This is a genomic window from Bacillus sp. FSL R9-9530 (assembly GCF_038008145.1).
Classification (GTDB): Bacteria; Bacillota; Bacilli; order Bacillales; family Bacillaceae_G; genus Bacillus_A; species Bacillus_A mycoides.
The window spans coordinates 2191517-2249187 of the sequence record NZ_JBBOYO010000001.1 but is presented as its reverse complement, the minus strand read 5'-3'; the positions used below and the strand labels follow the sequence as shown (position 1 = coordinate 2249187).

The 57671-nt window shown below is 34.3% G+C and carries 60 protein-coding genes, 2 pseudogenes and 1 other annotated feature (2 of these 63 running past the window's edge); of the genes and pseudogenes, 43 read left to right on the top strand and 19 right to left on the bottom strand.

Going from position 1 to position 57671, the window contains the following annotated elements; all coding sequences use genetic code 11:
- The 3 genes in view from MKX66_RS11120 to MKX66_RS11110 are tightly spaced (at most 20 nt apart) and all read left to right on the top strand, a layout consistent with a single transcriptional unit that may run on beyond the window.
- Nucleotides 1-138, top strand: the end of a protein-coding gene (locus tag MKX66_RS11120; protein WP_002031009.1) for an ABC transporter permease. The gene continues 1533 nt to the left of window position 1, outside the view; the window shows 138 of its 1671 coding nt (coding positions 1534-1671); its start codon lies beyond the left edge, outside the window; its stop codon occupies nt 136-138.
- Nucleotides 135-1397: an MBL fold metallo-hydrolase gene (locus MKX66_RS11115; protein WP_341086166.1), complete on the top strand. Its 1263-nt coding sequence runs from the start codon at nt 135-137 to the stop codon at nt 1395-1397. The genes MKX66_RS11120 and MKX66_RS11115 overlap by 4 nt, the downstream gene beginning before the upstream one ends.
- A 20-nt stretch (nt 1398-1417) precedes the next feature.
- Complete coding sequence (locus MKX66_RS11110; protein WP_215591108.1) at nt 1418-2251, top strand: hypothetical protein; 834 nt, start codon at nt 1418-1420, stop codon at nt 2249-2251.
- 53 nt (nt 2252-2304) lie between these two features.
- Here the strand turns inward: MKX66_RS11110 and MKX66_RS11105 are convergent, their stop codons facing one another.
- A complete protein-coding gene (locus MKX66_RS11105) occupies nt 2305-2727 on the bottom strand; it encodes a YfmQ family protein (RefSeq protein ID WP_002011948.1) in 423 nt (140 codons plus the stop codon).
- 131 nt (nt 2728-2858) lie between these two features.
- On the opposite strand from MKX66_RS11105, the gene MKX66_RS11100 reads away from it, so the two are divergent.
- The 6 genes from MKX66_RS11100 (at nt 2859) to MKX66_RS11075 (ending at nt 6355) form a co-directional block, all read left to right on the top strand.
- Entirely contained in the window at nt 2859-2975 is a 117-nt protein-coding gene (locus tag MKX66_RS11100) for a hypothetical protein (protein ID WP_002031004.1), read from the top strand.
- A 65-nt stretch (nt 2976-3040) separates the two neighbouring features.
- Nucleotides 3041-3202: a hypothetical protein gene (locus MKX66_RS11095; protein WP_000109008.1), complete on the top strand. Its 162-nt coding sequence runs from the start codon at nt 3041-3043 to the stop codon at nt 3200-3202.
- Between the two features lie 161 nt (nt 3203-3363).
- Nucleotides 3364-3999, top strand: a complete 636-nt coding sequence (locus MKX66_RS11090) for a cupin domain-containing protein (protein ID WP_340772987.1) — start codon at nt 3364-3366, stop codon at nt 3997-3999.
- A 100-nt stretch (nt 4000-4099) separates the two neighbouring features.
- Nucleotides 4100-5191 (top strand): serine hydrolase, encoded by a 1092-nt coding sequence (locus tag MKX66_RS11085; RefSeq protein ID WP_012260694.1) that lies wholly within the window; start codon nt 4100-4102, stop codon nt 5189-5191.
- A gap of 127 nt (nt 5192-5318) precedes the next feature.
- A complete protein-coding gene (locus MKX66_RS11080) occupies nt 5319-5894 on the top strand; it encodes a histidine phosphatase family protein (protein WP_215591110.1) in 576 nt (191 codons plus the stop codon).
- Between the two features lie 89 nt (nt 5895-5983).
- Nucleotides 5984-6355: a hypothetical protein gene (locus MKX66_RS11075; protein ID WP_000461762.1), complete on the top strand. Its 372-nt coding sequence runs from the start codon at nt 5984-5986 to the stop codon at nt 6353-6355.
- Nucleotides 6356-6394: 39 nt separating this feature from the next.
- Here MKX66_RS11075 and MKX66_RS11070 read toward each other — a convergent pair whose 3' ends face one another.
- Genes MKX66_RS11070 through MKX66_RS11060 form a run of 3 tightly spaced genes read right to left on the bottom strand, consistent with a single transcriptional unit; the run spans nt 6395 to nt 7990 of the window.
- A complete protein-coding gene (locus tag MKX66_RS11070) occupies nt 6395-7315 on the bottom strand; it encodes an alpha/beta fold hydrolase (protein ID WP_341086162.1) in 921 nt (306 codons plus the stop codon).
- Nucleotides 7267-7596, bottom strand: coding sequence for a DUF3147 family protein (locus tag MKX66_RS11065; protein WP_002086410.1), 330 nt, complete (start codon nt 7594-7596; stop codon nt 7267-7269). The genes MKX66_RS11070 and MKX66_RS11065 overlap by 49 nt, the downstream gene beginning before the upstream one ends.
- Entirely contained in the window at nt 7580-7990 is a 411-nt protein-coding gene (locus tag MKX66_RS11060) for a MarR family winged helix-turn-helix transcriptional regulator (RefSeq protein ID WP_002030991.1), read from the bottom strand. Before MKX66_RS11060 ends, MKX66_RS11065 begins: the two co-directional genes overlap by 17 nt.
- Nucleotides 7991-8115: 125 nt before the next feature.
- Between MKX66_RS11060 and MKX66_RS11055 the strand changes: the two genes are divergently transcribed.
- Nucleotides 8116-8943 carry a protein phosphatase 2C domain-containing protein gene (locus MKX66_RS11055; RefSeq protein ID WP_002012083.1) on the top strand — a complete coding sequence of 276 codons (828 nt, stop codon included), beginning with the start codon at nt 8116-8118 and terminating at the stop codon, nt 8941-8943.
- 46 nt (nt 8944-8989) lie between these two features.
- On the opposite strand, the gene asnB is transcribed toward MKX66_RS11055, so the two are convergent.
- Nucleotides 8990-10813 carry an asparagine synthase (glutamine-hydrolyzing) gene (gene asnB / locus MKX66_RS11050; protein WP_061688923.1) on the bottom strand — a complete coding sequence of 608 codons (1824 nt, stop codon included), beginning with the start codon at nt 10811-10813 and terminating at the stop codon, nt 8990-8992.
- A gap of 269 nt (nt 10814-11082) precedes the next feature.
- On the opposite strand from asnB, the gene MKX66_RS11045 reads away from it, so the two are divergent.
- A complete protein-coding gene (locus tag MKX66_RS11045) occupies nt 11083-11649 on the top strand; it encodes a sigma-70 family RNA polymerase sigma factor (protein ID WP_016103094.1) in 567 nt (188 codons plus the stop codon).
- Nucleotides 11646-12752, top strand: coding sequence for a DUF4179 domain-containing protein (locus tag MKX66_RS11040; protein WP_215591112.1), 1107 nt, complete (start codon nt 11646-11648; stop codon nt 12750-12752). The genes MKX66_RS11045 and MKX66_RS11040 overlap by 4 nt, the downstream gene beginning before the upstream one ends.
- A gap of 38 nt (nt 12753-12790) precedes the next feature.
- On the opposite strand, the gene MKX66_RS11035 is transcribed toward MKX66_RS11040, so the two are convergent.
- Nucleotides 12791-13864 (bottom strand): WD40/YVTN/BNR-like repeat-containing protein, encoded by a 1074-nt coding sequence (locus MKX66_RS11035; protein WP_215591113.1) that lies wholly within the window; start codon nt 13862-13864, stop codon nt 12791-12793.
- Nucleotides 13865-14132: 268 nt separating this feature from the next.
- Here MKX66_RS11035 and MKX66_RS11030 point away from each other — a divergent pair, with 268 nt between their 5' ends.
- Nucleotides 14133-15032, top strand: coding sequence for a cation diffusion facilitator family transporter (locus tag MKX66_RS11030; protein WP_341086156.1), 900 nt, complete (start codon nt 14133-14135; stop codon nt 15030-15032).
- Nucleotides 15033-15225: 193 nt separating this feature from the next.
- Entirely contained in the window at nt 15226-15396 is a 171-nt protein-coding gene (gene fbpA, locus MKX66_RS11025; RefSeq protein WP_002012091.1) for a Fur-regulated basic protein FbpA, read from the top strand.
- A gap of 52 nt (nt 15397-15448) precedes the next feature.
- Here fbpA and MKX66_RS11020 read toward each other — a convergent pair whose 3' ends face one another.
- Both MKX66_RS11020 and MKX66_RS11015 read right to left on the bottom strand, forming a co-directional pair.
- Nucleotides 15449-16120 (bottom strand): GntR family transcriptional regulator, encoded by a 672-nt coding sequence (locus tag MKX66_RS11020; protein ID WP_002030983.1) that lies wholly within the window; start codon nt 16118-16120, stop codon nt 15449-15451.
- 16 nt (nt 16121-16136) lie between these two features.
- Nucleotides 16137-17102 carry a DMT family transporter gene (locus MKX66_RS11015; protein ID WP_002030982.1) on the bottom strand — a complete coding sequence of 322 codons (966 nt, stop codon included), beginning with the start codon at nt 17100-17102 and terminating at the stop codon, nt 16137-16139.
- 369 nt (nt 17103-17471) lie between these two features.
- Between MKX66_RS11015 and MKX66_RS11010 the strand changes: the two genes are divergently transcribed.
- The 3 genes from MKX66_RS11010 to fumC all read left to right on the top strand — a co-directional run bounded on the left by MKX66_RS11010 (nt 17472) and on the right by fumC (nt 21444).
- Nucleotides 17472-18131 (top strand): class I SAM-dependent methyltransferase, encoded by a 660-nt coding sequence (locus MKX66_RS11010; protein WP_002030981.1) that lies wholly within the window; start codon nt 17472-17474, stop codon nt 18129-18131.
- Between the two features lie 395 nt (nt 18132-18526).
- A complete protein-coding gene (gene nhaC / locus MKX66_RS11005; protein WP_002135474.1) occupies nt 18527-19930 on the top strand; it encodes a Na+/H+ antiporter NhaC in 1404 nt (467 codons plus the stop codon).
- Nucleotides 19931-20055: 125 nt separating this feature from the next.
- Nucleotides 20056-21444 (top strand): class II fumarate hydratase, encoded by a 1389-nt coding sequence (gene fumC / locus MKX66_RS11000; protein ID WP_098636136.1) that lies wholly within the window; start codon nt 20056-20058, stop codon nt 21442-21444.
- 95 nt (nt 21445-21539) lie between these two features.
- Here fumC and MKX66_RS10995 read toward each other — a convergent pair whose 3' ends face one another.
- A complete protein-coding gene (locus MKX66_RS10995; protein WP_044441536.1) occupies nt 21540-21962 on the bottom strand; it encodes a PH domain-containing protein in 423 nt (140 codons plus the stop codon).
- A 131-nt stretch (nt 21963-22093) separates the two neighbouring features.
- On the opposite strand from MKX66_RS10995, the gene MKX66_RS10990 reads away from it, so the two are divergent.
- A complete protein-coding gene (locus MKX66_RS10990) occupies nt 22094-22285 on the top strand; it encodes a hypothetical protein (protein WP_002141208.1) in 192 nt (63 codons plus the stop codon).
- Between the two features lie 38 nt (nt 22286-22323).
- On the opposite strand, the pseudogene MKX66_RS10985 reads toward MKX66_RS10990, so the two are convergent.
- Nucleotides 22324-22476 (bottom strand): annotated as a pseudogene (locus tag MKX66_RS10985) (MBL fold metallo-hydrolase); the annotation flags it as partial.
- 141 nt (nt 22477-22617) lie between these two features.
- Here MKX66_RS10985 and MKX66_RS10980 point away from each other — a divergent pair.
- Both MKX66_RS10980 and MKX66_RS10975 read left to right on the top strand, forming a co-directional pair.
- A complete protein-coding gene (locus MKX66_RS10980; protein ID WP_002141210.1) occupies nt 22618-23382 on the top strand; it encodes a DUF2087 domain-containing protein in 765 nt (254 codons plus the stop codon).
- 99 nt (nt 23383-23481) lie between these two features.
- Nucleotides 23482-24891 carry an MATE family efflux transporter gene (locus MKX66_RS10975; RefSeq protein WP_002086395.1) on the top strand — a complete coding sequence of 470 codons (1410 nt, stop codon included), beginning with the start codon at nt 23482-23484 and terminating at the stop codon, nt 24889-24891.
- Nucleotides 24892-24944: 53 nt separating this feature from the next.
- On the opposite strand, the gene MKX66_RS10970 is transcribed toward MKX66_RS10975, so the two are convergent.
- Complete coding sequence (locus MKX66_RS10970; protein ID WP_002031081.1) at nt 24945-25643, bottom strand: peptidase E; 699 nt, start codon at nt 25641-25643, stop codon at nt 24945-24947.
- 543 nt (nt 25644-26186) lie between these two features.
- Between MKX66_RS10970 and MKX66_RS10965 the strand changes: the two genes are divergently transcribed.
- The 6 genes from MKX66_RS10965 to MKX66_RS10940 all read left to right on the top strand — a co-directional run bounded on the left by MKX66_RS10965 (nt 26187) and on the right by MKX66_RS10940 (nt 29980).
- The gene (locus tag MKX66_RS10965; protein ID WP_098632135.1) at nt 26187-26585 is read left to right on the top strand and encodes a DUF3942 family protein; all 399 of its coding nucleotides are present in this window, start codon (nt 26187-26189) and stop codon (nt 26583-26585) included.
- A 125-nt stretch (nt 26586-26710) separates the two neighbouring features.
- Nucleotides 26711-27127, top strand: coding sequence for a BlaI/MecI/CopY family transcriptional regulator (locus tag MKX66_RS10960; protein ID WP_002031086.1), 417 nt, complete (start codon nt 26711-26713; stop codon nt 27125-27127).
- A gap of 1 nt (nt 27128) precedes the next feature.
- Nucleotides 27129-27941 (top strand): M56 family metallopeptidase, encoded by an 813-nt coding sequence (locus tag MKX66_RS10955; protein ID WP_002126694.1) that lies wholly within the window; start codon nt 27129-27131, stop codon nt 27939-27941.
- Between the two features lie 54 nt (nt 27942-27995).
- Nucleotides 27996-28709 carry a cytochrome c-type biogenesis protein CcdA gene (gene ccdA / locus MKX66_RS10950; RefSeq protein WP_002031088.1) on the top strand — a complete coding sequence of 238 codons (714 nt, stop codon included), beginning with the start codon at nt 27996-27998 and terminating at the stop codon, nt 28707-28709.
- A gap of 18 nt (nt 28710-28727) precedes the next feature.
- The gene (locus MKX66_RS10945) at nt 28728-29282 is read left to right on the top strand and encodes a TlpA family protein disulfide reductase (protein ID WP_002031090.1); all 555 of its coding nucleotides are present in this window, start codon (nt 28728-28730) and stop codon (nt 29280-29282) included.
- 14 nt (nt 29283-29296) lie between these two features.
- The gene (locus MKX66_RS10940; RefSeq protein WP_341086153.1) at nt 29297-29980 is read left to right on the top strand and encodes a prolipoprotein diacylglyceryl transferase family protein; all 684 of its coding nucleotides are present in this window, start codon (nt 29297-29299) and stop codon (nt 29978-29980) included.
- Nucleotides 29981-30028: 48 nt separating this feature from the next.
- On the opposite strand, the gene MKX66_RS10935 is transcribed toward MKX66_RS10940, so the two are convergent.
- Complete coding sequence (locus MKX66_RS10935) at nt 30029-30574, bottom strand: helix-turn-helix domain-containing protein (protein ID WP_002141215.1); 546 nt, start codon at nt 30572-30574, stop codon at nt 30029-30031.
- A gap of 149 nt (nt 30575-30723) precedes the next feature.
- Here MKX66_RS10935 and MKX66_RS10930 point away from each other — a divergent pair, with 149 nt between their 5' ends.
- Both MKX66_RS10930 and MKX66_RS10925 read left to right on the top strand, forming a co-directional pair.
- Nucleotides 30724-32061 (top strand): D-serine ammonia-lyase, encoded by a 1338-nt coding sequence (locus MKX66_RS10930; RefSeq protein WP_098636130.1) that lies wholly within the window; start codon nt 30724-30726, stop codon nt 32059-32061.
- A 154-nt stretch (nt 32062-32215) separates the two neighbouring features.
- Nucleotides 32216-33463 (top strand): DUF445 domain-containing protein, encoded by a 1248-nt coding sequence (locus MKX66_RS10925; RefSeq protein ID WP_088031589.1) that lies wholly within the window; start codon nt 32216-32218, stop codon nt 33461-33463.
- A gap of 30 nt (nt 33464-33493) precedes the next feature.
- Here MKX66_RS10925 and exsE read toward each other — a convergent pair whose 3' ends face one another.
- From exsE to MKX66_RS10905, 4 genes are read right to left on the bottom strand one after another with little or no spacing between them, the layout of a single operon-like run.
- Nucleotides 33494-34450 (bottom strand): exosporium protein ExsE, encoded by a 957-nt coding sequence (gene exsE, locus MKX66_RS10920; protein ID WP_002141220.1) that lies wholly within the window; start codon nt 34448-34450, stop codon nt 33494-33496.
- Nucleotides 34447-35517 carry a hypothetical protein gene (locus MKX66_RS10915; protein ID WP_341086149.1) on the bottom strand — a complete coding sequence of 357 codons (1071 nt, stop codon included), beginning with the start codon at nt 35515-35517 and terminating at the stop codon, nt 34447-34449. The genes exsE and MKX66_RS10915 overlap by 4 nt, the downstream gene beginning before the upstream one ends.
- Nucleotides 35510-35953, bottom strand: a complete 444-nt coding sequence (locus MKX66_RS10910) for a hypothetical protein (protein ID WP_002086380.1) — start codon at nt 35951-35953, stop codon at nt 35510-35512. Before MKX66_RS10910 ends, MKX66_RS10915 begins: the two co-directional genes overlap by 8 nt.
- On the bottom strand, nt 35950-36438 hold the full coding sequence (locus MKX66_RS10905) for an RNA polymerase sigma factor (RefSeq protein ID WP_080019334.1): 489 nt from the start codon (nt 36436-36438) through the stop codon (nt 35950-35952). The genes MKX66_RS10910 and MKX66_RS10905 overlap by 4 nt, the downstream gene beginning before the upstream one ends.
- Before the next feature lie 276 nt (nt 36439-36714).
- Between MKX66_RS10905 and MKX66_RS10900 the strand changes: the two genes are divergently transcribed.
- The 6 genes from MKX66_RS10900 (at nt 36715) to cls (ending at nt 43169) form a co-directional block, all read left to right on the top strand.
- Complete coding sequence (locus MKX66_RS10900; protein ID WP_002012250.1) at nt 36715-37353, top strand: response regulator transcription factor; 639 nt, start codon at nt 36715-36717, stop codon at nt 37351-37353.
- A 4-nt stretch (nt 37354-37357) separates the two neighbouring features.
- A complete protein-coding gene (locus tag MKX66_RS10895; RefSeq protein WP_002031110.1) occupies nt 37358-38458 on the top strand; it encodes a sensor histidine kinase in 1101 nt (366 codons plus the stop codon).
- Nucleotides 38459-38594: 136 nt separating this feature from the next.
- Entirely contained in the window at nt 38595-39533 is a 939-nt protein-coding gene (locus MKX66_RS10890; RefSeq protein WP_002086377.1) for an ABC transporter ATP-binding protein, read from the top strand.
- Nucleotides 39534-39569: 36 nt separating this feature from the next.
- The gene (locus MKX66_RS10885) at nt 39570-40679 is read left to right on the top strand and encodes an ABC transporter permease (protein WP_215591115.1); all 1110 of its coding nucleotides are present in this window, start codon (nt 39570-39572) and stop codon (nt 40677-40679) included.
- Between the two features lies 1 nt (nt 40680).
- Nucleotides 40681-41826 carry an ABC transporter permease gene (locus MKX66_RS10880; RefSeq protein WP_341086145.1) on the top strand — a complete coding sequence of 382 codons (1146 nt, stop codon included), beginning with the start codon at nt 40681-40683 and terminating at the stop codon, nt 41824-41826.
- Between the two features lie 131 nt (nt 41827-41957).
- Nucleotides 41958-43169: a cardiolipin synthase gene (gene cls, locus MKX66_RS10875; RefSeq protein ID WP_215591117.1), complete on the top strand. Its 1212-nt coding sequence runs from the start codon at nt 41958-41960 to the stop codon at nt 43167-43169.
- Between the two features lie 53 nt (nt 43170-43222).
- Here the strand turns inward: cls and pyrH are convergent, their stop codons facing one another.
- Nucleotides 43223-43966, bottom strand: a complete 744-nt coding sequence (pyrH, locus tag MKX66_RS10870; protein ID WP_002012233.1) for a UMP kinase — start codon at nt 43964-43966, stop codon at nt 43223-43225.
- 380 nt (nt 43967-44346) lie between these two features.
- Here pyrH and MKX66_RS10865 point away from each other — a divergent pair, with 380 nt between their 5' ends.
- The 6 genes from MKX66_RS10865 to MKX66_RS10840 all read left to right on the top strand — a co-directional run bounded on the left by MKX66_RS10865 (nt 44347) and on the right by MKX66_RS10840 (nt 54493).
- On the top strand, nt 44347-45618 hold the full coding sequence (locus MKX66_RS10865; RefSeq protein WP_002012230.1) for a cation:dicarboxylate symporter family transporter: 1272 nt from the start codon (nt 44347-44349) through the stop codon (nt 45616-45618).
- 24 nt (nt 45619-45642) lie between these two features.
- Nucleotides 45643-47082, top strand: coding sequence for an aspartate ammonia-lyase (gene aspA / locus MKX66_RS10860; protein ID WP_002012229.1), 1440 nt, complete (start codon nt 45643-45645; stop codon nt 47080-47082).
- Between the two features lie 74 nt (nt 47083-47156).
- Complete coding sequence (malS, locus tag MKX66_RS10855) at nt 47157-48869, top strand: oxaloacetate-decarboxylating malate dehydrogenase (RefSeq protein WP_341086142.1); 1713 nt, start codon at nt 47157-47159, stop codon at nt 48867-48869.
- A gap of 64 nt (nt 48870-48933) precedes the next feature.
- Nucleotides 48934-50232 (top strand): ATP-binding protein, encoded by a 1299-nt coding sequence (locus MKX66_RS10850; RefSeq protein ID WP_088031582.1) that lies wholly within the window; start codon nt 48934-48936, stop codon nt 50230-50232.
- 2 nt (nt 50233-50234) lie between these two features.
- On the top strand, nt 50235-51167 hold the full coding sequence (locus MKX66_RS10845; protein WP_002141232.1) for a response regulator: 933 nt from the start codon (nt 50235-50237) through the stop codon (nt 51165-51167).
- Between the two features lie 119 nt (nt 51168-51286).
- Entirely contained in the window at nt 51287-54493 is a 3207-nt protein-coding gene (locus tag MKX66_RS10840; protein WP_215591119.1) for a DEAD/DEAH box helicase, read from the top strand.
- A 135-nt stretch (nt 54494-54628) separates the two neighbouring features.
- Here the strand turns inward: MKX66_RS10840 and MKX66_RS10835 are convergent, their stop codons facing one another.
- A complete protein-coding gene (locus MKX66_RS10835; protein ID WP_000047589.1) occupies nt 54629-54760 on the bottom strand; it encodes a DUF3934 family protein in 132 nt (43 codons plus the stop codon).
- A gap of 408 nt (nt 54761-55168) precedes the next feature.
- Nucleotides 55169-55428 (top strand) — a binding site (T-box leader).
- 70 nt (nt 55429-55498) lie between these two features.
- On the opposite strand from MKX66_RS10835, the gene asnA reads away from it, so the two are divergent.
- The 3 genes and pseudogenes from asnA to MKX66_RS10820 form a co-directional block, all read left to right on the top strand.
- Nucleotides 55499-56482: an aspartate--ammonia ligase gene (gene asnA, locus MKX66_RS10830; protein ID WP_002141235.1), complete on the top strand. Its 984-nt coding sequence runs from the start codon at nt 55499-55501 to the stop codon at nt 56480-56482.
- A 144-nt stretch (nt 56483-56626) separates the two neighbouring features.
- On the top strand, nt 56627-56740 hold the full coding sequence (locus MKX66_RS10825) for a helix-turn-helix transcriptional regulator (RefSeq protein WP_002031128.1): 114 nt from the start codon (nt 56627-56629) through the stop codon (nt 56738-56740).
- Between the two features lie 128 nt (nt 56741-56868).
- Nucleotides 56869-57210: pseudogene (locus MKX66_RS10820) on the top strand (helix-turn-helix domain-containing protein); the annotation flags it as partial.
- Nucleotides 57211-57499: 289 nt separating this feature from the next.
- On the opposite strand, the gene MKX66_RS10815 reads toward MKX66_RS10820, so the two are convergent.
- Nucleotides 57500-57671: the 3' portion of a VOC family protein gene (locus MKX66_RS10815; protein WP_341086141.1), read on the bottom strand. Its footprint extends 281 nt past the window's final position; only the last 172 of its 453 coding nucleotides appear in the window; its start codon lies off the right edge, out of view — the gene reads right to left on this strand; the stop codon is at nt 57500-57502.

The following is a 57671-nucleotide window of genomic DNA, read 5'->3' as shown; positions in this document are numbered from 1 at the left end:
GCAACGTTTATTTTTGCTCAATTTGAACAAGGAGAAGTATCTATAGGAATGGCAATGGCTGTTGTTTCTGTTGGGCTTACAACAATGTGCTTATTACTTCTGCAACATATGGAGCAAAAACGAAAAGGGGTAGCATGATGAGGATGGAAGTATGGGGAGGAGCGGGAGAATACGGTCGTTCCTGCTATTTTGTAAAAAATAAAGAGACAAAAATAGTATTTGATTGTGGTATTAATCGATCATATGAGGATAGTTATCCTAAAATAGAAAGAGAAGTTGTTCCATTTTTGGATGCAGTATTTTTATCACATATTCATGAAGACCATACGATGGGTTTACCTTTATTGACGAAGTATGGATATAAGAAAAAAATTTGGACGACTCGTTATACGAAGGAGCAACTTCCAGCTTATTTTGAAAAATGGGGAAACTACAATCTTTCAAAAGGGTGGAATTTACCTTATAACGATCAAAATATTAAAGATCTAAATTATGTATGTATTGATGAGATTAGTAATCCAAATGAATGGATACAGATTACACCAACGTTGCGGTTTCAATGGGGGTATAGTGGGCATGTATTAGGAGCTGTTTGGTTTTTAGTGGATATGTGTAATACATACGTATTTTATTCTGGTGATTATTCAGCAGAATCTAATATACTACGAGCTAATTTACCTGAAAATTTGCGAAGCGATATAAAAATTGCGATTGTAGATGCCGCTTATCACACTGATGATGTTTCACAAAAGGAACGAGTAGACGAATTATGTGCAGAAATTGAACGAGTTGCTCAAAATAAAGGAACAGTATTACTACCACTGCCCTCACTTGGTAGGGCGCAAGATATAGTATTGTATTTATATGAACGATATAAAGAACTTCCAATTATAGTAGATAAAGAAATTTTTGTTGGTTTTGAAGAGATGTTCGTATATAAAGATTGGTTAAAAAATAATGAAAAACTTGAACGGGTTGTGGAGAGTTTAAAAAGAAACATAATAGTTATGGATAATGACATTTGTATGCAAAATAGTTACGGAATAGTTGTAATGAGTGATGCGAATATGCAAACAAAACGAGCACAGTTGTATTATGAACAACTTCGGCATAAAGAACGAAATTCCATTATCTTTACTGGACATATTGCTAAAGGAAGTTTTGCAGAAAAAGTTTTGAAGGAACGTGTAGGTAAAGAATGTAGGGTGAAGCGAGTTCCATATAAAGTTCATCAAAGTATAAGTGACGTTAAGGAAATGTTAAATACACTATTACCAGAACATACGGTGTTAGTACATGCTTTGAAAGAGGATACGGATCGATTACAACAAAAGCTAAGCACAGCAGGATATGAAAATGTGTATTCGCTTACTCTGGAACGTATAGAAGTAATTTAAAATGTAAAGGAGATCGGTATATGAAAAAGGTATTTGTATTCGTAAGTATTTTCTTTTGTTGTTTCCTTTATCATGTTAAGGAAGGGTTTGCTGCTAGTCCAATGAAACCTAGTTTTGAAGTGAAGTTATTATTAAAGCCAGAACAAGTATTAGGTTATAACAAAGAGATGAAGCAAGAGGTACTAGAACATTTCCAGGCTGGTACAAATTATGAAAGAATACAAGTGCAATTTTTAGATACAGCGAATAAAAATTTAAGTAATGAAGGTTGGTTTGCGAGAATTCGAAAGAAAGAATTTAGTAAAGATTTTGAACTAACATATAAAAAAAGATATCCTATTCCAAAAGGTGTAATTCAAGATGCACTAGAAGTAGCTGAAAAAGATGGATTTGATAGTAAAACTGATAGTTATGAGGCGGAAATAGATTGGGGATTTGAGAAAAAAACGTTAAGTATTTCAAATAAGAAAAGTTACAGCGCTAAAGGGTATGGAGTACTTGATTTACCAAACGAACGAGCCGCTCAAAACATGTTAATAGAAAAGTTGCCAGGGAAAATGAACAAATGGTTGTATACGAATTGGGGAGAAGAAATGTTCAAGAATTCTCGTATTTACGGTCCTGTATTAATGAAACGGTATACAGGGGAGTTTGAAAATATAAAAACGAATATTGAAGTTTGGCCACTAAGTAATACAGGGAAAATAGAAGATGATTTCGTAATAGAAGTGTCGTTTAAAACAAATGAGGAAAGTATTGCAACAAAACAAAGAGAATTATTAATGAAGAGTTTAGAACAAAAAGGATGGTTGTTACCGAAAGATAGTTTGAAGACAGAGCTTATTTTTCAGTAAATAGGAAAGAAGGAATCCATGTGCCATGGATTCCTTCTTCTAATATATGAGTATTAAGCTAAATCAGCTGACACGAACATATCATTATTTTGAAGGTTTTTAGAGCGTAAACTATAAGCAACTACCTTCTTTTTATGTTGTTTTACTACATCAACATGCTCTTCATGACTATAAATATAAAATGTAAAATCTTTTTTGCCACGTTTTGCATTGATAATTAAAGGAGTGCCTTCATTGTGTGGTGGTGCATAATAGCGATCTAAAAATAATCCTTCGTTAAAATCATGAATAATTTTGGATTTCTTTTCGCCTTCTAAGTTATTTCCATTGATTGTAACAGTCACATTCTCTTCTTCAAGTTGTGGATGTGTTTCGTACTTGCTAATAATGGATTCAATAGCAGAGTTAGGAAGGCTAGAAACAATAATTTTAAATGCTCCAAATACAACTAACATTACAATAAACCAAGTCGTCATAGTATTTCATCCCCTTTATCCCACAGTAACGGTCCGTAAAATCCTGGTTGGTGCGGGCTAATAATCAGTGTGGGATAGATACCCCGTACTGACTAAAATTTCACTTTATCCTATTTAACAATATAACTCATGTGGCAATAGTACATATGGTGAAGTTTTGTATAATTTGTGAAAAATATTCCATTTTTATGAACGAAATATTAGAAAAATCAATTTTGTTACAAAAAGTTGAAATCGAAGTATTTTAAAAGAAAAAGGTTTATAATAAAAATATAACTAATAACAACATTACTAATTATAAGGAAGTGTAACTATGAGTACTGTAACAATCGTATATGGTATTATTCTTTCTACAATTATTGTTTTATTTATTGTCGGGGTATCGCGTTATATTCATAAGTGGAAAGAAGGAGTTGCGAAATTAAATCACATTGAAGAAGAACTTAGTGATTTAATGTTACATCATGGTAAGTAAAAAGTTTATTTTTTAACTAAATAATGTGAAAAAAATCACAAAACATGCTCTCATCATGAAGGCATGTTTTTTTGTTATGTTGTTAATAGGCACATTTATAAAATTTCCCCATACGATACAGTGTGAAAGTAGAAATGTTCGGAGTGGAAAAGAGGGATAAAATGAGTAGTTCAGGCTATGTTCCAGATAATAAAAATTTAAAGAAAAGCTCAGGAACTCCAAACCTTTTCTTTGATTCGAGAAAAAATGTCTTTTTTAAAAGAGATGAGAAAAACGTTGCATATGAAGTTACCTCAACGCAGTTACCTGCGATGATAGGAGGGGCGTTTGTTGATTTATTTATGACGAAAGGGCATATGCGGGAACCACATTGGCATCCGAATGCGTGGGAATTAGATGTTGTTGTATCAGGAGAAGCAGTTACATCCATTTTAAATCCCGAAACGAATCAATTGCAAAATTATCATGTGAAAGCGGGGCAAACTGTCTTTATTCCAATGGGATGGTGGCATTGGATTACAGCGGTAACAGAAGAAGTACAATTACATTTGTTCTTTAATAACGATCAGTTTGAAACAGCAGAGGGATCAGACATACTTAGATTAACACCGCCAGAAGTATTTCAAGCTGCATACGGTGTAAGTGCAGAAAAATTAGGAAAGGACCTTTCGCCAATTAAGGAGTCAGTTGTAATTGGTCCTCCTAACTCAAATCGACTAAATAGAGTTAAAGAAAGTGACGACTCAAATATAGTTGTTACGTTAAATGGACAAATAACATCATGTGAAATAGAGTAACTCTTTCTTTTTTTAGGAAGAGTTACTCTATTTTGTATAATTTTGTATTTTTATTCGTTATAATTATTATATAGAAGGGAATTTATAGAGGGGGCATATTGTGAACATATTAAAGATTATAGGAATTGTTGCAGGAGTGATTGTAGTAGCTGTTATAGCTTTCTTTGTTATTATGAAGTACTATTTGTCAAAAGAAGATCCTGATTACGTATTAAACTACATAAAAGAACATAAAGGTGATGAAACGTGTTCATTACTTATTAGAAAAAACGGTGAAGTAGTAACATCTGTAAATGAAAATAAAAAATTACCATTAGCAAGTACGGCAAAAATCGTAATAGCAGTTGAATTTGCTAAGCAAGTGTCAGAAGGAAAAATAAGTCGAGATGAACAAATTTCATTGCAGGATTTAGAAAAATATTATGTTGAAAACACTGATGGTGGAGCGCATCCTGACTGGTTAGAAGATTCAAAAGTGAGAGAGTTAGTGCAAAATGGACAGATTGCTTTAGAAGAAGTGGCTAAAGGGATGATTCATTATAGTTCTAATGCGAATACAACATATTTGTTAGATAAGCTTGGAATAGAAAGAGTAAATGATAGTTTAAAAGAGTTAGAACTTACTAGTCATGACAAGTTCTCTTCGTATACTGCTTCACTATATATGAGAGGGTATGTAGAAAAAGAGCTTAATGAGCCGGAAAATCAATCGTTAGAAATGATACGTAACATGTCTAATGATGAATATAATAAACACGTGTTACAAATACATGAATGGATGAAAGATGAAAGTGAATGGAAGAAACGTGATATACCATTAAAAATAGATATGGAATTCCAGCGTATTTGGTCAGATCGATTAGTGAGTGCAAATGCTAAAGATTATCTGAGTTTAATGGAAAAGATAAATAGTAGAAATTATTTTCCAAAATCAATGCAAGATGAAATTGATAATGTTTTTAAAGGAACAGTTGAAAATAGTAAGTTGGAATATGCTGGTCAAAAAGGTGGTTCTACCGCATTCGTATTGACAAAAAGTTTGTATACTACAGATAAGAAAGGGAATAAGGTAGAAGTTGTAATTATGTTTAACGATATAGAAGATCAAGTTGCATATCAAAAGCTGAGAAATAATATAGATTATTTTATTCAAGATGCTATAACAGATGAAGAATTCAGAAGAAAGTTATAATGAAATAATTTTATTATGTAAACAACGGGCGCTTATTTGAAAGCGTCCTTTTCTTTTACTGATACAGGATCTCCTATTTACTCCATTGAATATAGATTGAAACTAAGAAAGAAAGGAAGAGGAACAAATGACTACAATATATTTCGTTCGCCACGCTCACTCTACATATACAAAGGAAGAAAGGGAACGCCCCTTATCTGACAAGGGACACATTGATGCAGATAATGTAATACATTTATTAAAAGAGGAACATATTGATGTTGTGATCTCTAGTCCGTATAAAAGGGCGATTCAAACCGTGCAAGGAATTGCGAATACATATAATTTATCAATACAACTGGAAGAAGATTTACGGGAAAGGTTATTAAGTAAAGAGCCAGTAACAGATTTTAACGATGCTATTCAGAAGGTATGGGAAGACTGGACTTTTGCATACGAAGGCGGGGAATCAAATGATGTAGCGCAGAGGCGTGCTGTATTATGTATGCAAAGTATATTAAAAAAATATAAAGGTAAGAATATTGTAATAGGTACTCATGGGAATATTATGGTATTACTAATGAATTATTTTGATTCGAAATATGGTTTTCAGTTTTGGAAAACCCTTCATATGCCTGATGTGTATAAATTAACTTTTGATAATAATTGTTTCAGTTCTGCTGAAAGAATACAGTCTACAGATTATCAGATAAATAATTTGTAAAAGTTTATCAAAAAAAGAGGAAAGGGAGAAGGTATTGTAGAAGTATGACTTTGTAACATAAAAAATATTGGTTAAAGGAGGCTGTTTACATGTTTGAGAAAGAGAAAGAAGGGCTTATTGAAGTTCACAACGTATATGAAATCGCACCAGCAGATGGAGCAATTATAGGTATGGCAACGGAAGAAGAAATGGAGATTGCTGCTGAATTAGAGTTACAGTACTATGCCCATTCTCGTTTATTAGAAGCAAATATTCAGTTAGACGGTTCCTCCTATAAAGAGTTACTTCAGGAGTTCCAGGAGTACGAAAGAAAATCAATGAACTTTTGGAGAGCAATACATAAACGTTTAGCTGTGCCATGGGCATGGGTACTACGTATTGATGTTGCGAACGGTCCTATATATGTAAGCAATGGGAGTTCGTATTATGAAGAAGTCGATGATGAAGAAGACTATGAATAGATAAGTAAGGAAGCAGCTTTAGTTGCTTCCTTTTTTTATTTACAATAAGTGAATGGCTTCAATGATAGCATCTGGACGATCGTTTTCTATCCCGTGACTAGCATGTTCAGCCAAAATGTATTGGCTGTTTATTGAGAGATTTAATTGTTCACGAATAAGTTCTTGCCACATATCTTCAAGTTGTGTAGCTTCTTCTTTTGGCATACCGCCCTCAATCAATTGAGCAATAGAATATTGAGGATCTCTACCGATAACGATTAATGATATTTCTAATGTTTTATGTTGTTTTTTTATTGAGCGAGCACAATTTTTCCACTCGGACAGTTCAGAAGCTGTCGCTTTATATAATGAAGGAGAGGTAGAAAATTTGATATGCTGTTTTGTTGTATTGACGAGCATAGATTTTAGTTCATTATAAAGTGCGTCTGCATCCATGTTGGAGTAAGTATAATATTTTTGTAGCCACATATCATCAGAATCAGTTTGATCAGAAACTGGTAAATGAAGCTCATCTAATCGGTGTAAGTTCATGGAAGTAGAATCAACTAAAAGAAGTGCTTGCAGCCTATCTTCATGTAACATTGCAAAATGTTGTGCACATAACCCTCCATAGGAATGGCCGATTAGAATGATTGGCTCGTGAATATGGAGTTTGTTTAGTAACATATGTAGTTCCTTTGTAACTTGCCTTGCTGTACGTGGAGTATTTCCTAGCTCACTTTTTCCGTAACCTGGGCGATGGTATGACACAACTGTAAAGTGTTGTGAAAGATCTTCCATAATAGGGAGCCAATCATAAAATGAGCAACTCATTCCTGTTTGAATGACTACAGTTTGTTTACTGTTACCTCTTATATATACTTCTACAGTTTGTCCAAATATCTCTACTGATCTATTAATAGTAATTCCCCCTAAGCTTGAAATACTTTTTGGCAAGTAAAGACGATACACCAGGCACATATGCCGAAGAGTATAGATGTACTAAGTGAAAAGGAGTTCTTTAAACCGATATAAACAATAAATAATAGTAGTGCGGATGCAGGAAATCCATATAATACGCCTAAAGCGAATTGACTTAATTCTTGTTTACTCCCACCTTCGAAAGAAATCCAAAATAGGCTTAGTAAACTAACGAGTGGAAGGGCAGCAATAAAACCGCCTATCGTACTATAATGTTTAGCGACTTCAGTAATAACGCCGATAATAAGTGCCGAAACGATTACTTTAACGAGGAAATGCATATTTTGCCTCCTTCGCTAATAACGAAAAGGCTTTTTCAATTAATTGTTGTTCTTCTTTTGATAACTGTGATTCTAATATTTTTATCTTTTCTTTATCTAGTAAAGTATGCTTTTCTAATACTTCAATGCCTTCTTTCGTTAAAGTAAGGTTTACAACCCTTTCATCGTGTTTGTTTCTTTCTTTTATAATAAATCCTTTTTGAATAAGGCGCTTTACGTGTTCAGATGCTGTGTTATGAGAGAGACTAAGCTCAGTAGCAACTTTTCCAATTGTTATATCTTTCTCACGAGAAACGATTTGTAAAATACGAATAGCTTGGTGAGAAAGGTTGTCTTCATATTCATATCGTAAGTGATAATAAATACTTTCCCAATGTTGATTAATGTCTTTCATAATGATAAATCCTCCTATTTTTTATATCGTATAGTAAGATATATTCGTTGATTCAGAAGTAAAATCCTTTTATTTTCATTAAAAATGTTGAAAAAGTTTATTTTTATTGAAATATAAGGTAATCTATGTGTAAAGGTATACATTTAGCAAGAGAGAGGATGATAGCTGTGAATACATTTAAATGGATTAGTCATGAAAAGATGTATGTAGATCAAATACATGTTGAAAAATGTGGTCCTCTTTCAGTCGGCGTATATGGAGGAAATCAAGAGAGTGATGCATATGAAAGAGGAGATGCAGTGCTAGCTTGGTGGGATCCGAAATTAGAATTTGAATTTGTTATGATTTTTGATACACATCATAAAACGAAAAATATACATTATATAATAGAAGCGATTTCAGAAAGAGAAGAAAAACTAAAAGAGTTATTTTCATACCCAATCCATTTAGCTTTTCATCATACACATATGTATTTATTAGCGTTATTTACAGATGAGCTCTTTATCGAGAAATGTGACCAAGATGATGAGGAACTTGCATGTTTAATTTGTTTACGAAAAGGCGAGTTCTTATATTGGCTATCAGTTGGTGATTGCTTCGCGTATTTATTCCATTCAGAGCAAACGAAAAATGGAAAAGGTAGGCTAAATAAGCGTAAGAACTATGAATACATAGGAAGAAAAAATGTTTTTGCAGCGAATACACCTTGTTTTACATCAGGGGTAAGGGGATTAGAAAAAGGTCAGAATCACATTGTAATGGCAACGGATGGTATTTTAGAGTGTGATAAACTAAAGTTTGATGATGATCAATCTTTAGTAGAAATATTACACGACGGATCTTGTTTACAGATTGAGCCTGTATTAACAAATGTACTTCAGTGGAAAGGTAGAGATTGTGCCACTATTATTGGATGGTCCATCGATACTGAAAATAGACAATGTGCCAATTAATAAATGAAAGAGAGTTCAAGGGTTTTTGTCCTTGAACTCTTTTTTGTTAAGCAATATGAATATGATACGTTTTTAACCATTCATTTACTTGTAGCATATACTCCATAGCACTTCTTGCTTCAAAATTGGTAATCTCTTTGTTACTTTGATCAGCAATTGCAAGTAATATGGAATGGTTAATGAGTGAGAAAACAGGATTGTTTTTATTACTACACATATCAAGTGTTAAATTACGGATTGTTTGTAAGTAGTGTGGATCTTGTGAAGTTGGATAAGCACTTTTTCTTCTATTTCGTACGTCATCAGGTAAAGCTGGTTTCAGTGCCCTACGTAAAATTCCTTTTTCAATATTATCAATACTTTTTATGTTGAAAGGAACGTTCCATAAATATTCAACTAATCTATAATCGCAAAACGGTACACGAACTTCAAATCCTACAGCCATACTCATACGGTCTTTACGGTCGAGTAAGAACGGAAGGAATCGTGTTAAAAATAAATAAAACATTTGACGTTGTTTCGCGGATTTTTTACTTTCACCTTCAAGAGTAGGTACTTCAAGAGCAGCTTCATGGAATCGTTTATTAATATACTGCTCAGGATTACATTGAGTTGTTACGTCGTTTAATAATAGAGAAGATGTGTTTTTCCAGTTTGTTAACCACGGAAACTTATCTACATATAATAGTTCTTCTTGATGAAACCAAGGATATCCCCCGAAGACTTCATCAGCAGATTCTCCAGATAAAGCTACGGTTGCATCTTTTTTCATTTCGCAAAATAGTAAATAAAGTGAAGTTTCCATTTCACCAGCACTGGGTAAATCTTTCGCGTGAAGGGGAACGAATAAGTGATTTGCTAACTCTTCAGCATTCACAATAATGTCATGATGCGACGTCCCTACATGTTCAGAAACACGTTTTACCCAAGGAGCATCTAGACCAGTTCGAGCAAATGTCAGTTCGAAATCTTTCGCGCTATTTAAAAAGTCGATTGAATATGTGTGAAGTGTTTTGTGTTCCTCTCTAAATTCTTTACCTGCCAGTGCAGTAATACCACTAGAATCTAATCCGCCTGATAACATACAAACGAGAGGAACATCGGCAATTAATTGTCTTTTTACTGTATCTTGTAAAATAGATAAAATATGTGATGATGTATCTTCAGTAGAATCTGTATGAATCTTACTTTCTAAATTCCAATACTTCTTAACTACTTTTTTATCACGTGTGAATGTTATAGAATGTCCAGCACGAACTTCTTGAATATGTTTAAAGACGCCACATCCTGGAGTTCGAAATAAGCCTAATCCAAATATTTCATTTATGCCGTCCGCATCAATTTCAGCAGGAACAGATGGATGAGCTAATAATGCTTTTATTTCAGATCCGAAAATAATACTGTCATTTCTTTCTGTATAAAAGAGTGGCTTTACGCCTAAATGATCACGTGCTAAAAACAGTTGTTGCTTCTGATCATCCCATAAGGCGAAAGCGAAAATTCCGTTTAAATGTTGTACGCAGTCTTCTTTCCATTCTAAATAAGCATGTAGTAACACTTCTGTATCTGAATGAGTTTCAAATGCATGCCCACATTTTTGAAGCTGTTCTCTCAGCTCACGAAAATTATAAATTTCTCCATTATAAGTAAGAGCATACGTATAATCACCGGCACGGAATGTTTTTGGCTGCGTCCCGCCTTCTGGGTCAATAACAATTAAACGTCGGTGTGCAAAAGCCGCATGAGGTGAAAACCAAAATCCTTCAGCATCAGGACCGCGATGCTGAATACTATTCGCCATCTTTTCTAAAATAACATGTTCATTTGAAAGATCTTTCTTCCAATCTACCCAACCTGTAATTCCACACATACAAATCTCATCTCCTAATTTAAAATTATAAAAGTAGATTAATTAAATGAAATGTACACCAGGTTAAAGAGTGTCTGCATAAATAGTGTACTACACTAATTGAATTACAGACTTGAGAAAATTTTCTTTGAATACATAGTTATATGAGACAATGGCTAAGGAAAAGTATTCCATTACATACAAAAAATAAAAAAAGATGAGAGAAAAAAATTTCCAAAACGTTATATAGGGTGTAAAAGCTTTTACAAAAAAATAAGGGGAATCGCTACATGAAATCAAATGAGAAAAATTTTATAAAAAGATTACAGCGGCAGAAGGAAGATGCGCTAGAATTTGTTGTCGATACATACTTACCGCTCATAAAGGGGATAACGCACAAAGTTCTTCTTCCGGTTCAAAATGATGGACTCATAGAGGAATGTGTAAACGATATATTTCTTTCCATTTGGAATAACGCAAATAAATTTCATGGAGAGCCGAGTGACTTTAAAAAATGGATAGCGGCGATTGCAAAATTTAAGGCGATTGATTATTACCGGAAAGCGACTAGAAAAGTAGAAATTATTTCAGATGAGTTTCATATTAGTATGGAAAAGTCAGCAGAAGATGAATTAATCGTTATGGAAGATAGGGAAGAGTTATTGAAGCTTATTAATCAATTAGAACCGTTAGATCAAAAAGTATTCATTATGAAATATCTTCTCGGTATGAAGACAGAGGAAATAGGTGACAAATTAGGATTAACTCGGGCAGCAATAGATAATCGTGTGTACCGTGGGAAAAAGAAACTACAACAAAATGCTACGAATATTAGTTTTGGAGGTAGTGCAATATGAAAGACATTTATGAACTATTAAATGACATTGATATAGATGAAAAAGAACTTGAGGAAATTGAGGCCTCTGAAATTGAAAAAGGAAAAGTAAAACGTAATGTAAAACAATCGATACGTATGAAGAAAAAGATGAAAAGTTGGAAAAAGGGTGTCGCTGCCGCATCTATTTTAGTAGGGTTATCAGTTGCAACGCTTGGTATCGGGTTTCCTACATATGCTGGAGGATTGCCAATTGTAGGTGATATATTCCGATTTTTAGATAATGGTAGAACAGGACTATATGAAAATTATAAAGAGTTTTCGACTGAATTGAATATGACGAGAGAGAGTAATGGGGTTAAGGTTACAATTAATGATGCTGTGTTCGATGGTAGAACAATTACAATCACATATTCTATTGAGAGTGATAAAGATTTAGGGGAGAAGCCAAATATATTTGGATATCCGCAGGTGATGGGGTTTAATGGCGGGGGAGGAAGCTCTCAAGTAACAAAAGTTGGAGAGAAAAAGTACGTAGGTATGACTACGATGAGTGGTAATAGTAGTAAAAGGTTAGATGTTGCAAATGTTTGGTGGGATATGGAAGAAATTGAGATGGATTATAAAGGTAATGCAATTAAGGGGAATTGGAATTTCGCACTTAGTTTAAAGGCAATGGATAGTAAGGAAATAAAGGTTAATGGGGTTTCTGAAAATGAATTAATAAAAGTAAATATAGACAAAATGGAAGTAACCCCAATGTCCTTTATCGTTTTTTACAATCAAGAAGAATCTAAGGCATTACGAAGTATATGGGATAGCGCGGATGTGGAATTAGAAATAAAAGATGATTTAGGAAATAAATATGCAGGTGAAGGAAATGGAGGAACTGGTACAGTAGCAGAACCACATAAAAGTAGTTGGAGTGCTACATTCCAAAAGTTAAACGAAAATGCAACAAAGCTTATCGTTACACCTCGTGTACACTTGCGAGTTCATACACCTGAAAATCATGGTGGAGTGGAGTATGTGAATGGGAAAGAGAAGAAAATAGAAGTACCGAAAAAAGAAGCGAAGAGTAAAGATATAGTGTTAGATGATATTGTCATTGATTTAAAGAAATAAATAGAGAGCTTGCCTTAAATGAAGGCAGGCTCTTTTTGTTAAGAACTAGTAACGAGCAATGCATGCGGATGCTGCGTTTTATACTCATCTTTCCATGTAATGTTTAGTTGTTCCCACGTTTCACCGCTATCAGTGGATTGAAAGATGCCATTGTTATTTAAAGTGTAAAACGTATGTGGTTCGGCTGGATTTGTAGCAAACATCGAAATGACTGTACCAATTGCAGATGGTAGACCTTGCTGTACTTGCTGGAACGGAGTCTCTTTCGTTTTACGATAAATATAAGATTCATAAGGAATACGGTGATGAGCTAAATCAGCACTCGGTGCGGCAGAAACGAGAATTGTATTACAATCAGCTGGATCGATAGCCATACTGTATAAATAATGATGCTCAAGTCCATCACTACATGAGATCCAGCTGTTTCCACTGTTATAACTTTCAAGATATGCACGATCAGGTCCGCCCATAAATCCGTCACCACATGATGCATAAAGGCGATTTGGGGCTTCAGGGTGCATGAGTAATTGATGAGCATCGATAGGAGCACCGAATTTTTTATCAACCCATGTATGCCCTTTATCATTACTTTGAATAACAGCACCAGCTTCGATTGAAACATGGAGTGTATTTGGATTGTTGGGATCAACTGTAATCCAGCGTACGTGATGGGTAAAAGGTCTAGGCGGAAAAGCCCACGTATAGGAAGATAATAATGATTTCATATTTTTAAGTTCAGTCCACGTTTCACCACCATTTTCTGAACGGAATAAAGCACTAGGTTCTGTACCGACATAAACGACACCATATCCGTTAACTTGTTCATTTGAGCTTATCGTTATAGAAGTAATCGAAGAATGTAAAATACCATCCTCTTTAGGGAAATCAAAGTAACGATATGAATCTCCAATTGGTCTCCACGAATCCCCGCCATCGTCACTTAGCCATAAACCTCGTCCAAATGTGCCGCAATAAACACGATTTGTTTGGAATGGATCAACCACAATACAGGTAGGTTGCATATTTTGTAAATGATATGTGGTTTCATAGTTACCATATTGTTCTTTTACTACAACAAGTTCACGCTCCATGCAGAGAAATAGTCGTTTCAATTTTGTAGCCCCCTTAAAAATTCTTTCATTAGTAAACAATATGAAAATAAAAAAGAAGTAGTCTTGTTTTTAGTTGAGAAAAAGGACTTGTTTGAAAAGTAGCGAAGTTTGTATACAGAGGAAGCGGGATAAAGTGAAACTTTAATCAGTGGGGTATTGTTCATCTTCTACGGATTAGTAGCATTCACTATCGGGCGTTAATGGGGGATAAAGATAGGGAATGTGTTTCATACTAACATACAGATATTGCACTTAAAGGAGTATTTGTATGGGACACTCACATGATCACGGTCATTCAAAAAATAAAAAAGCGCTATTAATTGCCTTCTTATTAACAATAAGTTTTATGATTGCTGAAGTTATTGGCGGATTTGTAACAAATAGCTTAGCACTATTGTCTGACGCAGGGCATATGTTAAGTGATGCAGTATCCTTAGCTTTAAGTTTACTTGCGTTCAAGCTTGGGGAAAAAACGGCAACGGCTGCGAAAACATATGGGTATAAGCGAGTCGAAATGTTAGCGGCATTATGTAATGGTGTCGTTCTTATTGTCATTTCAGTATATATTTTTATTGAAGCAATTCGTCGTTTTAAGGAACCAGTTGAAATCGCTAGTAATGGAATGCTCATTATTGCTGTGCTTGGTCTGCTTATTAATATTGTATCAGCTTGGATATTAATGAGAGGCGGAGATGTGAAAGGTAATTTAAATTTAAGAAGTGCGTTCTTACATGTACTAGGCGATTTATTAGGTTCAGTTGGAGCGATTATTGCTGCATTACTTATTAAATTTTTTGGATGGACTGCTGCAGATGCGGTTGCTAGTATTCTTGTGTCTATTTTAGTCATTATAAGTGGATGGCGTGTAACACGTGATACAGTTCATATATTAATGGAAGGTGCACCGCAGCACATAGATGCTGAAGAGGTGAAAAATACATTATTAAATATTACTATTGTAAAAGAAGTTCATGATTTACATATATGGTCTGTAACATCAGATTTTCAAGTATTAACTTGCCATCTTATTATCGAAGGTAATGAAACGCAAAGCGTATTGAAAGAAGCAACGGATGTATTAAAGGGGAAATTTCATGTAGAACATGTCACCATTCAAGTTGAAATAGAAGGTGAATTTAACCATAATGAGACAACTTGCAAAGTATGAAAGAAAAAGGGTATGAAAAAGTGTCATAACATTTTTCGCGTGGCATACATATATATAATGTGGCCACAAATACTTTGTAAGGTAAATATTTCATAAGATTACTTTACTTATTAAGAATCATCTTTTATAATCAAAAGTGGTAATTGATAAAGATTATCATTTTCAATGATCGTAGAAAGGAGTTTTTTAAAAGATGAGTAGTCAACTCCGTTTTGCTGTTGAAAATCGTAAGAGACATTTAATTGATGAGTTAATTGGAGCAGGGGTGTTTAAGATTCGCGACCGACAATTATACGAGCTATCTTTAGAGGAATTGGAAAAAGAGTACGAGCATATTGAAGATTACGCAAATATTCAGGCATAGCATATAGATTATTAAAGAAGGAGCTGGTTACACTTTTGTGTAACCAGCTTTATTATTTCATAGAAATTATTTTTTGTATTTCTTTCATTGGACGGAGCCAGTTTTGAGACATCATTTGTTCCATTCGTTTTTCATCCTGTTTTTGTAGTGCTTGAATTATAGAGTGATGTTCTTTAATAGATTGACTTGCAGGCACGAAGTTTTGGAAAAATAAATATTCAAGGCGTAAAATGTGAAGTTGCATATTTTCTAGAAAAGGTTCAATATATCGGTTTTTAGCAATAGAAGTAATTGTATTGTGAAATCGTATATCTAGTTCTAAAGCTTTTTTTGAATCTTTTTCATGTATAGATTGTTGAAAAGCATCATTTATCTCGGAAAGTAGTTTAATATCAGCGTCTGTAACTTTTTGCAGTGCTTGCTTTCCTATAATTGAGTGAAGACCAGCTATCGTCTCATAAATGATAGATACGTCGTCTAACTTAATAGGCGCGATTTTCGTTTTTTGCCCAGGTACCATTTCAACTAATCCAGAAAGCTCTAAAATTTGTAAAGCTTCTCTAACAGGTGTTCTGCTTACTCCTAGTGCTTCTGCCAATTCCCCATCATTTATTTTCTCATCAGGTCGTAAAACACCTTCTATAATCCAATCTTGCAGTTGATTTAAAACGAGTGACTTTGCTGAAACTCTTCCTGGTTTTTTATAATTTTGAGGGACAGGCATAGTGAATTCAATCCTTTCATTGTATATGTTTCTTTTTCGTATTAACAAGCTTTAGTTTTGGTTTTCCTTTATCCGGTTTTTGGCTTAATATGAGCACCATTACAATTACACAAAAAGCACCTAATAACTGAAAAGATTGAAACGGTACGTGCAAAATAAGCACAGAAGAAATAATAGCTGCGAGTGGTTCTGTACAGCCAAATAATGTTGTTTCTTTAGGCGTAAGGTATCTTATGCTATCTAAGTATAAATAAAATGCGATGAGTGTCCCGAAAATGACGACAAATGTAATGAGCGGGAGGGTACTTAGTTTTACATATTTCATAGTTGATAATAAAATGAATTCGTTTGTGGAAATAAAGTGTAAAATCGTTACGCCAATCCCCCCAATGATCATCCCCCATCCAACGATAACGGATGAAGACCACTTTTCTAACAATTCTTTTGAATACAAACTATAAAATGCAAGAGATAGTCCAGATAAAACGCCCCAAATGATAGCAGGTGTAGATACAGCTAAGTTATGAACAGAACCGTTTGTTAATAGGAGAAAAGTCCCTACTAATGAGAGGGTAATTGAAATATAATCAATTTTTGATGGACGAACGCTCCATTTGAAAAGTAAGTATACAGTGATAAATATAGGGGCTAAATATTGTAACAAAGTTGCAACAGCAGCGTTTCCTTCTTTAATAGAAGCGAAGTACGTGTACTGTACAGCAAGCATGCCTAAAAGACCGAACAAAATTATCTTATTTGCATCAGACTTTTGTTTCCAAATTCCAAATATTTCTTTTTTGTTCGCTCCGAATGATGACATTATGAGCAAAATAGCACCGGATATAAGCAAACGGATTGTAACTAACCATTCAGTAGAAACGTTTTCATACTGAAAAAGTTGTTGCGCAGCTGTTCCGGATAAGCCCCATAAACAAGCACCGATTACAACCATAATAATTCCTTTTAAACGATTTGAATCCATAAAATATATAAGTCCTCCTTTTTTAAAAAAATATATTGAATACAATATGCAATATATCACAGAATGGAATATCAATAAACTGAAATTTCCAATTTAAAATAAAATTGTTTATCCCGCATTAACGGGCAGTAAGACTCCCACCTTGAAATTCGGCGAATGCGAGGAAGTTAGGTGGGAGTCGTGCTGCTCGTAAAAGTCCAATTGGTGAGGCTAATAATCAGTGGAGGATGGAAAAACCCCCACTGATTAAATTTTCATTTTATTAAGAAGGATCATCTTTTTATGAAATATAATCATAATCGCGACGCCAAAAAAATAAAGATAAGAGTAATTTGGTTTGTTAAAAATATGTGTATAAGGAGATACGTGATGAACTGGGTTACTCATAAACCATCGTTTGAATTTGAAAATTTTAGTCCTATTATTCGGTCACAATCTGCGTGGAGTGGGCATTTAGATTTCGCATATGATTTAGTAAGATTTGAAGAACCAGCAACTTTAGTTGAGTTAGGTACGCATTTAGGTGCTTCATTTTTTAGTTTTTGCCAGGGGGTAAAAGATGGTGGGTTAGCCACAAAATGTTTTGCTGTAGATACTTGGGCTGGAGATGGGCATACAGGTCCATATGGAGAAGGGGTTTTTCAAATAGTAGAAAAAGTGGTGAGGGATAACTACCTGAATATAGGGAATTTAATTCGGTCTACTTTTGATGATGCTCTGGATGAGTTTCAAGATGAAACGATAAATCTTTTGCATATTGATGGCTATCATACGTATGAAGCTGTTTCTCATGATTATAAAACATGGTTACCTAAAGTTGCGAAAAACGGTATTGTATTATTTCATGATATTGAAGTTAAAAACGGTGATTTCGGTGTGTATAAGTTTTGGGATGAGGTCAAGGTGAAATACCCTCATTTTCAGTTTGGGCATTCATATGGACTCGGAGTTTTATTTCCGAAAGGTTGTAGCGATAAGTTTTCGGAAATACTTAAAAATAAAGAAGAGATACAAAATATGTATAAATAAAAGAGGGGCATGCATCGATTAAATGATGTATGCTCTTTTTTTATGTGGAAATATATTATTACATATGAGGTGAAAGCGGTAGTAAAAAGTTTTGTTGAGGCAAATATTAAAAAGGTTATTATGGGTTAATAATTAGTGGGGATGGATAAAACCCTCATTGATTAAAGTTTTATTTCATTAGGTGTTTTTATCTAAATAAATAAAAATACAACATTTTTTATATTTTTCATTGCGAAAAGCGCAATCTACTTTTACAATAGAAAGGGTTGTGAATATATTATACTGGAAAAATAAATCGAAATAATATGAAAATTTTGTTTTGTCTTCGCTAATTGTATACTACATACACGTAAGACTACATACATCATGTTATCGACTTGTAAGGAGAGAAAAAAATGAAAAGTGTAAGATTACCATCGATGCTAGAAATTATTATTCTTTTATGCCTATTTCTTGCTGTCGTCTTTTCCTTCCAAACGATTTTTGATCTCCCAATTCAATTAGCGCTATTTATTTCATGGTTTTTAGTTATTGCGCTTGGATTAAGATTAGGATTTCGTTATCAAGAATTGCAAGATGCAATTACGAAAGGGATTTCTAATGGATTAGAAGCAATTCTTATTTTAGTTGCAGTTGGGGCTTTAATTGGAACGTGGATTGCTGGTGGGGTTGTACCTACATTAATTTATTATGGATTAGAATTCATTCACCCTAGCATATTCTTATTGGCAACTTTAATTATTTGTTCAATCACTTCTATCGCGACAGGAACATCATGGGGAACAGTTGGAACTGCAGGTATTGCTATGATGGCGATAGGTGAAGGGCTTGGATTACCACTTCCGCTTGTTGCGGGTGCAGTCCTTTCAGGAGCTTATTTCGGAGACAAATTATCACCACTTTCTGATAGCACAGTTCTTGCAGCTTCTATGGCGAAAGTAGATGTTATTGCTCACGTTCGAGCTATGCTCGTATTAGACGTTCCAGCTTATATTATTACCAGCATTATGTTTACTGTTGCTGGATGGATGTATGGCGGGGATAATGTAGATTTAAATAGAGTTGAGTTTTTAAAAGAATCTTTATTAAAGCACTTTGATATTAAAATATGGATGCTTGTTCCAGCGGTAATTGTTATTGTGCTATTGGCGATGAAGAAACCATCTATGCCAACAATTGCTATGGGAGCTTTAATTGGTGCAATTTGGGCAACACTTTTCCAAGGAATGAACTTTGGAGAGGCAATTGGAACAGCATATAACGGATTCTCAATTCAATCTGGTGTCGAGTTTGTCGATAAGTTATTAAACCGTGGTGGAATTAATGGTATGCTTGGTTCAGTAGCTGTTATTATTTTCGGATTAGGTTTTGGTGGATTACTTGAAAAGTTAGGTGTTCTAAAGGTAATCGTATCGAAATTTGAGAAGAAATTAAATTCTGCAGGTAATGTAACATTGTCTACATTAATCGTTGCGTTTTTAGCTAACATATTTGGTTGTGCGATGTACGTATCACTTATTTTAACACCAAAAATTATGGAAGAAAGCTATGATAAATTAAAAATAGATCGCCGCGTATTAGCACGTAACTCAGAAGTAGGTGGAACTTTGACTTCTGGTATGGTTCCATGGTCTGATAATGGTATTTTTATGGCTGGTATTTTAGGTGTATCAACATTATCATACGTTCCATTTATGTGGCTAAGCTTCGTATCACTCATTTTAGCAGTTATTTATGGATATACAGGCAAGTTCATTTGGTATGTAGATGATGCGGATAAAGGAAAGCAAGCATCATAAAAAATTACCTTCTGCGGTGGCGGAAGGTAATTTTTTTTATATGTATCAATGAGAATTCTTATCATTTGATGGAAAGTCTGTTAAAATAAAAGATGTAGGTATTTTATTTTCAAGGGGATGAAAAAATGGAGTACAGAATTGAAAGAGATACATTAGGAGAAATGAAAGTTCCAGCTGATAAATTATGGGCAGCACAAACGCAGCGTAGTAAGGAAAATTTTCCGATTGGAACAGAGCATATGCCGCTTGAAATTGTAAAAGCATTTGCGATTTTAAAGAAGAGTGCAGCGCTTAGTAATCAAAAATTAGGAAAGCTATCAGAAGAGAAGACGCAAGCAATTGTGGAAGCTGCTGATGAAGTTATCGCAGAAAAATGGAATGAACATTTTCCACTTGTCGTATGGCAAACGGGTAGTGGTACACAATCGAATATGAATGTAAATGAAGTAATTGCAAACCGCGGTAATCAAATTTTGAAAGAAAAGGGATCTGACGTACATATTCATCCGAATGATGACGTGAACATGTCTCAAAGTTCAAATGATACGTTCCCAACAGCACTTCATGTAGCGTGTGTAATTGCGGTAGAAAACCATGTATTGCCAGCTATTACGAAATTAAAAGAAACATTAGCAGAAAAAGTAACTGCATTTGAATATATTATTAAAATCGGTCGTACGCATTTACAAGATGCAACACCTTTAACGTTAGGACAAGAAATTAGCGGATGGCACCGTATGCTTGAAAAAACAGAGCGTATGATTGCAGATAGCAATACATATATGAAAGAATTAGCAATTGGTGGTACTGCGGTTGGAACTGGAATTAATGCGCACCCTAAATTTGGTGAGATGGTAGCGGAAGAAATTAGTCTGTTTACAGGTAAACAATTTGTTTCTGCACCAAATAAATTCCATGCGTTAACGAGCCATGATGAAGTTGTATTTGCACATGGAGCATTAAAAGCATTAGCTGCTGATTTAATGAAGATAGCTAACGATGTGCGCTGGCTTGCAAGTGGTCCACGAAGTGGTCTTGGGGAAATTATTATCCCTGCAAATGAACCAGGAAGCTCTATTATGCCAGGTAAAGTAAATCCAACGCAAAGTGAAGCATTAACAATGGTTGTAGCACAAGTTATGGGGAATGACACAACAATCGGATTTGCTGCGAGCCAAGGTAATTTTGAGCTAAACGTATTCAAACCAGTTATTGCTTACAACTTCCTGCAATCTGCTCACTTATTAGCTGATGCAACCGTTTCGTTTAATGATAAATGTGCAGTTGGTATTGAAGCAGATGAAGAAGTAATTAATGAAAATGTAAATCGTTCATTAATGCTTGTAACAGCGCTAAACCCACATATCGGGTATGAAAATGCCGCGAAAATTGCAAAGCATGCCCATAAAGAAGGGTTAACTTTAAAAGAAGCAGCATTGCAATCTGGACTACTAACAGAAGAGCAATTTGATGAAATTGTAGATCCGAAAAAAATGATTGCTCCGAAAGAGTAATAGAAAAAGCCAAGGTTCTTAGTTTAGAATCTTGGCTTTTTTTGATATTTATTTTATGTTTCCGCCACTTGTACTACTGCAAGCTCCAAAAGATATTATTTGTTAGAAGACGTATTCATTACTTTCATATGTGGGCAGTTCTCTTTTAAGAGTGAAATGAATTTTTCTTCTTCTTGTGGTACGAAAGTTGTCACAGAGTCAAATAAATTATAATCAATTTCTAATTGCTGCCTAGTCCATTTTTCTGAACGGAGTGTTTTGCCAGAGTATTTAATGTGACGAATATCTTCAAATGGAATTTCAGTACGTAATATGAAACCGTGTTTTACAATAAGAGAAGATTCCGTTATGTTGTAGTGAGAGAAATAGAATGAAGAGAGATTCACGATATTTAACAGCATCATAAGAGTGAAAAAAATAGAATTTTCGTTTTGGAAGAATAGCGAAATGAAAAAAATAATTATAAATAATGTAATAAAAATGACGTGAAATGGATTTTTTTTCGCTTTAAACTTCAAGTTAGTCACCTCGTTATACGTGTTATTTAACTAAATTAAATCATAACATCGTAATAAACCGAAAGAATATGCAGAATTGCATATTCTTTCGGTTTATTATTCGTGTAAAATTTTTGATAGGATAAATTTAAATGAAGTTTTTAATAGTGGAGTGGCATAAAGTGACTAACAAGAATAGAAGTGTAGTGCTAGTCATAATTAGTTGTATGATGATTATGAATGGCTGCTCAAATAGATTCGCTGAGGATGGAAAGCGAAAACATGTATTTGTACAAGCGAGTAAAGTTTTAGTGGAAGTTGTTTATAAAATATATAAAGGGTAAAAAGGGTGTTTCTATATGTGGAAACACCTTTTTTGTAGTTAAAATTGAATACTGAAGTTTTGGAATGAGTGAATGTTGGTTCCATGTTGAACGAGGTTGTTAGCACTTAAATATTGAATAGCGTATTTTACTTCTTTCAATATAGTAGGAGAAAGACCAAGTGTATGATGTGAACCGTAAATTTGTTTAATAGATTTTTTTATAAAAGTTTATAAAATGGGTAAACGGAACGTTGAAATGTTTGTTTGTGTTATGTTAAGATGGTGAAGTGGTAATAAACGTTATTGTGATTTGTTTAGTTTTTGAATAAACGTTTTGAAGGAGTGTTTAGTGTGAGTGATATTTCAGAGAAGTTTTGGGATGCATCGGTTGAGGAATTGAAGAAAGGGTATGTGTTTGAAGCGGAAGCAGAGGAATATATTTGTTTAGCTTGTGGAGAAGCGTTTATTAAGGGGGTTATTTATCAAGATAATCAAGTTTTGTATGAAGCAGAGAAGTTTGTGCAATTGCATGTGCAAAATGAACATACGTCTATGTTTGATTATTTATTAAATCTTGATAAGAAGTATACGGGTTTAACGGATTTGCAAAAGAAAATGGTTCAGTTTTTCCATATGGGGCTAAATGATAAAGAGATTGTAAAAGAGATGGATGGCGGAAGTACATCAACCATTCGTAATCATCGATTTACACTTCGAGAAAAAATGAAGCAAGCGAAAGTGTTTTTAGCGTTAATGGAACTGTCAGAAAAAAAATCAAAAGTACAAACGAAATTTGTACCCATTCATAGAACAGCAACGATGGTGGATGATCGCTACAATATTACGGAAGAAGAAAATGAGGAAGTATTAAAAGCACATTTTACAGAAGGATTAGATGGACCGCTTTCTAAATTTCCGAAGAAGCAAAAGCGTAAATTAATTATATTACGCCATTTAGTGACGAAGTTTGATAGTAATAAAAAGTACAATGAAAAAGAAGTAAATACTGTCATAGAAAGTGTATACCCGGATTTTGTAACTTTAAGAAGATATTTAATCGAATATGGGTTTTTAGATAGAACAGCTGATGGAAGCCAATATTGGGTGAAGTTATAATAATACGGAAAAGAAAATGAATGGAAGCACATCGTTATAACAACTATACAAAGAGATAGAAGTTGAAAAACAGATTTTTAGTAAAAGGAGAAATGAAATTTGAAACCACCTACAGATAACAATAAAGAAGGTGTAGAGTCACAGAAGTCAGAAACAGAACATAAGCCGATATGGAAATCGATGTCCATGTTTTTAGTGCCGTTACTTTTAAGTAATGTATTACAATCAGTTGGACAGTTATTTGGAATGGTAGTAGTAGGAAGATGGCTTGGCGTAAATGATCTAGCAGCTATATCGGCATTTTTCCCGTTATTTTTCCTACTCGTTTCATTTGTAATTGGAATTGGTTCTGGTAGTTCAATTTTAATTGGTCAGGCATTTGGTGCTAAAAATGAGGAGCGCTTAAAAGCTATCGTTGGTACGACGCTTACGTTTACTTTTATTATCGGAGTCGTGTTGGCGATAATAGGTAGTATTTTTGCGATGGATATTATGCGTCTTATGGGAACGCCAGAAAATATTATTGAAATAAGTGTGCATTACGCAAGAATTTTATTTATATCTATGCCAGTATTATTTTTATATTTTGCATATACAACATTTATGAGAGGTACAGGAGATTCAAAAACGCCATTTTACTTTTTAATCGTAAGTACAGCGCTAAATATGATTTTATTACCAATTCTTATTTTTGGCTGGTTAGGAGCTCCGAAATTAGATGTTTACGGAGCAGCCTATGCTTCAGTTATATCTACAGTTATTACGTTTATTGTCATGCTAGTGTATTTAAAGAAGAAAAATCATCCACTACAATTAGACGGGACAGTAAGAAAATATCTTCGTATGGACTGGGAGTTATTAAAATTATTGTTACGCCTCGGTATTCCAGCGAGTATTAATATGATATTAGTTTCATTATCAGAGATCGCGGTAATCGCATTTGTAAATCGGTACGGTTCAGATGCAACAGCGGCGTATGGCGTTGTGAACCAAGTTGCAAGTTATGTACAGATGCCAGCGGTTAGCCTCGGTATTACAGTATCAATTTTTGCAGCGCAATCAATTGGTGCGAACCAATTTGATCGATTACAGAAAGTTGTTAAGGCCGGAATTATTATGAATTACATCATTGGTGGTGTATTAATATCTCTTATTTACTTGTTCTCAAGAGATATTTTAGCACTATTTTTAACAAGTCAAAATACAATTGACATTGCTCATAGTCTAATCATGATTACATTATGGAGCTACTTAATTTTCGGTCATGCACAAATTATTAGTGCGACAATGCGAGCAAGTGGTACTGTATTATGGCCAACTGTAATCAGTGTTGTATCAATTTGGCTTGTTGAAGTACCTGTGGCGTATTATCTTTCTTACCATACGAGCCTTGGAATAGAAGGGATATGGATTGGGTATCCAGCTGCATTCATCGTCAGCTTAATATTACAGTATGCATATTATAAGCTTTCATGGCAGAAGAAACGAATTACACGATTAGTGAGTTAAAAGATGAAAATGTCCCTAAGTCATTATACTTAGGGACATTTTTTTATGAATACTTATAAATAACTTTTTAAAGTTATGTCAAAATGTTGTCTAATGAGTTCTCCATTATTCATATAAAACTCCCAAGCTGTATCTGGCTCACCGATAATTTCAAATGAACCTTCTGTAATATATAAAGCGCAATTATCCTCTAATGCAATACCTTCTATATTACCTTGGTGAGTTTGTAAAAACGTATGGAAGGCATTCATTCTATTTAATTGATTGTAATGGGGGCAAAATCTTTTGTTAACAATACCCCAGCCACTACTTTCTATATAACCGGAACCTTCATAATCTGAACGAATGCTAGATGTGAACCAGCACATAGCACCGGCACTATATCCTGCAATAAGTGTTCCACGTTTTAAAGCAAATAGTAACTTTTCATCTAGTTTATGTTCTTTCCATTGTTCAAGCATGTGAACGTAATTTCCACCGCCAAGGTAAATTAAATCGGCAGAATGAATCATCTCATCTATTTCATATTTAGTAGGTGTTTCGGTTGAAATGCGTAAAATTTGAACCTCACAATGTAATTGCTTTTCAAATGTTGCTAAAAATAACTTTATATATCCTTCATCATCACGACTAGCTGTAGGAATGAATAATACTTTTGGGTATTGTTTATTCGTTAATTCTATAAGTCGTTCATTAATATGCAAGTGATTTGGATCTTGTAAATCACCGCCACCAATGACAGCTAATTTCATAGTAAAGCACCACCTAATAATATTTGTTATGTAAAAATTCGATAGTGGGGAGTTACATTCCTTCTGTGATTTAATGAATAAGGGGAAATAAAGTGAACAATATATTGAAATAGCATAAGGAGTCGATAGCTGTGGATAGAAAGGAATTAGAAGCAGTTTATCCCGCTATTTGCGGGCAGTAAACTCCAGCCTCAAAATTCGATTGGAGCAAAGCGGTTAGGTGGGAGCCTTGCGTCCCGTAAACGCCCGATTGGTGTGGGCTAATAATCAATGGGGGATGAACAAAATCCCCATTGATTAAAGTTTCACTTTATTGATATATAATACTGGAAAATATTGTTTTAAAATATGGGGACAATATGTTTAAATGAATATAACGACGTACTAATGAATGTTGAAAGAGTATTTATATTTAAAAAGTACAGGGAATACCAAAAGTTTTACAAAAGTGTTTTTTACTTTTTATAGGAACTTATTTTATAATATAGTTAAATTATATTAATATATTTATTAGCGTAGACTAAAAAGAGGGAGCGTGAAAGAGTGGATTTTCGATTTGAGTTCGCAGCGAAGGTGAAAGAATATTTAGATGATGAAAAAGATGAAAAAATAATAAAAGATGGACACAGAGATATAATTTATAAATATTTATATCCGTTAGAGAGTGAAATTGGAATTTTTAAAAACCCTAACTTTACTTTTTTTGCATCAGGAAGACGTTCACATATAGTATTAGAAAATATTGAATTTAAAACAGAAGTAAACGTAGAAAGTAATATAATTGAAATTATAAAAATAGTGGATAATGTGGTGATTCCATTAGATACTATCGTAGCTAAAGATCGGGAATTATTTGCACTTGGGCGTAACGAGAAATTTAGTGTGCAAATATTAGAATATTATCTCTATGATACATTTGGAGAGAAGTTAGGTTTACAATGAATCGAACGTGGTACAGATAACTAATTAGTGAAGATTAGGATTCATTTAAGTATCAGTTAATATCATTTATGTTTGACCTTCTATATATTTTATACTACAATCTGTAGTGTGAAAGGGGCCATACGATGTTTACTCAAAACTACAAGTTAAATGAGCAAGGGTTAAATCACTTTTTCGGACCGCTTGAAGCGAAAATAATGGAAATTGTTTGGGCTACTGAGGGTATTACCATTAAAGATGTGCAACAGAGATTAAGTGAAGAATCCCCGGTGAATTTTAATACTGTAATGACAGTTATGAACAGATTAGTAGAGAAAGCACATTTAGAAAAGCATATTGTGAAAAGAAGTGGTATGTATCGTACTACACAAACGAAGGAAGAATTTTTATCTAATCAAACGAAGAAAATGACACAGGAATTAATGGGTGAATTTGGAGATCTTGTTGTGAACCATATGATAGATGAGTTAGAACAAGCTGATCCATCTTTAATAAAAAAATTAGAAGAGAAATTAAGTCGGCTAAAAAAAGAGGACCGATAAAATGAAGTGGCAAATGCGTAAAATCGTTTTGTTAGCAGTGACTATTAGTGTGCTTTTTTTAAGCATGTTAGTATACTACGTTACATACCCATTTCTTTTTCAAAATAAAGCATTTTTCCTTTCTCAATTTTGTTTATTTGAATTACAAAAACATATGAGGGAACTATCAATACTTCGTATAATGATAGCCGGATTACTGTTATTTACTGTAATCATTATGAGTAAAAGAATTTGGAAGCAATTTTTTTATAGTAAAAGATTGAAAAGAAATCTCGTGTCTATTACTAGAAAAGGAAAGCAAGTGTACGTATTATCAACGTTACAGATTACGGCATTTACAATTGGATTATTTCGACCAAAAATTGTCATTTCAGAAGGGATGTTTCAGGCATTTTCTGAGGAAGAAATTGATGCGATTGTATTACATGAGGAATATCATCAAAAAAATCGAGATCCATTAAAGTTATTTTTCTTTACATTGTTAGCTGAGGGAATGATGTATATTCCTATATTAAAAGGGATGTTGCAGCGTTATCATGTATATCAAGAGCTATCAGCAGATAAATATGCGATGCAAAAAATGAAATCTTCATTTGAGCTAGGTAGTGCATTATTAAAGTTAATTAAAATAAAGACGATGGAAAATCAATGTATTACAGCGTCGTTTGCGAAAACCGCAATTAATTTACGAATTGAGCAAGTGTTGAATGAGAAAGTTGTTAAGCTGAATATACCATTACATACAAATTCAGTATATGTAACGTTAGGGCTATTTTGTATGTCGATTGTACTTATTGTCGGAGAGTGCATATAGCCTCTTTTTTTAATAATTAACACTACGCATTGTAGTGTTTTTAGGAGGGATAAAATGAATGCGGCGGATTTAACAATTTGGCTAGTAGTAGGGGCTGGGATACTTTCATTTATATCACCATGTTCTTTACCGCTATATCCATCTTATTTATCATATATTACAGGTGTGTCTATTCAAGATTTAAAAGAAAATCGTGGGATTATGCAAAAGTCAGCGATTATACATACAGTATTTTTTATGATCGGTTTCTCGGTTATATTTTATGCGTTAGGTTTATCGGTGAGTTGGATTGGGATTACTTTTTCATCTAATCAAAGATTGATTCAGCAAATTGGTGGGGTTTTTATTGTTTTGATGGGGTTATTTATGACTGGATTGTTTCAGCCTAAGTGGCTTATGGCAGAGAAAAAAGTGCAGTATAGAAGTAAATCGACAGGATATATTCGCTCAGTTTTGGTCGGCATGACATATGCAGCAGGATGGACACCGTGTGTTGGTCCGATATTTTCTGCAGTGCTTATGCTCGGGGCGACCAATCCTGAAAGTGCGCTTCTTTATATTACGGCATATACTCTTGGCTTTGCAGTTCCGTTTTTCGTGATGGCATTTTTTATTGGAAAGGTAAAATGGATTGTTACTTATGCCAATGTCATGATGAAAATCGGCGGTGGAATGATGATTTTAACAGGGGTTTTATTATATACAAATCAAATGACGAAAATTACAGCGTTCTTTATTCGTCTATTCGGCGGATTTACGGGATTTTAGAAATGAGGAGGAAGAAAAGTGAAGAAACTAATTGCTATTATACTAGCTGGGGCACTAATTTGGGCAGGAGTTAACTTTTATAATACTAAGAAAGAAGAAAAAGAAAGAAAAGCGAAACAAGCGGAGTTACAAGAGAAGGAAGTATTACCACAAGTGGGATTTAAAGCGCCGAACATAACATTAAAAGGATTGGACGGGAAGCTTTATTCGTTAAATGATGCAAAGGGAAAACCATATGTTATTAATTTTTGGGCATCATGGTGTGGTCCATGTGAAATGGAGGCTCCTGATCTAGTTCGTTTGTATGATAAATATAAGGAGGATGTTGAAATCTTTGCGGTAAATGCAACAATCGGCGATCCAGTACAAGAAGCGAGCGCATTTGCAGATCGTCACGGATTTAAATTTCCTGTTCTATTAGATATGGACGGAGTAGCTGGAATAGATTATAAAGTATTTTCTTTACCAACGACATTTTTTGTTAATAAAGATGGAATTATTGTAGATCATGCACGAGGGGTATTACCTCCAGATCAATTAGAAGAGAAGTTTAAGAAAATAATTGAGAATTAAGAGGGGATTTCATAGTGATGGAGTGGATGGTGAGGTTACAACCCGTTTCTCTTATAATAGGAAGTTTATTTGGATTTACTCTAATGAAACTAAGGATGAAAAAGCAAAATATTCAATATGAAAAAATGATGGATGCAGTAACGAATGGCTTTCTTATCATTGTATTAGTATGGAAATTCGCACCGGCAATTTTAAATCCGGTATGGGCCATTGGGGCGCCAATGCCAGCATTATTAGCTGTAGGAAGTATTCAGCATATTATAGTAGGGTGCGTAATTGCGAGTATATATATTGTTTGGAAAAGTAAAAAAGAGCAATTTTCTCTTCGGATTTTACTTGATACATTACCTTTTGGATTTTGCGTGAGTATAATCTTTTATTTTATATTCCATCAAGAAGTAGGTGCACAAACGACACTGCCGTGGGGGATGAAAATATATGAATCAAAATTTTTGTATCATTCTATTTTCATGTATGAGATTATACTCGCACTCGGTATAATTGGCTCGTTATGGATTAAAAATGAAAGATTAGGAAATGGAAAGAATATAAGCTTTTTTCTAATTTGCGAGGGAATTGCTCATATCATTATTTCACTTATTAGTGAACAAAATTCAGTTCTATTTGGTCTTTCAATACAGCAAATACTCAGTTTTTTTGTTATTAGTTTAGGGATTTTATTAGTACCAAAAAAATAAAAGTAGCCATGCACGGAGAGCATGGCTATTTTTGTATCATCATATGAATTAAAAAATCGGCGGAGTAACAGAAAATAAAACAATCGCATTTTTCTCGAATTGATTTACCCATTTATGTTTTAAATAAGCTGGTATTTTTACGCTATCACCAGTTTCTAATGTGTATTCTTCTTCATTTAAGTGCAATGTGATTTTTCCGTCTAATACTAATGCTAATTCTTCACCTTTATGTTCTAGAACATTTTCTGATGAAGCAGTATTTGGTGGGATAGTCATAATTGCTGTTGCTAAATTTCCTGTGAAATCAGGTGATAACAATTCATATGATAAATTATCGATAATCATTTTTTTTCTTTTATGAGAACGTACAATTAAATCGTCTGTATTATTTTCTTCAAGTAAAAAACTAAATGTTGGAACATCAAGAGCTTTTGCAAGTACCTTTAATGTTTGAATAGAAGGGTTAGCAGAACCACGTTCAATTTGACTAAGCATTGATGGTGTGATTTCGGCCATCTTTGCTAATTCTTTACTAGTTAATCCTTTTTCTTTTCTTTGTTTTTCAATCTTTTTACCAATATCTATATTTTCCATAATAAATGCTCCTTAATAATTATTAAATTATATTTAAATAAATTAAATTTAAATTAACTAAAATGAATTATTTATGTTAAACTATATTAAAATTAATTTAATTATAATTTATTATATGGCTATCTACAAGGATATGAGGAGGAAGAGGAATGAAGGAGATAGAGGCATTAAAAGAGCAATATCCACTAGTAAATAACTTAATCGCAACAGAAGAAGTATTTTGGGTAAACCCGAATATGGAAAAGTATGAAACAGCAATAAAAAATTCGCCACTTAATGAAGAACATGTAAAAGACGCGGAAGAGAGATTAAAGCGTTTTGCACCATATATTGCGAAAGTATTTCCTGAAACGAAAGAAACAGGCGGTATTATAGAATCACCTTTAGTGAAAATCTCTTCTATGAAACAATCTTTAGAGAAAAGTTATGGGAAACCTATTTTAGGGGAATTACTATTAAAATGTGATAGCGGGCTTCCGATATCAGGATCAATAAAAGCTAGAGGCGGAATATACGAAGTGCTGAAACATGCAGAGCAACTGGCACTTCAGCATGGAATGTTAACAGGGAAAGATGATTATTCAATTTTAGATAGTGATAGATTTAGAGATTTTTTTGCGAAGTATTCAATTGCAGTAGGTTCTACTGGGAATTTAGGGCTTAGCATCGGTATTATGAGTGCGAAATTAGGTTTTAATGTGACTGTTCATATGTCGGCAGACGCAAAAGAATGGAAAAAAGATTTATTAAGAAGTAAAGGTGTAAACGTTATTGAATATGAAGCTGATTATAGTAAAGCAGTAGAAGAAGGAAGACTGCAAGCAGATGCAGATCCTAGCTGTTATTTTGTTGATGATGAAAACTCGCATGATTTATTTTTAGGATACGCAGTAGCAGCGTCACGTTTACAAAAACAATTAGAAGAGTTAGAGATTGTAGTAGATGAAGAGCACCCTTTATTCGTTTATCTTCCGTGCGGAGTAGGGGGCGGACCTGGCGGAGTAGCATTTGGTTTAAAGTTATTGTATAAAGACAACGTACACTGTTTCTTTGCGGAGCCAACGCACTCTCCATGTATGTTACTCGGTTTAATGACAGGGCTTCACGATAAAATCGCCGTTCAAGATATCGGGATTGATAATGTAACTGATGCGGATGGACTTGCGGTAGGAAGACCATCTGGATTTGTCGGTAAAACGATGGAACCATTTTTGAGTGGAAATTACACAGTAAGTGATGAGGAGTTATATAGATTATTAAAAGAACTGGCTGATACTGAAAATATTTATTTAGAGCCTTCTGCATTAGCGGGTATGATAGGGCCGTTGAATGTATGTAAAGCTGAAAATGAGTATTTACAAAAACAACAGTTAACAGAGAAGGTGAAGAAAGGTACTCATATTGTGTGGGGAACTGGTGGGAGTATGGTTCCGGAAGACGTGATGAATGGGTATTATAAGAAAGGTTTGGAATTAACGTTAAAATAAAAATGAGGCTATTTACAGCCTCATTTTTTTCATGTGCATAAAATTCTTTGTTATTTTCGCATTAGTTCATTATAGTATAGATATAAAGGATTGCTAATATCGAATAAATATAACAAAAAAGCTTTATTTTACATAATAAGAGGATGTGTATACGATGTCATTACAGACTAAATATATAGCGGGTATTTCGCTTGGGGTTATGGGCGTAGGTTTTGCGGCTTCAATCCCTTTTCAAGGAACGGTAGCTGGAGAAATTATACAAGGTGGATTTGAAGCTGGGTTAGTTGGTGGACTTGCGGATTGGTTTGCGGTTACAGCTTTATTCCGTCATCCGTTGGGAATCCCAATTCCACATACAGCATTATTACCGAAAAATCGTAAGCGGGTAACAAAGGGACTCGTTTCTACGTTAGAAAATGAATGGCTGACGAAAGACAGTATTACAAGTAAAGTAAAAGAAATGCAGCTAGCGCAAATGGTACTGCAAATTGCTGAGAAAGAGTTACAGTCTGATGCTGTGAAAAAAGGGATTGTAACAATTGCTGAGAAAGCGATTCTTCAAATAGATACGGAAAAATTAGCAGTTATTATTGAAAAAGAATTAAAAACGTATTTGCATACAATTAACACAAGTAACATATTACAAGTTCTCGTGGATCAATTAGTTGTGCAAGAATATGATGAAAAAACACTTGATTACATATTAGTAAAAGTGAAAGATTGGACGGCTCAAGATGAAGCACGTTATCAGCTCGGAAGCTTAGGTATGAAGGCGATGGAAAACATAAAAGTAGATGGATTCCTGCAGTTTACTTTGAAATCATTTATGAATATTGTTGATGAGGATAAAATCGGCGGCATTTTGCAGAAGTTTATCATTAGCAATATTAACAGCTTACAAGATGCAGATAATAGCACAAGGCAACTTATATTAGCGAAAATTCGTCAAGAGATTATAAATGTAAAAGAAAATGAATCTTTATTACAGGAATTAGAGAAGTGGAAAGAAAAATGGATTGCAAATTGGGATGCTACTGACAAAATAAAAGAGATGCTAGAGCAAGTACAGAGTAGGGCAGTTACTTTTGTGAAGAATGAAGAATTTGCTGATAAATATGTTGTTCCATTCTTACAAACACAAATGAATAAAATAAAAGAAGACGAATTGACTGTTCAAAAAATAGAAGATTGGTTACAAAAACAAGTTGTTACTATTGTTGAAAAGAATCATTCGAAAATTGGAAAGCTTGTGCAAGAAAACCTTGATAAGTTAGATGATAAAACATTAATCGAAATGATTGAAAATAATGTCGGTAAAGATTTGCAGTGGATTCGTGTGAACGGGGCTGTTTGTGGTTTTATGATTGGATTAATTTTAGAAGGAATAAAAGCGATTATATGAGAAAAACCTTCCACAATTGTGGAAGGTTTCTTATTTTTCGATAACGCTCATATTTAAATTATAAGCTTTCTCAATATTTAATTTGTACGTTCCATTTCCTGTTTTTATCGAGTTTTTATACCAATGTTCTTGCCCATTTAATTCTGGATTTTCTTCTGAAGAATTATTTTCTTTTTTCGCTAAATCTTCTACTTGTTCCCAAGGTGTGTTTCCGTGAGTTTCTTTTTGATTTGTTACGGCTGTTAAAGAAACATCACTTTCTTTAGTTAAATGAACAGATACGTTTGAACTGTTTTGTACAAACCAATTATTTTGTAATTGACCTGGATAAAGAGATAGTTCGTTATTCGAAGCGCGGATCTCTACATTTTTATTTTGCGGAAGAACGAGTGTTTGTTTCACCTGTGGTGCGAAGTTAAAAAACGTATGCTGAACCGGTAATGGTTTTAACGTTATATACATCGTTTCTCCAGCCGTTTGAACTGAAAGGAAATCATCTCTTTTTAAATTAGGTTTTTCATTTGTTTTTGTCGTCATTTCATATGTTCCAAAAAGATGAATTTGATTTGTATTATCTCCCTCTATCGTTAGAGGGTGATGCCCCGCATCCACTACGATTTTTTTGATAGATTCAGGTATATCAAGTTGTCCGTCTGGAATATTACTCGTTTGTCTAGTTGTGTTAATAGAATGACGAACTTCTTCTAGCAATCCAGTTGATAATAAGCAGTAAAAAGCAATTCCAACACTTCCTAAAACTCCGATAAAGAAAATACTAAAAATATCATATTTAATAAATGAATGTTCCTTCTTAGAAAATAGAAGGTATAGTAAAATTTCAGCGCCAAGTATGATAAGTAAAACAGGCCACCAGGCTGTTAATGTATCTAATGCTTGAACTCCTTTTACGACTGAAAATAGTAAAAAGCAACCTAATGTAATAATGGAGAGCCCCATTGAGAATGTTCCAACGCGCCATGTTCTCATTCGTTTGTACCACCTTTGTTTTCTTTATTTCCAAGTAACAATTTAAAGCCGCCACCAATTAAAAGGAGAGCAACGATAGATGTTTGGAAATAGCGATAATATAGTTCGCTAAGATGAATATTAAATATAGTTGCAAAATAGTCATTCAAAATAGGAAGGACTGTTTGATCTAATAAATAATAACCACCGAGTGTAATTAACCCAATACCGATCCATCTTTGATGATTGATAAAATAGTCAATGATAGGTTCGTCATTGACACGTTCTTTTCCGTATTTTGCAGTTTGCTGTAACGCATCAAAAAAGCTATAGAACCAAATGATTGGTACTAAAAATAAAAACGCAGAGAGTCTTAATAAGTCGAGCAAATAAATAGATAGTAAAAAGGCTGCCATAAGCTGAAGACCACGGCGCTGTAAGCCTAAATACATATGTCCTGCTCCAGGAAACATTGCTAAAATGGAAGCGAATGTTTTATTTTTCTTTCCTTGTTCTCGGTGCTCTTCAAATTCTTCAAAAATAGTACGATCCACTAATTGCTCGCCGCGTTCTTTTTTCTGTAGTTGTTGAACAACATCGAAGAAATTATAAATCCATAAAACAGGTAATGTAATAAGAAAGATAAGGAAACTTCCTTGAGATGTTAAGAGTGCAACGAATATAATCATACTTCCGATTCCTGTGCAAGCGACTAAAAATGTAAGTCCGCGTTGCATAAGTCCTAATTGGAAATGGCCAAGTCCAGGAATGATTGATAGAAGAATGATATAAAATCGTTCGTTTTCTTTAGAGGACTCTGTAAATTCTCCGGCTGCTTGTTTTTTCGATTGATTAATAATAGTGATAACTAAATCTAATAAATTGATCGCCCATAACACGACTAGTAAAAATAGAGAAAGAAAAGCAATATCACGCGCTCCTAATGCTATTGTACAAAATGCTGCAAGGATAAATAGAAATAAAGCCCCGCCGCTATATAAAATAAATCGTCCAAATTTCTTTAAATATAAATGTCCAAGCCCAGGAATTAGCCCTAACACAAGTGCTAAAAAGGGATTTTTATTCATGCTTTGAACCTCCGTCCTTTTTTGATGTGTCTACCGATTTGTTTACAATTTGTTGTGAGATAGAAGACTCGTTATGTTTTGAAGATTTCTCGAAATTTGATGTCGCTGTGAAAATATACTGGAATAAACCACTTACCATAAAAATAATTGTAGCCGCAGTCGCAATTATGTAGTGAATAATTGTGCGCTTTAGTGAGTTTGTTTTTATATTTTCATTAGATTGTAGTGTTTCAAAATTAATTTGCGTCATAACTTCGTTCGTAAATGAATCATCATTTATCATTGGAAGGTTTTCATGTTGTTCATCAATACTTTCCATATAAAGTGCTAAACAATGATCACATTCATAAAGATGTTCTTCCATAGATTCACGTTCATTGTTTGATATAACATCTAATGTATAATTGCGCCAATCTTCTTTTGAATAATGCATCATAGAAACTCTTCCTCCTTCCAATGTTTTTTAATCCATTTTCTTGCCCGATACAGTTTCATTTCGACTGTTTTCACTTCAATATTTTCTTGCAAAGCAATTTCTTGATAACTTTTTTCTTCTAAGTAATGTGCGAGAACGACGTCGCGGTAATTGTCGGGAAGTTCTCTCAGTTTTTGAGCAATGAGTAATTTTTGCTCTTTCGTCAATAATAAAGCCTCAATATTATGAGAGGATTTTATATTTTCCGCAGTTTCTTTACATAAGGAGAGTTCTTCGTTTTCTCTAGCTTTTTTTCTCTTATAATCAATAGCGTGATTGGTGGCAATACGTGCCATCCACGTTTTTAATCCGCGAAATTGATAATTTGGGAGAGAGGCGTGAATTTTTACGAATACTTCTTGTGTAACATCTTTAGCATCTTCTTCATGTCTTAAAATAGAAAAGATAACTTGAAAAATATAATGACGATATGTTTGTACAAGGATACGAAAAGCATGTTCGCTTCCTTGTTGTGCTTTTTCAACTAATTGTTTTTCCTCAATCGGTCTCTCCCTCCTTTTTGACGCATTCTATTATATAGACGTAAGAAATGATAAGTCACCCTACACATGTTATAAAAAAAGAATAATATATTTTTAGCAGGAGGGCTATATGAAAAAGGTGTGAAAAAATGGTAAAGAGAAGTATATAATGAGCAAGAAGGAAATGTTACACAGAGAAAGGATGTGAATGTTAGTAGGGGAAGGTCCATACTAACAAACATGAAAATTAAAATATTAATAGCGGACGATAATTCTTTTATTAGAGAAGGCATGAAAATTATTTTAAATACATACGAAGAGTTTGAAGTATTAGATACTGTAAATGATGGGAAAGAGGCTGTAGCGTATTGTAAAAAGTATGAAGTTGATATCGCGCTTTTAGATGTTCGTATGCCAAACATGAACGGGGTAGAGGCGACGAAGTTAATTTGTGAAGAGACAAAAACGAAGCCTCTCATTTTAACGACGTTTGATGATGATGAATATATTTTGGATGCAGTAAAAAACGGAGCGAAAGGTTATTTGTTAAAAAATAATGATCCGGAGCGTATTCGTGATGCGATAAAAGGAGTTTATAACGGTCAAACTGTTATGCAAGATGTAGTGCTTGATAAAATTAAGTCTAATTTAATGGAAAGTAAAGAGGAAGAATCTAAAATTGATAAGAGTCTTTTTACAGAAAGAGAGCTTAGTATTATCGCATTAATTGCGAAAGGCTTTTCGAATAAAGAAATTTCGAAGCAACTTTTCATATCTGAAGGAACGATTGCAAATTATATTACATCAGTTTTAGGGAAAACTGGACTAGAACATCGCACACAAATTGCGATTTATTACTTAACAGGGAAAGTAGATTAATGTTATGGAATTTTGGTTAACTGTAAGTAAACTTATTGTCTTTTTATATATAGTGTTTAGCTACATTCATTTAAATGTTACGAACTTACCGTGGATTATACTTACTTTGCTTTTATATCTTTCTGTCAATGTGTTGATCTCTATATTTAAAAAAGATACGTACAAAAATATATTAACTTGTGTGTCAATTGGCGTAGTTATGTTATTTACATGGAAGGTTCATCCGTTTTTTATTTTGTTTTTACCTTTGAACTTATATGAAATTGCAAATTATTACATAAAAAAGAAATGGTTAATCTTTTTCATTATGATTCTTCCTATTATTTTTATAGGTGAAGGTATTCAAATGACGTATGGACTTATTAGTGCATTTTGTTTTTTTTCCTTAACGATAGCTCATCGCTATATAGCACGATTATTAAAACTAGAAATGCAAAATGATAAAATGAGAAAAGACATACAAAGACTTACGAAAAGTTTAAATGAAAATAAAGATTACATAAGGCAATCTGAATACACATTTAAATTAGAGGAAAGAAATCGACTATCTCAAGAAATTCATGATAAAATCGGTCACTCAATGACAGGTGCACTTATTCAAATGGAAGCAGCGAAGAGATTAATGGAAATAGATAAAGTGAAATCTGCTGAGTTATTACAAAATGCAATTCATATTTCAAAAGATGGAATTGAAAGCATTCGGATTACATTAAAAAATATGAAGCCACCAACTGAGCAAATTGGTATTCATCGTATGAAATTATTCATAGAGGAATTTGCCGGTAAGCATGATATAAATATTCCTTTCGTATATAAAGGGAATTTAGATATGATTTCACCGATTCAGTGGAAGATTATTGGTGAAAATGTTACGGAGGCACTAACAAACGCGATGAAATATGCTGATGCGACAGTCATTTCAATAGATATTCATGTACTGAACAAGATGGTGAAAGTACAAGTGAAGGATAATGGTAAAGGTGCAGCTCTTGTTAAGAAAGGCCTCGGTATTATGGGAATGGAGGAGCGAACAGCATCAGTAAACGGAAAAATTATTGTAGATGGAACAAGTGGTTTTTCAGTAACAATGTTATTGCCGATATAAGAGGATGAGACGAGGATGAATCATCTCATATGAAAAAAGTGAATAATCTCATGTGAAAAGGGTGAACTTCTGCACTGAGCAGGTTCATTCTTTTTGTTTATAATAAAAGCAGAGAAACCGAAATAGGGGTGAAATGATGAATACATTGGAAATTAAAAATTTAACGAAAAAATTTGGTGACTTCATCGCAGTAGATAATATGTCTTTATCTATTAAAGAAGGAGAGATATTTGGCTTTTTAGGATCAAATGGTGCTGGTAAAAGTACAACGATTAATATGATTGCTGGTTTGTTAAGAAGTAATGAAGGTGAAATTAGCATACTAGGAAAAAATATAAAGAAACATAATCGATTTGCGAAAATGAATATCGGTATCGTTCCGCAAGATATTGCGATTTATGAAGAGTTAACTGCCTATGAAAATGTGAAATTCTTTGCTGGATTGTATGGATTACGAGGAGCCGAGCTAAAAGCGAGAGTAGAGGAAGCACTTCAATTTGTAGGCCTTAGTGATAAACATAAAAGTTATCCGAAAAACTTTTCTGGCGGGATGAAACGAAGACTGAATATCGCTTGTGCAATCGCTCATAGACCGAAGTTAATTATTATGGATGAACCGACAGTTGGAATTGATCCGCAGTCAAGGAACTACATTCTTCAGTCTGTCCGAAAATTAAATGAAATGGGAAGTACGATTATTTATACGAGTCACTACATGGAAGAAGTAGAAGAGATTTGTACGAAAATAGCAATTGTCGATCACGGTAAAGTAATTGCAGAAGGAACGAAAGAACAGTTAAAAGCAATTATTACAGATACGAAAGATATTTGGATTGAAGTAAAGTCAGTAGAAAATTTAGATGTAGAAAATTTAAAAGAGATAAATGGTGTGAAAGCTGTTCAAATTGAAGAGAACGTAATCAAGGTAAACTCGGATGCAGGATTAAATAATTTAAATAAAATTATTCAGCATTTCATTAATCATGACATTGAAATTCGTTCGTTAGAGGAGCAGGCTCCAAACTTAGAAACAGTATTTCTTACGTTAACTGGAAGAAACTTACGAGATAAATAAAGGTAAATGAAGAAAAGGTAAAGGGAGGTTCATCAATTGAACATCTTTAACATTGCAGTGATGCACATTAAAAGAGATTTCAGGGACGTAAGAACTTTAGTTTTTATGTTAGCATTTCCGATTGTACTTATGCTTGTGTTAGGAACAGCGTTAACGAATGCATTTAATAGCGATAGTCAATCGTTTAAGGATATACAAGTGCTATATAAAGATGAAGCAAGTAGCACGTTTTCTCAATCATTTGAAGCATTTACGAAAGAAGTCGATAAATCAGGTATTCATTTTAAAAAAGCTTCCGAAGGTATAGATGGGAAAGAAGAAGTGAAGCAAAATAAATATGCTGCTTATGTAGAGTTAAATAAAGATGGTGCAAAATTTTATGGAAGTGACAAAAGTAGTATTGATGGAAGTATTGTGGAAGGCATGCTTACAACATTTGTTGATAAGTACAACGTAGTGGCCGAAGTTGCAAAAGTAGACCCGAGTAGGGTTAGCGCAGTTATTTCAAACGGAAATCATAATGATTATATTAAAGAAACATCTTTACAAGCTGCTAAAAAACCAGGTTCTATGGATTACTATGCGGTTGTAATGACGACGATGATTGCACTGTACGCTGCAATGGGGGCGAGTTTTTTAATTCGAGGAGAACGAATACGTAAAACAGGAGATCGTTTAATTGCAGCACCTATAAGTAAGGCTGAAATTTTCATTGGGAAAGTGCTCGGTAGTCTTGTAGCGAATGCACTTTGTCTATTACTTGTCGTTTTATTTAGTAAATTTGTTTTTCAAGCGAATTGGGGCGACCATATTGGAATCATATTTATTATTTTACTAACAGAAGTCTTTTTAGCAATTAGCTTCGGTTTAGGAATCGGATATATTACAAAAACAGGTGAGGCATCTAGAGCGATTATTATGGTTGTTGTGCAATTAGCGTCTATTTTTGGTGGTGCGTATTTCGTAGTGGAAGAAAATTTCGTTACGAATTTATCACCATTAACGTGGGCAAACACAGCTATTATGAAAATTATTTATGCAAATGATGTAGGAGCGGCACTGCCGGTAATATCTTTAAATCTTGGGATTTCAGCAATCTTCTTATTAATTGCGATTATTGCATTACGTAGACGGGAGGGGCTATAGTATGAAAGATATTTTATGGCTCATACAAAAAACGTTATCTGTGCTTCTGAAAAATAAAAAGGGGTTACTCATTATTATTAGTTTGCCGATAATAGGAACGCTCATTTCCTTTTCGATATATGGGAATGTAGGGCAAGGAACGTTAAATATTGGGGTTATAAATAAAGAAAATCAACCTATCGCAAATGATACAGTGAAATTTTTAGAAGGACTCAATCATGTAAATGTTAGTAAAATTAAGGAATCTGAAGTGGAAGATAAACTCACTTCAAAAAAACTTGATGGTGTTATTACATTACAGTCTGGTTTTTCTGAAAGTGTTCGAGAAGGGAAACCGAGTCATATTGAGGTTTCATCGATTAAAGGCGATCAAGTAACAGGATTTATAAAATCGTATTTATATAACTATGTTGATAACATCGCTGCGATTAGTAAAGTGGCAGGGGCCGATCAAAGTACGTTTAATAGTATGTACGCGGGTTATCAAAAAAGTTCATTTAAAGTAAAGTCTGAGACACTTGAAGATACTTCAAAAAATAAAGATATGACAAATCAAACGATGGGTTATCTTATTATGTTTATGTTATTTTCAGCAGTGAACTTATCAGGATTTATTTTAAAAGAAAAAGAGAACAGAACGTATTTTAGATTATTATCAACGCCGATTGACGGAAAGAAATTTATATTATCTAATGTCGCAGTAAATATGATGATATTAACAGTACAAATTGTAATTGCAGTATTCTTTATGACGAATGTTTTTCACACAACTATAAATATGCCTTTCATAGTTATGATTGGTGTGCTTATGATATTCGCTTTAATTGCAATTGGTTTATCATTAGTCATTGTGTCTTTTTCAAAAAGTTCAACTGCTTCAAATGCAATGCAAAATATAGTAATAGTACCAACATGTTTACTTGCTGGATGTTATTTCCCGTACGACATTATGCCGAAAGCAGTACAAAAAGTAGCTGATTTCCTTCCGCAGCGTTGGTTACTAGATACGATTTCAAAACTACAGCAAGGCATTCCATTTTCTGAGTTGTATTTAAATATTTTAATTTTATTCGCTTTCGCGATAGCATTCTTCTTAATTGCTATTTATAAGTTTGGAAGAAATAATGATGCGAGGAACTTTGTTTAATGAAAAAAGGTGTGGCGTAAATGCCACGCCTTTTTTGTTCGTAATTAAAAGTAAGGAATACATTTCGTATGAAAAAGTAATTTAATGAAACACTACGAAATAGTAAGTAATATGATCGGAAGGAAATCCAAATGATTAAAAAGATATTGCGAGTTACTTCTATTATTATTGCTATTTTCGTTGTTATTTTAATTTGGATGCATATTGACGTTACGCTCGGAAGGAAAATGGAAGCCGGGAAAAACATGCCGACAGAGTATGCGCCTCATTATAGTGACTTTCAATTATATGTGGAAGGGAAGTCGTTTTATAAACAGTTATTTACTGATATAAGAGAAGCGAAGCGATCTATTTACACTTATTTTTATATTTTATCGGATGATAAAAGTAGCCATACTTTTTTAAACTTATTAAAGGAGAAGGCGAAAGAAGGAATAAACGTATATTTATCGGTTGATTTAATTAATGATTTATCATTTGAAAGAAAGATGAAAAATGAATTGCGGGAAAGTGGTGTTCATTTTACATATAGTAGAAAACCGGAATTGCCATTTGGATTTTATTCACTTCACCATCGTAATCATCGTCGTATTACGACGATTGATGGGGAGATTGGCTATACGGGTGGCTTTAATATGGGGGATGAGTACTTAGGGAAAGATAAGCGATTTGGATATTGGCGTGACTATCATGTGCGGCTTAGAGGAGAAGGAGCAAAAGATTTAGAAGAGCAATTCGCTTTAGATTGGAAACGAGATACGAAAGAACATATAAAAAGAAGTACGAATAAAGCGAGTAAAGGGAATACATTACATACGATGGTTAGCTACAATGGACATCACGTCGCTGAAAAATATATAAAGTTAATAAAACAAGCGAAACATTCAATTGTAATTACAACACCTTATTTTATAGCGAAAAATAAAGAATTAATGAATGCTTTAATTGGAGCGCAAAAACGTGGTGTTACAGTAAAAATACTATGGTCATATAAACCAGATATTCCTCTTATTAAAGAGGCAGCGTATCCTTATATTCGTCAAGCTGTTAATAACGGGATTACGGTATATGGTTATAAAAAAGGTATGTTTCATGGAAAGTTAATGCTGATTGATAATGAACTAACTGTTATCGGTACTACAAACTTTACTGCACGTAGCTTCTATATTAATGATGAGATGAATTTGTATATTCATGGTGGTCCTATCGTAGCGCAAGTAAATAAGGCGTTAATAGAGGATTTTAATGATTCGAAAGAAATGAAGAAAGAGTTTTTTGATAACTTATCTTTTTGGGAGCGTTTTAAGGAGAGGTTGGCGGGATTAGTTGATTTTTATTTATAATAATTAAGGAAGAAAGGGTGTCTATAAAGGACACCCTTTTTTGATGGGAATAATTATTTTTCATGCACAAGCATCGAAACATCATCATTAATCAACGTCCCAACATGTTCACCTAAACAAATTCTTTTCATAACACCAGGCTCATCAAAGTTAAAGACGTGTGCCGGTAAATTATAATCTCGAGCAAGCAATAAAGCTGCTTGATCCATTACTTGTATGTTTTGCCTAACAATATCGTTATAGTTCAGTTTACTGTACATTTTCGCTGATTTATTATGTTTTGGATCACTTGTAAAGACACCGTCTACCCCTTGTTTTGCGACTAAAATGGCGTCGCTATTCATTTCAATGGCTCTTTGTACACTTGGGTAATCTGTTGTAACGAATGGTTGCCCGTTACCACCACCGAATATGACAACATAACCGTTATCTAAATGATGTACTGCACGTAGGCGAATATATGGTTCAGCTACTGCATTAAAAGGGATGGAAGTCATAACGCGTACTTCTCTATCTGTTTTACTTGTTAAAACGCCGCGAAGCATTAAGCTGTTAATAATCGTACCTAGCGTACCGATATTATCAGCTTCTACACGATCAATTCCCCATTCTTCAGCTAGATGACCTCTGAAAATGTTACCGCCGCCGATGACAATGGATACTTCGATATCTAGGTCAATAATGGATATTATTTCGTTTGCGATATGTTCTAATCGTTTGGAGTTAAAGCTATTTCCAGATTGATCAGCAAGTGCGCCGCCACTTAGTTTAATTAAGACGCGTTTATATGGTTTCATAACAATTCCCCCTATATAGATTGCAATAAAAAAGGAACAAAGGCGAATGCCTTTGTTCCTTCGTAAGAAAATGAAATAGAAAAGAAATAGATATGATGAACTTCTTCACGTGATTTTTCATAACATCCACTCCTTTTCATCCCCATTTATTTAGAATACGTATATCTTTTAGATTATACGAAATAATCTGATGTTTTATCAAGGTTATTTTATTTCTTTTTTATAAAAAAGTGTCAATGAATATTATAAGAAATAAATTTGAATTTTTTGTGACGAACTTGTAGGTTTTTGTATGATTTTGTAGGTTCGCCTATATGATGTGTGAGTAAGCTTTTATAAATACGAAATGAAAGCGTTCGCATAAAAGGGGATGAACATAAATGAAAAAATTCGGATTGGCAACACAAATTTTTGTCGCACTTGTTTTAGGGATTGTAGTAGGGGCAATCTTTTATGGCAATAAAACGGCGATTTCTTATATCACACCAGTTGGGGATATATTTATTCATTTAATTAAAATGATTGTAGTACCGATTGTTATTTCAGCATTAATTGTTGCGGTAGCTGGTGTAGGTGATATGAAAAAGCTTGGGAAACTGGGCGGTAAGACAATTCTTTATTTCGAAATTATTACGACGATTGCTATTTTAATGGGATTACTTGCAGCAAATATATTCCAACCAGGTACTGGCGTTGATATGAGTAATTTACAGCAAAGTGATATTTCTTCTTATAAACAAACAGCAGATGCAACAGAGAAGAAAGGCTTTGCAGAAACGATTGTTCATATTGTACCGAAAAATATATTTGAGTCTATTACACAAGGTGACTTATTACCGATTATATTCTTCTCAGTACTATTCGGTTTAGGAGTTGCAGCAATCGGAGAAAAAGGAAAGCCTGTTTTTAACTTTTTTGAAGGTGTGCTCGAAGCGATGTTCTGGGTTACAAATCAAGTGATGAAATTCGCACCATTTGGTGTATTCGCATTAATTGCTGTTACGGTTGCAAAATTTGGTGTAGCAACACTACTTCCTTTAGGAAAACTAGTGCTAGCTGTATACGTAACTGTTATACTATTCGTTGTGATTGTATTAGGTATTAATGCGCGAATGGTTGGAGTAAATATTTTTACATTAATGAAAATTTTAAAAGAAGAACTTATTCTTTCATTTACGACAGCAAGTTCAGAAGCTGTTTTACCTAATATAATGAGAAAAATGGAAGAGTTCGGTTGTCCAAAGGCAGTTGCCTCTTTCGTAATTCCGACAGGTTATACATTTAACTTGACTGGATCAGCTATTTATCAAGCGTTAGCGGCATTGTTTGTTGCACAAATGTACGGTGTACACATGTCACTGACGGAGCAAATAACGCTATTATTCGTTCTCATGTTAACATCCAAAGGTATGGCGGGAGTTCCGGGTGCATCATTCGTTGTTGTATTAGCGACGTTAGGATCAATGGGCTTACCGCTAGAAGGCATCGCATTAATTGCGGGAATTGACCGCATTTTAGATATGATTCGCTCAGCTGTCAATGTATTAGGAAATGCATTAGCTGCCATTGTTATGTCGAAGTGGGAAGGCGAATTCGATGATGAGAAAGCAAAACAATATGTAGAAACGGTCAAACAAACAAAAGCAGCGTAAGAGATTGTTAAGGAGTGAGTAATCATGGCAACATTAACTGAAGTTAAAAATGGAGTACGAATTGAAAAAGATTTTTTAGGTGAAAAAGAAGTACCAAATTATGCGTACTACGGTGTACAAACAATGCGTGCAGTGGAGAATTTCCCGATTACAGGATACAAAGTCCATGAAGGTTTAATTAAAGCGTTAGCAATTGTTAAAAAAGCGGCAGCACTTGCTAATGCAGATGTAGGAAGATTGGAATTGAAAAAGGGTGGTGCTATCGCAGAAGCATCACAAGAAATCCTTGAGGGGAAATGGCATGATCATTTCATCGTTGATCCAATTCAAGGTGGTGCAGGAACTTCAATGAATATGAACGCAAATGAAGTCATTGCCAATCGTGCCCTTGAATTATTAGGAATGGAAAAGGGAGACTATGATTATATTAGTCCGAACAGTCATGTAAATATGGCGCAATCAACAAACGATGCATTCCCAACAGCAATTCATATTGCAACATTAAATGCATTAGAAGGCTTATTACAAACGATGGGTTATATGCATGATGTATTTGAATTAAAAGCAGAACAGTTCGATCATGTTATTAAAATGGGTCGTACACATTTACAAGATGCTGTGCCAATTCGTCTTGGACAAGAATTTAAAGCGTATTCTCGCGTACTTGAACGTGATATGAAACGTATCAAGCAATCACGTCAACATCTATATGAAGTAAATATGGGAGCAACTGCAGTTGGTACAGGCTTAAATGCGGATCCAGAATATATTGAAGCAGTTGTAAAACATTTAGCTACAATTAGTGAATTACCACTTGTTGGTGCAGAAGATTTAGTAGATGCAACTCAAAATACGGATGCGTACACTGAAGTATCTGCAGCACTTAAAGTATGTATGATGAACATGTCTAAAATTGCGAACGACCTTCGTCTAATGGCATCAGGTCCACGCGTTGGATTAGCGGAAATTATGCTACCAGCTCGTCAACCAGGTTCATCTATTATGCCAGGGAAAGTAAACCCTGTTATGCCAGAAGTAATTAATCAAATTGCGTTCCAAGTAATTGGTAACGACCATACAATTTGCCTTGCTTCAGAAGCAGGACAATTAGAATTAAATGTTATGGAACCAGTACTTGTTTTCAACTTACTTCAATCTATTAGCATTATGAATAACGGTTTCCGTGCCTTTACAGATAATTGCTTAAAAGGAATTGAAGCGAATGAAGATCGCTTAAAAGAGTACGTTGAGAAGAGTGTAGGAATTATTACAGCCGTGAACCCTCATATCGGCTATGAAGCAGCAGCTCGCGTTGCGAAAGAAGCAATTGCGACAGGGCAATCCGTTCGAGAACTATGTGTGAAAAATGGTGTATTGTCACAAGAAGAATTAGAGTTAATTCTAGATCCATTCGAAATGACACACCCAGGGATTGCAGGAGCAACTCTTTTAAAGAAAAATTAAAAGAAGAGGGGGACAATCCCCTCTTTTTTGTTTACAATATAGAAATGCTATATATGAATAGAGGTAGGGATGTTATGAGTAAGTTTACAGTGGCTTCTAATGGTGCATTAGAAACAACATTAAGAGGAGCAGAAGTATTATCAACACCACTTTTAAATAAAGGGGTAGCTTTCACACAAGAGGAAAGAGAAGAGTTAGGTTTAAAAGGGTTACTACCGCCAGCGGTTTTAACGTTAGAAGAGCAAGCACGCCGAGCATATGAACAATTTAGTTCTCAGCCGGATGATTTATTAAAGAATGTATACTTAACAGCGTTACATGATCGAAATGAAGTGTTATTTTATCGTATTTTAACAGAGCATTTACGTGAAATGTTACCGATTGTATATACACCAACTGTAGGTGTAGCAATTCAAAGATATAGTCATGAATACCGTAAACCACGTGGCATTTATTTATCAATTAACGATCCATCAGGTATTGAAGATGCATTTGCAAATATCGGTGCAACAGCTGAAAACATTGATTTAGTCGTTGTAACGGATGGAGAAGGTATATTAGGAATTGGTGATTGGGGTGTTGGTGGAATTAACATCGCAATCGGGAAATTGGCTGTATATACGGCCGCAGTTGGAATCGATCCTAGCCGTGTATTACCGGTAATTTTAGATGTAGGTACAAATCGTGAGGAATTATTAAACAATCCATTTTATATTGGAAATCGTCACCCTCGTATAAAAGGTGAAGCTTACGATGAATTTATTGATACGTTTGTTCAAGCGGTAAATAAACAATTCCCGAAAGCACTTCTACATTGGGAAGACTTCAGTTCTCGAAATGCACGAAAAATTTTAGATAAATATCGTCATGACGTTTGTACGTTTAATGATGATATTCAAGGTACAGGGGCAGTTTCACTTGCTGCTGTATTATCGGCAGTAAAAGCTTCTGGTGTACCGTTAAGTGAACACCGTGTAGTTGTGTTTGGTGCTGGTACGGCTGGAATCGGTATCGCAGATCAAGTAAGAGATGCAATGGTTCGTGTCGGCTTATCAGACGAAGAATCACATAATCGTTTCTGGTGTATTGACCGTAATGGGTTGGTTACAGATAATATGGAAGATCTTCTTGATTTCCAAATTCCATATGCAAGAAAAGAAGCTGAAGTAAGTGATTGGAAACAAAATGATGCTATCGGACTTGCTGAAGTTGTGAAACATGTAAAACCGACAATTTTAATTGGTACATCTACTGTTGCAGGCGCATTTAAAGAGGAAATTATTAAAGAAATGGCTTCTCACGTAGAAAGACCAATCATTTTACCAATGTCGAATCCAACGCCACTTGCTGAAGCGAAACCAGCAGATTTAATCGAGTGGACAGAAGGAAAAGCATTAGTTGCAACAGGAAGTCCGTTTGAACCGGTTACATATAACGGTGTAACGTATGTGATTGGACAGTCAAATAACGCACTTATTTTCCCAGGACTAGGTCTTGGTACAATTGTTGTTCGTGCAAGCGTCATGACGGATGGAATGTTCGCAGCAGCAGCAGAAGCAGTTGCAAGTATGGTAGATACAAGTCAGCCAGGAGCGCCTATTTTGCCAGAAGTTGAAGAGTTACGTAATATCTCTGAACTGGTTGCGATTGAAGTAGCGAAAGTCGCAGTTGCAGAAGGTGTTGCTAGAGAGAACTTAAGTGATGACGATATTAAGATTGCAGTAAAAGAAGCAATATGGGAACCGGAGTATCGCCAAATAAAAGCGGTAGAAAAGGTTAGAATATAGAAATAAAGCCCGTTTATAATTATAAGCGGGCTTTCACTTTTACAATTGAAAAAAAGCATAGGAAGTGGCACCTTTGAATTGGAATCAATTATGGAAGAAAGATATGTATCTTTTAATTATATTAATGGTTGTTGTTCCGATTGCTGGAGAGCTGAATTTTCATCCTTTTAATGATATGTTTCGTGTTAGTTTCGGGACACCGCTTTTCTTCTTTTTATTACTTTTTTTAAGAAGAGTGCCAGCAGCAGCTGCAGGTATTCTTGTAGGTATATCTGTAGTCTTATTTCGTGTATGTCTTGACTGGGTATTGCAAGGTTCATTCCATATGACAGAATCATTTTATTTGCGTTATCCTGTGTTCTTTTATTATTTTATTTATGGAAGTCTTTTTTCGCTTTGTAGGGTGAATAAGTTTCATCAGAAGCCAATTGTGATAGGATGTCTTGGAATTACAATTGAAATTATCGCAAGTATGTCTGAACTTGCGTTTTATCATATGTTAGTGCTGGGGACAACGATAACAGTTTCTGAAGTGAATAAACTAATTATTATTGCTATTTTTCGTAGTTTCTTTGCGCTTGGTTTTTTAAATATGATGAACTTGTATGAAACAAAATTAAAAGAATCACAAGTGCGAAAAGAAAATGAAAAAATGTTGCTGCATCTTTCTAACTTATATGTGGAATCTGTTCATTTGAAAAAAACGTTACAAAATGCGGAGTTAATTACACAAACAGCGTATCAATTATATCGGAATTTACAAGCGAACGATGATTCGAGTAGTAAAACAGCATTGAAAATAGCGGGAGAGGTACATGAAATAAAAAAGGATAATCAAAGAATTTTTGCAGGATTATCTAAACTGTTATTAGATAAAAATGTGGCTGAGTATGTAGAAGGACACGAGCTTGCGGAAATGATTGTGAGAATAAATGAGAAGTACGCTGAAATGTTGGGAAAAGATATACGTTTTTCTAAACATATAGAAGGTGAGCATGCAGAATATCATGTGTATACGGTCTTATCAATTTTTAATAATTTAGTTGCAAATGCAGTTGAAGCAATTGCGGATAATGGCGTTATTATTATTAAGTTATATAAACTTGATAACCATATATTCTTTGAAGTAATTGATGATGGACCTGGTATTGCACAAAAATATAAGAAATTAGTATTTAAGCCTGGATTTACTTCAAAGTATGATCAAACGGGAACACCATCAACAGGAATTGGACTTTCTTACATAAACGAAATGGTAACAGAGCTCGGAGGAGAAGTGAGATTAGAAGACCGAGAAACTGGCGGAGGGTGTAAGTTTGTCGTTTGTTTACCGGAGTGCAGTTTAAAGCGGGAAGGAGAATGAAGTTGTTTTATTATATCGTAGATGATGATGAAGTTTTCCGCTCCATGCTTTCACAAATTATTGAAGATGGCGATCTTGGGGAAGTAATTGGAGAGTCGGAAGATGGAGCTTTTATTGAAGCAGATCAACTAAATTTTAAAAAAGTAGATATTTTATTTATTGATTTATTAATGCCAATGCGAGATGGGATTGAAACAGTTCGCCATATTGCATCCTCTTTTTCAGGGAAAATCATCATGATTTCTCAAGTTGAATCGAAACAGCTTATTGGTGAGGCGTATACACTTGGTGTTGAATATTATATTACGAAACCATTAAATAAAATTGAGGTTATATCTGTTGTACGTAAAGTAATGGAACGTATTCGTTTAGAGCGCTCTATACATGATATTCAAAAATCATTGAATAACGTTTTTAAGTGGGAACAGCCGCAAGTTCGAAATGAGCCAATGCAAGAAGGAAAAAGAATAGCAGATTCAGGGCGCTATTTATTATCAGAACTCGGTATTGCGGGAGAGAATGGAAGTAAAGATTTACTTAGTATGTTGGAATATTTATATGGACAAGAAAAAGAGCAAACGTTTGAATTTGGATTTCCTGCGCTAAAAGATATCTTTCACCATATAACTATAAGGAAATTAGAGAATATAGCTTCAGATGCAGATATAGATAAGGAGAGAAAAGCATCTGAACAAAGGGTACGTAGAGCGATTTATCAATCGTTAAATCACTTAGCTTCCCTTGGATTAACAGACTTTTCAAATCCGAAATTTGAAAGCTATGCTCCGAAATTTTTTGATTTCACTGTAGTTAGAAAACGAATGACAGAAATGACAAAGGATGAAGTAGCAACTTCTGGCCATATACGAATTAATACGAAGAAATTTATTCAAGTGTTGTATTTTGAGGCGAAAAGGTTGATGGAGATAGAGTGAAAAAAGGTGCTTATATACAAGCATCTTTTTTTATTAAATCTACATTTTATATTTTCTCTTGGAGCATGTAAAATGTTAGTTAAGAGAAACTGGTTTTAAAGTAAGGAAGTGTCAAAACAATGGGTTTTACATTAAATAAATCGATTATTAAAGAAGTATGCGGAGAAACCTCATATAAAAGAGGCGAAGCTTATTATAAATCAAATAAAGTAATAATAAATCATTATGATGAAAATAAAGAAATTTGCGAAGCGACGGTAAAAGGGAACGAAGATTTTCATGTTACAGTAGAAAAAGCTAAAAAAGGTGATGTTGTTGCGAAATGTAGTTGTCCTTCGTTAGCGTCTTTTCAAACATACTGTCAACATGTTGCGGCAGTATTGATACAAATAAATTATAATCAGCAAACCGGTGGAATGGTGCCTCTTAGTAGCGGGAATATGAGTGGAAATGATCAATTAACAAGCGGGATGTTTCATTTATTTGCAGAAAAACCATTAAGACCAAAAAGTAAACAACACCGTTTTGATACACGTGAAATACTTCATGTTGAATTTATATGTACGCCAGTAGTTACGAAAAATGGTGGGGCACTGCTAGGTATTCAGTTTAAACTCGCCAAGATGTATTTTGTAAATCATATTAGAGAATTTCTTTCCAATGTGGAGAAAAGAGAGTCCTATAATTGTTCGAATAAATTTACATATACACCGGATGTACATAGCTTTAAGCAAGAAACGGATGCGATTATTCAGCAGCTCATTAAAATTTATCATAATGAAAAAATGTATGAGGATACACTGGAAGTACATGCAAAACAAGATGATAGTATGATTTTAATACCGCCAGCTTCATGGAAGGATATGCTTTCTTTACTTTCTAAAGTTGAGTTTGTGGGACTTAATCAAGATGGAAAATCTTTTCACGGTTTACAAATTTCAAAAGGGCTACTTCCTTTACATTTTGAGTTTAATAAAGGGAGTAACGGTGGGTTTACGCTTTATATTGACGGCTTACAACAAGTAGAAGTAATGGATACGTATAGTTATGCTCTATTTGGAGGGAAACTGTATCAGTTGAACGCTGAGGATTGTAAGCGACTTATCGAATTACAAAAAATGATGAATCGTTCTAGTAGTAACCAATTGTATATTCCAGCAGATAAGATGGAGCACTTTGTAGCAAAAGTTGTACCAGGGTTAATGAAGCTAGGAACTGTGCGAATAGATGAGGTAGTATCAGATCGTGTTGAAACACCCGCATTAAAAGCAAAATTGTATTTAGATCGAGTGAAAAATCGTTTGTTAGCAGGTCTCGAATTTCATTATGGAAACGTCGTGATTAATCCGTTAGAAGAGGATGGGCAGCCATCTGTTTTTAATCGTGATGAGAAAAAGGAAAAAGAGATTTTAGACATTATGAGTGAAAGTGCCTTTGCGAAAACGGAAGGCGGTTATTTTATGCATAATGAAGAAGCTGAGTATAACTTTTTATATCATGCTGTTCCAACGTTAAAAGGTTTAGTTGATATTTATGCGACGTCAGCCATCAAATTACGAATTCATAAGGGAGACACAGCTCCTCTTATAAGAGTTAGAAGGAAAGAGAGAATTGATTGGTTATCATTTCGCTTTGATATAAAAGGTATTCCAGAGGCAGAAATTAAAGGGGTATTAGTGGCACTTGAAGAGAAACGAAAATATTATCGTTTAGCAAGTGGTGCTCTACTATCACTTGAGAGTAAAGAGTTTAATGATATTAATCAGTTTATAAAAGAATCTAGTATTCGAAAAGGATTTTTAAAGGGCGAAGAAATAGATGTCCCTCTTATTCGTAGTGTGAAATGGATGAATTCACTGCAAGAAGGAAACGTATTAAGTTTAGATGAGTCTGTTCAAGAATTGGTAGAGAACATTCAAAACCCTAAAAAGCTGAAGTTTGCGGTGCCAAGTGGCTTAGATGCGATAATGAGAGAGTATCAAACATACGGATTCCAGTGGATGAAAACACTTGCCTATTATCGTTTTGGCGGCATTTTAGCTGATGATATGGGACTGGGGAAAACGTTGCAAAGTATTGCTTTTATAGACTCTGTTTTGCCGGAAATTCGAGAGAAGAAACTGCCTATATTAGTTGTTTCTCCGTCGTCCCTCGTTTACAACTGGCTTAGTGAGTTGGAAAAATTCACTCCACATATTAGAGCAGTTATTGCCGATGGAAATCAAGCAGAGCGCCGAAAAATTTTAAAAGATATAACGAAATTTGATGTTGTCATTACGTCATACCCTCTACTGAGAAGAGATATAAGGTTATATGAGCAGCCATTTCATACGCTATTTCTTGATGAAGCACAAGCGTTTAAAAATCATACGACGCAAACTGCAAGAGCGGTAAAAACAGTGCAGGCGGAGTACCGTTTTGGATTAACAGGAACACCTGTAGAAAATTCATTAGAAGAGCTATGGTCTATCTTCCACGTCGTCTTCCCAGAATTATTACCGGGAAGAAAAGAGTTCGGTGATTTAAGACGTGAAGATATTGCGAAGCGGGTAAAACCTTTCGTGTTAAGAAGGTTAAAGGGTGATGTATTACACGAACTCCCAGAAAAAATTGAGCACTTGCAATCATCAGAACTTTTACCAGATCAAAAGAGGCTTTACGCAGCTTATTTAGCAAAGTTAAGAGAAGAAACGTTAAAACATTTGGATAAAGATACGTTACGTAAAAATAAAATTCGGGTTTTAGCTGGTTTAACGAGACTACGGCAAATTTGTTGTCATCCTGCTTTGTTTGTTGATGACTATAAAGGTAGTTCAGCTAAATTTGATCAGCTGCTAGAAATTTTGGAGGAATGCAGAAGTACAGGGAAGAGAATTCTTATCTTTTCCCAATTTACGAAGATGCTTTCGATAATCGGACGTGAATTAAATCGTCAAGCAGTTCCATACTTTTATTTAGACGGGAGTACACCAGCGCAAGAACGTGTAGAGCTATGCAATCGGTTTAACGAAGGAGAAGGGGATCTATTTCTTATTTCGTTAAAAGCTGGTGGCACAGGACTAAATTTAACAGGTGCAGATACAGTTATATTGTACGACTTGTGGTGGAATCCAGCTGTTGAACAACAAGCTGCGGATAGAGCGTATCGAATGGGACAAAAAAATACAGTGCAAGTGATTAAGTTAGTAGCACATGGAACAATTGAAGAAAAAATGCACGAGTTACAAGAGAGTAAGAAAAATTTAATCGCTGAAATTATCGAGCCGGGAGAAGAGAAGTTATCTTCTATTACGGAGGAAGAAATCCGCGATATTCTTATGATTTAATATGCAAAAAGCTATGCTTTCATAGAGATGAAAGCATAGCTTTTTTGTTGTAATAATTATATTTTGTTTTGTACAAAGTAAAGAGATAAAGTGAAACTTTAAATAGTGGGAGTTGTTCGTCTCCCACTATTTATTTTATTTCTTTGTACCTTTACTTTTGTATGGTTTTGCAGCTTTCTTTTTCGCACTTGATTGCCAACGGTTCCATCCTTTACTTCCTGTACCTTGTCCTACACCTTTTTTCGGTTTTGCTTTCGTTTTACTCATATGATCACTCCGTTATATAAAAAATCTGATTTGATAATAGCCAATGTTTTAGAAAAATACTATCGATAAATGACTATGCTTGCTTTAAATAAAAACAAACTGCTTGAATGCTATAGTATATCATGAAATTGCGAGTAAACTGAAAGGAATTATAAAGAAAATGAAAATAATAAGAAATACTGCGGATTCTATATTTCGAACAATCACACTAGTTGTTGTATATATGTTAGTTTCAATTAGTGAAATGTTTTTTGGATTGAAGAGACAAAGGAAATAAAAATGTTATATTAAGAACAGTCGGTAAAGGCATAAAATAAAGAATTGAAAAATATTTTAAAACTTTTTGTTGACTTTATCGATTTTTTGTATAGAATAATCATTAATAAAATGTTTCAGAGATGTGACAATAAAACGACTATGAAAGGACGAGTAGTAGTAGGATGTAGTTTAAGCGAGTCAGGGACGGTGTGAGCCTGATACGAAGCCTATTATGAAGAACCTCCTGGAGTCGCTAACCGAAATCCTTTATAGGAAAGTAGACTTAGCCGGGAACTTCGCCGTTACAAGAAGAACAGTATCGAGATTTTTTAATCTCCGTATTGTATAAGTGAGCAACCTCTGTTGCTAATTTGGGTGGTACCGCGGAACCAAAGTCTTTCGTCCCAGTTTTTTGGGAAAGAAGGGCTTTTTTTGTTGGCTTCTTTTCACAACATCCAAACATTTTAGGAGGAAACCAGCATGTATCAATCATTAATGACAGTAAGAGAGACTCAAATCGCAATTAAGGAAGTTAAAACATTTTTCGAGGATCAATTAGCAAAGCGCCTTGAACTATTCCGCGTATCTGCACCATTATTCGTAACGAAGAAATCAGGATTAAACGATCACTTAAACGGTGTAGAACGTCCAATTGAATTTGATATGTTACATTCAGGAGAAGAATTAGAAATTGTACATTCACTAGCGAAGTGGAAAAGATTCGCATTACATGAATACGGATATGAAGCTGGTGAAGGTTTATATACAAACATGAACGCGATTCGTCGTGATGAAGAACTTGATGCAACGCATTCCATTTATGTTGACCAATGGGATTGGGAAAAAATCGTTCAAAAAGAATGGCGTACTATCGATTACTTACAAAAAACAGTACAAACAATTTATGGAATATTCAAAGAATTGGAAAATCACTTATTTGAAAAGTATCCGTTCCTTGGAAAGTATTTACCAGAAGAAATTGTTTTCATTACTTCTCAAGAACTGGAAGATAAATATCCAGAATTAACACCGAAAGATCGTGAACATGCAATTGCGAAAGAACACGGTGCAGTCTTTATTATTGGAATTGGTGATGCACTCCGTTCAGGTGAAAAGCACGATGGACGCGCGTCTGATTATGATGATTGGAAATTAAACGGTGACATTTTATTCTGGCACCCAGTACTACAAGCTTCGTTCGAATTATCATCAATGGGAATTCGTGTTGATAGTAAAGCACTTGATGAGCAATTAACGAAAACTGGTGAAGACTTCAAACGTGAGTATGATTTCCATAAAGGTATTTTAGAAGACGTACTACCATTAACAATTGGTGGTGGTATTGGACAATCAAGAATGTGTATGTACTTCTTACGTAAAGCACATATCGGTGAAGTTCAATCTTCTGTATGGCCTGATGATTTACGTGAAGCTTGTAAGAAAGAAAACATTCATTTGTTTTAATATAAGTGAGAGGGAGAGTGGCTCGAAAATAGAGTTACTCTCCCTTTTTTATTGTGTAAACTGGTGGTTTACAGTGAGTGTTACTAATAGTTTCTTTCTTTTTTATCTCCTTTTATGTAATAATTTATTAAAGGAGGGGGCGTTATGAACTTGGGAGAACAATTAAAAAAATTACGAGAATCAAAAGGATTTTCACAAGAGGATGTTGCAAAGAAAATTGGGGTAACTAGGCAAGCGGTGTATAAAGTGAAACTTTAATCAGTGGAGCGATTTATCCCACTGATTATTAGTTGAACCAATCGGGCTTTTATAGGCAGTTAATCCCATCTGGCTTCCTTGATGTATGTAAAAGCTACGATGGGATTTAGTGCCTGTTAAAGCGGGATAAGTGGGAAAATGATAAAAGTTACCCTGACATTGATAATTTAATTTTACTTAGCGAAATGTACAATGTTACGCTAGATGAGTTAATAAAAGGGAATCAAAGCTTTAAAGAGAAAATACATATTGATGAAGAAGATGAGGATTTTGAGAAAGAGAATGAGTTTGGCTTTTATATTGGATTTGGTTTGCTAATTATGAGTGCTTTCATTGATTACGAAGGAATTCAAGAGATTTTATTAGGGGCTGCGCTATTCATGATGGTCTTTTATTCCGACGTGAAGAAAGTTATTTTGAATGAATTTCGCTCATTATTTAAAGGGAAAGATATATATGATAAGAAGTGAGAAGAGTCCGTTATATTTCCTAGGAAAAGGTATTGCGAATAATCTGATTTTTTTATAATGATTTTTAGATATAGGTAATATGTTAAAAAGCTGTTTGTATAGAGTCTTGAAATCTATGTGTAAAATGATAATAAAGTTATTTAATTTTAAAAGCTCAAACGAGTATAGCCCCGTTCTAAAGTTAGGACGGGGTTGAAAATCTAAGTTTTATTGAATAAGAATTTTCTTCAAATATTTTTACTTCAGTAATGTATATTTCAGTAAAGGCCTTTTATAAAACGTCACTTACTTATTTGTTATCGAGTTGTTCCGCCAAACCAATTAGAATTCCTTCGGTTCCACGAATGTAGCAGAGTCGATACGAGTTCTCATACTGAACTACTTCTCCAACGAGCTGAGCACCATGCTTAGTAAGTCTGGATACCATTTCGTCAATGCCCTCGACGGTGAACATGACGCGC

Bases quoted from the DNA above. Each gene is read 5' to 3' on its own strand.
- MKX66_RS11110 (WP_215591108.1), top strand. From the start codon at position 1,418: ATGAAAAAGGTATTTGTATTCGTAAGTATTTTCTTTTGTTGTTTCCTT.
- MKX66_RS10990 (WP_002141208.1), top strand. From the start codon at position 22,094: ATGAAGTTTTTAATAGTGGAGTGGCATAAAGTGACTAACAAGAATAGA.
- asnB (WP_061688923.1), bottom strand. From the start codon at position 10,813: ATGTGTGGAATTACAGGTTGGGTAGATTGGAAGAAAGATCTTTCAAAT.
- MKX66_RS10925 (WP_088031589.1), top strand. From the start codon at position 32,216: ATGTCATTACAGACTAAATATATAGCGGGTATTTCGCTTGGGGTTATG.
- fumC (WP_098636136.1), top strand. From the start codon at position 20,056: ATGGAGTACAGAATTGAAAGAGATACATTAGGAGAAATGAAAGTTCCA.
- fbpA (WP_002012091.1), top strand. From the start codon at position 15,226: ATGAGTAGTCAACTCCGTTTTGCTGTTGAAAATCGTAAGAGACATTTA.
- MKX66_RS10970 (WP_002031081.1), bottom strand. From the start codon at position 25,643: ATGAAATTAGCTGTCATTGGTGGCGGTGATTTACAAGATCCAAATCAC.
- MKX66_RS11010 (WP_002030981.1), top strand. From the start codon at position 17,472: ATGAACTGGGTTACTCATAAACCATCGTTTGAATTTGAAAATTTTAGT.
- MKX66_RS10900 (WP_002012250.1), top strand. From the start codon at position 36,715: ATGAAAATTAAAATATTAATAGCGGACGATAATTCTTTTATTAGAGAA.
- MKX66_RS10910 (WP_002086380.1), bottom strand. From the start codon at position 35,953: ATGATGCATTATTCAAAAGAAGATTGGCGCAATTATACATTAGATGTT.
- MKX66_RS10895 (WP_002031110.1), top strand. From the start codon at position 37,358: ATGGAATTTTGGTTAACTGTAAGTAAACTTATTGTCTTTTTATATATA.
- MKX66_RS10880 (WP_341086145.1), top strand. From the start codon at position 40,681: ATGAAAGATATTTTATGGCTCATACAAAAAACGTTATCTGTGCTTCTG.
- MKX66_RS10825 (WP_002031128.1), top strand. From the start codon at position 56,627: ATGAACTTGGGAGAACAATTAAAAAAATTACGAGAATCAAAAGGATTT.
- MKX66_RS10840 (WP_215591119.1), top strand. From the start codon at position 51,287: ATGGGTTTTACATTAAATAAATCGATTATTAAAGAAGTATGCGGAGAA.
- malS (WP_341086142.1), top strand. From the start codon at position 47,157: ATGAGTAAGTTTACAGTGGCTTCTAATGGTGCATTAGAAACAACATTA.
- MKX66_RS11070 (WP_341086162.1), bottom strand. From the start codon at position 7,315: ATGTGCCTGGTGTATCGTCTTTACTTGCCAAAAAGTATTTCAAGCTTA.
- MKX66_RS11030 (WP_341086156.1), top strand. From the start codon at position 14,133: ATGGGACACTCACATGATCACGGTCATTCAAAAAATAAAAAAGCGCTA.
- MKX66_RS11045 (WP_016103094.1), top strand. From the start codon at position 11,083: ATGAAATCAAATGAGAAAAATTTTATAAAAAGATTACAGCGGCAGAAG.
- MKX66_RS11060 (WP_002030991.1), bottom strand. From the start codon at position 7,990: ATGAAAGACATTAATCAACATTGGGAAAGTATTTATTATCACTTACGA.
- MKX66_RS10955 (WP_002126694.1), top strand. From the start codon at position 27,129: ATGAAGTGGCAAATGCGTAAAATCGTTTTGTTAGCAGTGACTATTAGT.
- ccdA (WP_002031088.1), top strand. From the start codon at position 27,996: ATGAATGCGGCGGATTTAACAATTTGGCTAGTAGTAGGGGCTGGGATA.
- MKX66_RS10865 (WP_002012230.1), top strand. From the start codon at position 44,347: ATGAAAAAATTCGGATTGGCAACACAAATTTTTGTCGCACTTGTTTTA.
- cls (WP_215591117.1), top strand. From the start codon at position 41,958: ATGATTAAAAAGATATTGCGAGTTACTTCTATTATTATTGCTATTTTC.
- MKX66_RS10960 (WP_002031086.1), top strand. From the start codon at position 26,711: ATGTTTACTCAAAACTACAAGTTAAATGAGCAAGGGTTAAATCACTTT.
- aspA (WP_002012229.1), top strand. From the start codon at position 45,643: ATGGCAACATTAACTGAAGTTAAAAATGGAGTACGAATTGAAAAAGAT.
- MKX66_RS11090 (WP_340772987.1), top strand. From the start codon at position 3,364: ATGAGTAGTTCAGGCTATGTTCCAGATAATAAAAATTTAAAGAAAAGC.
- MKX66_RS10930 (WP_098636130.1), top strand. From the start codon at position 30,724: ATGAAGGAGATAGAGGCATTAAAAGAGCAATATCCACTAGTAAATAAC.
- MKX66_RS10935 (WP_002141215.1), bottom strand. From the start codon at position 30,574: ATGGAAAATATAGATATTGGTAAAAAGATTGAAAAACAAAGAAAAGAA.
- MKX66_RS11115 (WP_341086166.1), top strand. From the start codon at position 135: ATGATGAGGATGGAAGTATGGGGAGGAGCGGGAGAATACGGTCGTTCC.
- exsE (WP_002141220.1), bottom strand. From the start codon at position 34,450: ATGAGAACATGGCGCGTTGGAACATTCTCAATGGGGCTCTCCATTATT.
- MKX66_RS11095 (WP_000109008.1), top strand. From the start codon at position 3,041: ATGAGTACTGTAACAATCGTATATGGTATTATTCTTTCTACAATTATT.
- MKX66_RS10835 (WP_000047589.1), bottom strand. From the start codon at position 54,760: ATGAGTAAAACGAAAGCAAAACCGAAAAAAGGTGTAGGACAAGGTACA.
- MKX66_RS11020 (WP_002030983.1), bottom strand. From the start codon at position 16,120: ATGCCTGTCCCTCAAAATTATAAAAAACCAGGAAGAGTTTCAGCAAAG.
- MKX66_RS11040 (WP_215591112.1), top strand. From the start codon at position 11,646: ATGAAAGACATTTATGAACTATTAAATGACATTGATATAGATGAAAAA.
- MKX66_RS11015 (WP_002030982.1), bottom strand. From the start codon at position 17,102: ATGGATTCAAATCGTTTAAAAGGAATTATTATGGTTGTAATCGGTGCT.
- asnA (WP_002141235.1), top strand. From the start codon at position 55,499: ATGTATCAATCATTAATGACAGTAAGAGAGACTCAAATCGCAATTAAG.
- MKX66_RS11075 (WP_000461762.1), top strand. From the start codon at position 5,984: ATGTTTGAGAAAGAGAAAGAAGGGCTTATTGAAGTTCACAACGTATAT.
- MKX66_RS11065 (WP_002086410.1), bottom strand. From the start codon at position 7,596: ATGCATTTCCTCGTTAAAGTAATCGTTTCGGCACTTATTATCGGCGTT.
- MKX66_RS10890 (WP_002086377.1), top strand. From the start codon at position 38,595: ATGAATACATTGGAAATTAAAAATTTAACGAAAAAATTTGGTGACTTC.
- MKX66_RS11105 (WP_002011948.1), bottom strand. From the start codon at position 2,727: ATGACGACTTGGTTTATTGTAATGTTAGTTGTATTTGGAGCATTTAAA.
- MKX66_RS11055 (WP_002012083.1), top strand. From the start codon at position 8,116: ATGTGTAAAGGTATACATTTAGCAAGAGAGAGGATGATAGCTGTGAAT.
- nhaC (WP_002135474.1), top strand. From the start codon at position 18,527: ATGAAAAGTGTAAGATTACCATCGATGCTAGAAATTATTATTCTTTTA.
- pyrH (WP_002012233.1), bottom strand. From the start codon at position 43,966: ATGAAACCATATAAACGCGTCTTAATTAAACTAAGTGGCGGCGCACTT.
- MKX66_RS11080 (WP_215591110.1), top strand. From the start codon at position 5,319: ATGACTACAATATATTTCGTTCGCCACGCTCACTCTACATATACAAAG.
- MKX66_RS10915 (WP_341086149.1), bottom strand. From the start codon at position 35,517: ATGAATAAAAATCCCTTTTTAGCACTTGTGTTAGGGCTAATTCCTGGG.